At 61.8% G+C, this 57,124-nt stretch carries 56 protein-coding genes and 2 pseudogenes (1 of these 58 cut by a window edge); 39 read left to right on the forward strand and 19 right to left on the reverse strand.

Annotated elements, in window-relative coordinates:
- The first annotated feature begins 20 nt into the window (after positions 1-20).
- Both V6582_RS21460 and V6582_RS21465 read left to right on the forward strand, forming a co-directional pair.
- A complete protein-coding gene (locus tag V6582_RS21460; RefSeq protein ID WP_156634909.1) occupies positions 21-1,214 on the forward strand; it encodes a DUF932 domain-containing protein in 1,194 nt (397 codons plus the stop codon).
- A gap of 175 nt (positions 1,215-1,389) precedes the next feature.
- Positions 1,390-3,549: a ParB/RepB/Spo0J family partition protein gene (locus V6582_RS21465; protein WP_349508996.1), complete on the forward strand. Its 2,160-nt coding sequence runs from the start codon at positions 1,390-1,392 to the stop codon at positions 3,547-3,549.
- 117 nt (positions 3,550-3,666) lie between these two features.
- On the opposite strand, the gene V6582_RS21470 is transcribed toward V6582_RS21465, so the two are convergent.
- Both V6582_RS21470 and V6582_RS21475 read right to left on the reverse strand, forming a co-directional pair.
- Positions 3,667-4,323: an SEC-C metal-binding domain-containing protein gene (locus V6582_RS21470; protein WP_156634531.1), complete on the reverse strand. Its 657-nt coding sequence runs from the start codon at positions 4,321-4,323 to the stop codon at positions 3,667-3,669.
- A 30-nt stretch (positions 4,324-4,353) separates the two neighbouring features.
- The gene (locus V6582_RS21475; RefSeq protein ID WP_060719734.1) at positions 4,354-4,590 is read right to left on the reverse strand and encodes a hypothetical protein; all 237 of its coding nucleotides are present in this window, start codon (positions 4,588-4,590) and stop codon (positions 4,354-4,356) included.
- A gap of 209 nt (positions 4,591-4,799) precedes the next feature.
- Between V6582_RS21475 and V6582_RS21480 the strand changes: the two genes are divergently transcribed.
- Entirely contained in the window at positions 4,800-5,951 is a 1,152-nt protein-coding gene (locus tag V6582_RS21480) for a C2H2-type zinc finger protein (protein ID WP_156634530.1), read from the forward strand.
- On the opposite strand, the gene V6582_RS21485 is transcribed toward V6582_RS21480, so the two are convergent.
- Positions 5,944-6,639 carry an alpha/beta fold hydrolase gene (locus tag V6582_RS21485; RefSeq protein WP_337739386.1) on the reverse strand — a complete coding sequence of 232 codons (696 nt, stop codon included), beginning with the start codon at positions 6,637-6,639 and terminating at the stop codon, positions 5,944-5,946. The two genes, V6582_RS21480 and V6582_RS21485, sit on opposite strands and share 8 nt — an antisense overlap.
- Between V6582_RS21485 and V6582_RS21490 the strand changes: the two genes are divergently transcribed.
- The 33 genes and pseudogenes from V6582_RS21490 (at position 6,586) to V6582_RS21650 (ending at position 36,673) form a co-directional block, all read left to right on the forward strand.
- Complete coding sequence (locus V6582_RS21490; RefSeq protein ID WP_234823925.1) at positions 6,586-6,738, forward strand: hypothetical protein; 153 nt, start codon at positions 6,586-6,588, stop codon at positions 6,736-6,738. The genes V6582_RS21485 and V6582_RS21490 overlap by 54 nt on opposite strands.
- 242 nt (positions 6,739-6,980) lie before the next feature.
- Positions 6,981-11,317: pseudogene (locus V6582_RS21495) on the forward strand (strawberry notch-like NTP hydrolase domain-containing protein).
- Positions 11,317-12,360 carry a DUF7146 domain-containing protein gene (locus tag V6582_RS21500; protein WP_156634529.1) on the forward strand — a complete coding sequence of 348 codons (1,044 nt, stop codon included), beginning with the start codon at positions 11,317-11,319 and terminating at the stop codon, positions 12,358-12,360. The pseudogene V6582_RS21495 and the gene V6582_RS21500 overlap by 1 nt, the downstream one beginning before the upstream one ends.
- 329 nt (positions 12,361-12,689) lie before the next feature.
- Positions 12,690-13,625, forward strand: coding sequence for a DUF2493 domain-containing protein (locus V6582_RS21505; RefSeq protein ID WP_156634528.1), 936 nt, complete (start codon positions 12,690-12,692; stop codon positions 13,623-13,625).
- A 163-nt stretch (positions 13,626-13,788) separates the two neighbouring features.
- Complete coding sequence (locus tag V6582_RS21510; RefSeq protein WP_156634527.1) at positions 13,789-14,205, forward strand: hypothetical protein; 417 nt, start codon at positions 13,789-13,791, stop codon at positions 14,203-14,205.
- Positions 14,206-14,896: 691 nt separating this feature from the next.
- A complete protein-coding gene (locus V6582_RS21515) occupies positions 14,897-15,298 on the forward strand; it encodes a single-stranded DNA-binding protein (RefSeq protein ID WP_156634526.1) in 402 nt (133 codons plus the stop codon).
- A 461-nt stretch (positions 15,299-15,759) separates the two neighbouring features.
- Positions 15,760-15,924, forward strand: coding sequence for a hypothetical protein (locus V6582_RS21520; RefSeq protein WP_171430984.1), 165 nt, complete (start codon positions 15,760-15,762; stop codon positions 15,922-15,924).
- A 186-nt stretch (positions 15,925-16,110) separates the two neighbouring features.
- Positions 16,111-16,347 (forward strand): transcriptional regulator, encoded by a 237-nt coding sequence (locus V6582_RS21525; protein ID WP_060719728.1) that lies wholly within the window; start codon positions 16,111-16,113, stop codon positions 16,345-16,347.
- 113 nt (positions 16,348-16,460) lie between these two features.
- Complete coding sequence (locus tag V6582_RS21530; protein WP_156634525.1) at positions 16,461-16,724, forward strand: DNA -binding domain-containing protein; 264 nt, start codon at positions 16,461-16,463, stop codon at positions 16,722-16,724.
- Between the two features lie 127 nt (positions 16,725-16,851).
- The gene (locus tag V6582_RS21535; protein WP_234889856.1) at positions 16,852-17,163 is read left to right on the forward strand and encodes a transcriptional regulator domain-containing protein; all 312 of its coding nucleotides are present in this window, start codon (positions 16,852-16,854) and stop codon (positions 17,161-17,163) included.
- 127 nt (positions 17,164-17,290) lie between these two features.
- On the forward strand, positions 17,291-17,614 hold the full coding sequence (locus V6582_RS21540; protein ID WP_349509009.1) for a DUF2285 domain-containing protein: 324 nt from the start codon (positions 17,291-17,293) through the stop codon (positions 17,612-17,614).
- A 140-nt stretch (positions 17,615-17,754) separates the two neighbouring features.
- Positions 17,755-18,036 (forward strand): helix-turn-helix transcriptional regulator, encoded by a 282-nt coding sequence (locus V6582_RS21545; RefSeq protein WP_060719725.1) that lies wholly within the window; start codon positions 17,755-17,757, stop codon positions 18,034-18,036.
- An 18-nt stretch (positions 18,037-18,054) separates the two neighbouring features.
- Positions 18,055-19,203 carry a replication initiator protein A gene (locus tag V6582_RS21550; protein ID WP_156634524.1) on the forward strand — a complete coding sequence of 383 codons (1,149 nt, stop codon included), beginning with the start codon at positions 18,055-18,057 and terminating at the stop codon, positions 19,201-19,203.
- A pseudogene (gene parA, locus V6582_RS21555) lies at positions 19,200-19,854 on the forward strand (ParA family partition ATPase). Before V6582_RS21550 ends, parA begins: the two are co-directional and overlap by 4 nt.
- The gene (locus tag V6582_RS21560) at positions 19,851-20,102 is read left to right on the forward strand and encodes a hypothetical protein (protein WP_060719722.1); all 252 of its coding nucleotides are present in this window, start codon (positions 19,851-19,853) and stop codon (positions 20,100-20,102) included. The pseudogene parA and the gene V6582_RS21560 overlap by 4 nt, the downstream one beginning before the upstream one ends.
- On the forward strand, positions 20,099-20,620 hold the full coding sequence (locus V6582_RS21565) for a DUF2840 domain-containing protein (RefSeq protein WP_156634523.1): 522 nt from the start codon (positions 20,099-20,101) through the stop codon (positions 20,618-20,620). The genes V6582_RS21560 and V6582_RS21565 overlap by 4 nt, the downstream gene beginning before the upstream one ends.
- Positions 20,617-21,162 carry a S26 family signal peptidase gene (locus tag V6582_RS21570; RefSeq protein ID WP_337739385.1) on the forward strand — a complete coding sequence of 182 codons (546 nt, stop codon included), beginning with the start codon at positions 20,617-20,619 and terminating at the stop codon, positions 21,160-21,162. Before V6582_RS21565 ends, V6582_RS21570 begins: the two co-directional genes overlap by 4 nt.
- A 45-nt stretch (positions 21,163-21,207) precedes the next feature.
- The gene (locus tag V6582_RS21575; protein WP_156634521.1) at positions 21,208-21,543 is read left to right on the forward strand and encodes a DUF736 domain-containing protein; all 336 of its coding nucleotides are present in this window, start codon (positions 21,208-21,210) and stop codon (positions 21,541-21,543) included.
- Between the two features lie 3 nt (positions 21,544-21,546).
- A complete protein-coding gene (locus tag V6582_RS21580) occupies positions 21,547-22,314 on the forward strand; it encodes a lytic transglycosylase domain-containing protein (RefSeq protein ID WP_349508944.1) in 768 nt (255 codons plus the stop codon).
- A 243-nt stretch (positions 22,315-22,557) separates the two neighbouring features.
- Entirely contained in the window at positions 22,558-24,297 is a 1,740-nt protein-coding gene (locus V6582_RS21585) for a relaxase/mobilization nuclease domain-containing protein (RefSeq protein WP_156634520.1), read from the forward strand.
- A gap of 27 nt (positions 24,298-24,324) precedes the next feature.
- Positions 24,325-26,310, forward strand: coding sequence for a conjugal transfer protein TraG (locus tag V6582_RS21590; RefSeq protein WP_156634519.1), 1,986 nt, complete (start codon positions 24,325-24,327; stop codon positions 26,308-26,310).
- Between the two features lie 5 nt (positions 26,311-26,315).
- Positions 26,316-26,780 (forward strand): CopG family transcriptional regulator, encoded by a 465-nt coding sequence (locus V6582_RS21595; RefSeq protein ID WP_156634518.1) that lies wholly within the window; start codon positions 26,316-26,318, stop codon positions 26,778-26,780.
- A gap of 166 nt (positions 26,781-26,946) precedes the next feature.
- Positions 26,947-27,942 (forward strand): P-type conjugative transfer ATPase TrbB, encoded by a 996-nt coding sequence (gene trbB, locus V6582_RS21600; protein WP_156634517.1) that lies wholly within the window; start codon positions 26,947-26,949, stop codon positions 27,940-27,942.
- Between the two features lie 122 nt (positions 27,943-28,064).
- Positions 28,065-28,361, forward strand: a complete 297-nt coding sequence (locus tag V6582_RS21605; protein WP_156634533.1) for a TrbC/VirB2 family protein — start codon at positions 28,065-28,067, stop codon at positions 28,359-28,361.
- Positions 28,361-28,642: a VirB3 family type IV secretion system protein gene (locus V6582_RS21610; protein WP_156634516.1), complete on the forward strand. Its 282-nt coding sequence runs from the start codon at positions 28,361-28,363 to the stop codon at positions 28,640-28,642. Before V6582_RS21605 ends, V6582_RS21610 begins: the two co-directional genes overlap by 1 nt.
- 10 nt (positions 28,643-28,652) lie before the next feature.
- The gene (trbE, locus tag V6582_RS21615; protein WP_156634515.1) at positions 28,653-31,109 is read left to right on the forward strand and encodes a conjugal transfer protein TrbE; all 2,457 of its coding nucleotides are present in this window, start codon (positions 28,653-28,655) and stop codon (positions 31,107-31,109) included.
- Positions 31,106-31,858: a P-type conjugative transfer protein TrbJ gene (gene trbJ, locus V6582_RS21620; protein WP_156634514.1), complete on the forward strand. Its 753-nt coding sequence runs from the start codon at positions 31,106-31,108 to the stop codon at positions 31,856-31,858. The genes trbE and trbJ overlap by 4 nt, the downstream gene beginning before the upstream one ends.
- Positions 31,859-31,869: 11 nt before the next feature.
- Positions 31,870-32,163, forward strand: coding sequence for a putative entry exclusion protein TrbK-alt (trbK-alt, locus tag V6582_RS21625; protein WP_156634513.1), 294 nt, complete (start codon positions 31,870-31,872; stop codon positions 32,161-32,163).
- A 3-nt stretch (positions 32,164-32,166) separates the two neighbouring features.
- Positions 32,167-33,540, forward strand: a complete 1,374-nt coding sequence (gene trbL / locus V6582_RS21630) for a P-type conjugative transfer protein TrbL (protein WP_156634512.1) — start codon at positions 32,167-32,169, stop codon at positions 33,538-33,540.
- Positions 33,537-34,226 (forward strand): conjugal transfer protein TrbF, encoded by a 690-nt coding sequence (trbF, locus tag V6582_RS21635; RefSeq protein ID WP_156634511.1) that lies wholly within the window; start codon positions 33,537-33,539, stop codon positions 34,224-34,226. Before trbL ends, trbF begins: the two co-directional genes overlap by 4 nt.
- Positions 34,223-35,242, forward strand: coding sequence for a P-type conjugative transfer protein TrbG (gene trbG, locus V6582_RS21640; RefSeq protein ID WP_156634510.1), 1,020 nt, complete (start codon positions 34,223-34,225; stop codon positions 35,240-35,242). Before trbF ends, trbG begins: the two co-directional genes overlap by 4 nt.
- Positions 35,239-36,408: a TrbI/VirB10 family protein gene (locus tag V6582_RS21645; RefSeq protein ID WP_349508943.1), complete on the forward strand. Its 1,170-nt coding sequence runs from the start codon at positions 35,239-35,241 to the stop codon at positions 36,406-36,408. The genes trbG and V6582_RS21645 overlap by 4 nt, the downstream gene beginning before the upstream one ends.
- A 4-nt stretch (positions 36,409-36,412) precedes the next feature.
- Positions 36,413-36,673, forward strand: a complete 261-nt coding sequence (locus tag V6582_RS21650) for a DUF2274 domain-containing protein (protein WP_156633572.1) — start codon at positions 36,413-36,415, stop codon at positions 36,671-36,673.
- Positions 36,674-36,682: 9 nt separating this feature from the next.
- Here the strand turns inward: V6582_RS21650 and V6582_RS21655 are convergent, their stop codons facing one another.
- The 13 genes from V6582_RS21655 to V6582_RS21715 all read right to left on the reverse strand — a co-directional run bounded on the left by V6582_RS21655 (position 36,683) and on the right by V6582_RS21715 (position 48,173).
- Positions 36,683-37,633: a LysR substrate-binding domain-containing protein gene (locus tag V6582_RS21655; protein WP_156633571.1), complete on the reverse strand. Its 951-nt coding sequence runs from the start codon at positions 37,631-37,633 to the stop codon at positions 36,683-36,685.
- Between the two features lie 26 nt (positions 37,634-37,659).
- Positions 37,660-37,848 carry a hypothetical protein gene (locus tag V6582_RS21660; protein WP_156633570.1) on the reverse strand — a complete coding sequence of 63 codons (189 nt, stop codon included), beginning with the start codon at positions 37,846-37,848 and terminating at the stop codon, positions 37,660-37,662.
- A gap of 125 nt (positions 37,849-37,973) precedes the next feature.
- A complete protein-coding gene (locus V6582_RS21665; protein WP_156633569.1) occupies positions 37,974-38,345 on the reverse strand; it encodes a nitrile hydratase accessory protein in 372 nt (123 codons plus the stop codon).
- Positions 38,332-39,000 carry a nitrile hydratase subunit beta gene (nthB, locus tag V6582_RS21670; RefSeq protein WP_156633568.1) on the reverse strand — a complete coding sequence of 223 codons (669 nt, stop codon included), beginning with the start codon at positions 38,998-39,000 and terminating at the stop codon, positions 38,332-38,334. Before nthB ends, V6582_RS21665 begins: the two co-directional genes overlap by 14 nt.
- 25 nt (positions 39,001-39,025) lie before the next feature.
- Complete coding sequence (nthA, locus tag V6582_RS21675; protein WP_156633567.1) at positions 39,026-39,661, reverse strand: nitrile hydratase subunit alpha; 636 nt, start codon at positions 39,659-39,661, stop codon at positions 39,026-39,028.
- Positions 39,642-41,057 carry an amidase gene (locus V6582_RS21680; protein ID WP_156633566.1) on the reverse strand — a complete coding sequence of 472 codons (1,416 nt, stop codon included), beginning with the start codon at positions 41,055-41,057 and terminating at the stop codon, positions 39,642-39,644. The genes nthA and V6582_RS21680 overlap by 20 nt, the downstream gene beginning before the upstream one ends.
- Positions 41,058-41,207: 150 nt before the next feature.
- The gene (locus tag V6582_RS21685; protein ID WP_156633565.1) at positions 41,208-42,299 is read right to left on the reverse strand and encodes a phenylacetaldoxime dehydratase family protein; all 1,092 of its coding nucleotides are present in this window, start codon (positions 42,297-42,299) and stop codon (positions 41,208-41,210) included.
- Complete coding sequence (locus V6582_RS21690; protein ID WP_156633564.1) at positions 42,296-43,333, reverse strand: branched-chain amino acid ABC transporter permease; 1,038 nt, start codon at positions 43,331-43,333, stop codon at positions 42,296-42,298. Before V6582_RS21690 ends, V6582_RS21685 begins: the two co-directional genes overlap by 4 nt.
- Positions 43,330-44,208 carry a branched-chain amino acid ABC transporter permease gene (locus V6582_RS21695; protein ID WP_156633563.1) on the reverse strand — a complete coding sequence of 293 codons (879 nt, stop codon included), beginning with the start codon at positions 44,206-44,208 and terminating at the stop codon, positions 43,330-43,332. The genes V6582_RS21690 and V6582_RS21695 overlap by 4 nt, the downstream gene beginning before the upstream one ends.
- Position 44,209: 1 nt before the next feature.
- A complete protein-coding gene (locus V6582_RS21700) occupies positions 44,210-44,923 on the reverse strand; it encodes an ABC transporter ATP-binding protein (protein WP_156633562.1) in 714 nt (237 codons plus the stop codon).
- Positions 44,920-45,687: an ABC transporter ATP-binding protein gene (locus tag V6582_RS21705; RefSeq protein ID WP_156633561.1), complete on the reverse strand. Its 768-nt coding sequence runs from the start codon at positions 45,685-45,687 to the stop codon at positions 44,920-44,922. Before V6582_RS21705 ends, V6582_RS21700 begins: the two co-directional genes overlap by 4 nt.
- 9 nt (positions 45,688-45,696) lie before the next feature.
- Positions 45,697-47,022, reverse strand: a complete 1,326-nt coding sequence (locus V6582_RS21710; protein WP_156633560.1) for an ABC transporter substrate-binding protein — start codon at positions 47,020-47,022, stop codon at positions 45,697-45,699.
- Positions 47,023-47,255: 233 nt separating this feature from the next.
- A complete protein-coding gene (locus V6582_RS21715) occupies positions 47,256-48,173 on the reverse strand; it encodes a LysR family transcriptional regulator (RefSeq protein ID WP_156633559.1) in 918 nt (305 codons plus the stop codon).
- 137 nt (positions 48,174-48,310) lie between these two features.
- Here V6582_RS21715 and V6582_RS21720 point away from each other — a divergent pair, with 137 nt between their 5' ends.
- The 3 genes from V6582_RS21720 (at position 48,311) to V6582_RS21730 (ending at position 52,403) form a co-directional block, all read left to right on the forward strand.
- Entirely contained in the window at positions 48,311-49,546 is a 1,236-nt protein-coding gene (locus V6582_RS21720; RefSeq protein ID WP_156633558.1) for a Zn-dependent hydrolase, read from the forward strand.
- Positions 49,547-49,637: 91 nt separating this feature from the next.
- Positions 49,638-50,921, forward strand: a complete 1,284-nt coding sequence (locus V6582_RS21725; protein ID WP_156633557.1) for a 4-aminobutyrate--2-oxoglutarate transaminase — start codon at positions 49,638-49,640, stop codon at positions 50,919-50,921.
- A 3-nt stretch (positions 50,922-50,924) separates the two neighbouring features.
- A complete protein-coding gene (locus V6582_RS21730; RefSeq protein ID WP_156633556.1) occupies positions 50,925-52,403 on the forward strand; it encodes an NAD-dependent succinate-semialdehyde dehydrogenase in 1,479 nt (492 codons plus the stop codon).
- A 790-nt stretch (positions 52,404-53,193) separates the two neighbouring features.
- Here the strand turns inward: V6582_RS21730 and V6582_RS21740 are convergent.
- The 3 genes from V6582_RS21740 to V6582_RS21750 all read right to left on the reverse strand — a co-directional run.
- Positions 53,194-54,753 (reverse strand): ABC transporter substrate-binding protein, encoded by a 1,560-nt coding sequence (locus V6582_RS21740; RefSeq protein ID WP_156633555.1) that lies wholly within the window; start codon positions 54,751-54,753, stop codon positions 53,194-53,196.
- A 234-nt stretch (positions 54,754-54,987) separates the two neighbouring features.
- Positions 54,988-56,754, reverse strand: coding sequence for an ABC transporter ATP-binding protein (locus tag V6582_RS21745; protein ID WP_156633554.1), 1,767 nt, complete (start codon positions 56,752-56,754; stop codon positions 54,988-54,990).
- A protein-coding gene (locus V6582_RS21750) for an ABC transporter permease (protein ID WP_156633553.1) crosses the window boundary here: on the reverse strand, positions 56,751-57,124 show its final stretch. 499 nt of this gene lie beyond the right edge of the window; only the last 374 of its 873 coding nucleotides appear in the window; its start codon lies beyond the right edge, outside the window; it ends in the stop codon at positions 56,751-56,753. Before V6582_RS21750 ends, V6582_RS21745 begins: the two co-directional genes overlap by 4 nt.

Below are 57,124 nucleotides of genomic sequence, written 5' to 3' on the forward strand. Positions count from 1 at the left end.
CCGTCATGGAGATTGGTCTCATGAATATGCAGGTTCTGGATGGCCGCCGTGACGCGACCGGCGGCTACAAGGTGGATGTCAGCCGCGGCGAACGGATCGGCCGCGTGTCGTCCGAATGGTTCTCGCGCCCAGCGGACGAACGCTATCTGTCACTCAACGAGCTGATGGATTCCGTGCGTAACCGGGCCGAGCGTAGCCGGACGCGCGTGGTGGAAAGCGCGCTCATCCATGTGGAGGCAAGCCGCACAGATGCCGAGCGGCTGTCCCTGATCTTGCCCGGTTCGGACATGCCGGTCGCGCCGACGCATTGGAGCTTCGGCCAGCTCGCAGCCCAAGTCGGTGCTCCGGCCGCCTATCTACGCCAGCTCCCGGCGGCGCTTGCCGGTATAAATCTGCAATATGGCCTGACCTCCAATCGGGCTGAGCAGATCAAGACGCTGGAAACCGATGATGGCCGCGTTGAATTGCGTGCCGTGACCGGCCCGGACTATGGGCGCATCTACGATTATGAGCTGGTCGAGGCCGTGCAGCGCATCGCCGGCAATGGCACCGGGGATACCCGGTGGAAGACGCCAGGGGTGCTCGACTGGTCTACCGGGATCTATAATCCGCGCGTCGACATCACCAAGGACACGACGACGCTCTATGCGAGCGACCGCGACGTATTCCTCTTTCTCGTCGATGATCTGAACCCCATCGAGGCCGGCCGGCTGTCGGATGGCTCGCCCGATCTCTACTTCCGCGGCTTCTATTGCTGGAACTCGGAAGTCGGGGCGAAGACGCTCGGCATGGCCAGCTTCTACCTCCGTGCGGTCTGCCAGAATCGCAATTTGTGGGGCGTCGAGGATTTCGAGGAAATCACCATTCGCTACAGCAAATATGCGGCCTTCCGCTTCGCCCACGAGGCGGCTCCGGCGCTGCAGAACTTCGCCAACTCCTCGCCAATGCCCTTCATCAACGGCATCAAGGCTGCCCGCGAACGGATCGTCGCGAAGAGCGACGAGGACCGCACCGACTTCCTGCGCCGACGTGGCTTCTCCAAGGCGGAAACCGGCAAGATCATCGACACGGTGCTGGCGGAAGAAGGCCGCCCGCCCGAGTCAATTTTCGATTTTGTGCAGGGGATCACCGCAGTCGCACGTGACAAGCCCCATCAGGATGCCCGCCTCGACCTGGAGGCCAAGGCCAAGAAGCTGCTCGATCGCACAGCCTGAAATCCGTGAAGCCGGAGATGCGGGTCTCCGTTTTTCCGGCTATGCGCGTTCCTGCCTTCCCGTATGTCCGGTTGCGTGGCGCTGCCCTCATAGAGTGAGAGGGCGGCGCTTCGCTTCGTGACGGGTTGGAGGTCGAGAGAGAGGCTCCCGACCGCTCGTCGCGGAGATTATCCCGATGGCTACTGCCACTCAAAAAATCACCCTGTCGTCCTCGCGCGACATCCCCTTCAACAAGCTCATTTTGAGCCAATCGAACGTCCGCCGCATAAAGGCCGGAGTCTCGATCGAAGACCTTGCGGTGTCGATCGCGCGTCGCGGCCTGATCCAGAGCCTTCACGTCCGGCCAGTCCTCGACGCCGACGGACAGGAAACCGGGATGTTCGAGGTTCCCGCTGGCGGCCGCCGCTATCAGGCTCTCGCGATCCTGGTGAAGCAAAAGCGCCTCGCCAAGACCGCGCCAGTTCCCTGCGTCGTCGGCGACGCTGCCAGCGGCATCCTCATGGAGGAAATCTCGTTCGCTGAGAACGACGAGCGTGTTCCGCCACATCCGCTCGACCAATACCGTGCCTTCCAGACCATGCGCGACAAGGGCATGACCGAGGAAGACATCGCCGCCGCCTTCCTCATCGACGTCAATGTCGTCAAGCAGCGTCTGCGCCTGGCCTCCATCTCGCCGGTGCTGCTTGACATCTATGCCGAAGACGGCATCGAACTGAAGCAGCTTATGGCCTTCACCGTCTCGCAGGATCATGCGCGCCAGGAGCAGGTCTGGGCAGCGATCAAGGACGGCTGGCAGAAGGAGCCGTGGCAAATCCGCCGCATGCTCACCGAGACTGCGGTACGCGCATCTGACAAGCGCGCCGCGTTCGTCGGCATCGACGCCTACGAGGCGGCGGGCGGCTACCTCCTGCGCGATCTGTTTGAGGACGACCATGGCGGCTGGCTGCAGGACCCGGTCCTGCTCGATCGGCTGGTTGGCGAAAAGCTGAAAACCATCGCCGAGGAAATTGCCGGCGAAGGCTGGAAATGGGTCGAGATCGCCGTCAACTTTCCCTATGGCCATGACGAGGGTCTGCGCGAGCTTGTCGGCACGACAGCCAATCTGACGGACGAAGAGCGTGCTGCCCGCGAGGCGCTTCGTGACGAACATGATCGTCTGGAAGCCGAATATGCCGAGGCCGACGATCTGCCTGACGAGATCGATCATCGCCTTGGAGAGATCGAGCAGTCGCTTGACGCTTTCGAGCAGCGCCCGATGATCTACGATCCGGCTGAGATCGCCCGCGCCGGCGTTTTCGTCAGCATCGATCGTGATGGCGATCTGGTCGTCGATCGCGGCTATGTCCGCCCCGAGGATGAAGCTCCGCTCGCTATCGATGGCGAAGCGAGCAATGATGATCCCGATGTCGTTGCTTCAGAAGTCGGCGCCAACGCCACCATCCAGCGGGCCGTCACCACCATCGGCGGTCAACCGGTCGCGCCGGAAGAGGATGACGAGGAGGATGTCATCAAGCCGCTGCCGGAACGGCTCGTAATCGAGCTGACCGCACATCGGTCGCTGGCGCTTCGCGACGCGGTCGGCGCCAATCCTCATGTGGCGCTCACGGCCCTTTTGCATAAGTTGGTTCGCGACACCTTCCAGCGCATCAGTACGTCGGGTGCAAGCCTGCAAGCTTCGGTCAATCAGGTCTCCTTCCGTGAGCAGGACAAGGATCTCGCCGAGGCACCCTATGCGAAATCCGCTACGCAACGGCATGAGGAGTGGAAGACGGATATTCCGGCCGACGATGACGCGCTCTGGGACTGGCTTGCCGTGCTAGACGAGACCAGCCGCCTGGCGCTGCTCGCCCATTGCGTCGCCTACGGGGTCAACGCCCTATACGAGCGTCCGAATCCCCACAGCGCCACCGGGATATCGCAGGCAGCCCTTGATCGCCGTATGGCCGAGGCTGATCGGCTGGCGCGCTCCACCGGCCTCGACATGGTGGACGCGGGCTTCCGGCCCACGGTTGAGAACTATCTCGGCCGGGTGACTAAGCCGCGCATCCTCGCCGCCGTCCGTGAAGGCGCTGGCGAGCGTGCGGCCCAGCTCATCGTCCATCTGAAAAAAGGCGACATGGCGGTGGAGGCCGAGCGCCTTCTGGCGGATACCGGCTGGCTGCCTGAACCGCTGCGCCTTGCCGATCTCGATGGCGAGGCTGCCGCAGAGGTCACGGCGGCCGAAGCGGATGGCGCGGGGGAGGCGCTGCCCGATTTTCTCGCCGGTGACGACGAGGACGATATGGACGATGCCGACAACGACGACGATCATGGTGCGACGATCGCGGCCGCATAGACGCGACGCAGGGCCGATGTGGTCGGCCCCGCATTTCTGGTCCCCTTCAGACAAGGCGTTCCGCTGTCCGGCGGAGCGCCTTTTCTCATGCCAGGCTCGGCCATCCCTTCCTGCTTGTCAGGGATGGAGCTGTATCAGTGGTGAGCAGCACTTCTTGAATTTCTTGCCGCTCCGGCAAAAGCATCGATCATTCGGTCCGGTATGGCGACCGAGGTCGACGAAGACGGCACCAAGCCTTTGCTGGACGTCTCGTCCGAGTGCTGCGAGATGGTTACGGTCCATCGTGAACTGGTTTCCCACGGAATGCCGCTCGATCGTTCGCTGTAATGTGTCGGCAGCCCGTATCCAGTCCGAAACGCTCGCAAACCGACCGAGGCTCTTCTTGATATTGATCAGCCGCTTTTGTCCCACGAAATCGTATGTGCGGACAGGGTCCGGGAGAAACAGGATTCTCGTCTCACCGTTTATCGGCGGGGTGATATCGATCAATACCCCGTCCTTCTCCCACACTGCATGATGTTCCGCCTCGATGAACACGCGCGGCCATTCCCAGATCAGCCAGCCATAGACGAACGATCCGCCGTCACGGTCCACCTTGGCCGAGACATTGTTGAAGCATTCTGATGGTTGCGCATCGCCATCGGGCCGGACTGCAACATAGGACGGCCTGGCGTCGGCATTAATGCCGGCGCAGAACTCCACCACGGCGGGGCTGATCTCATTCGGCGACGTCGTATAGCTCTTCTTGAACAGGTCGGTGCTGATTGCGGGCACGCCGATCCTCCGGGTTCGGTGTTACGGCTATCAGTCGCGTTGCACGACGACGACCTGCGACAGGCCCCGGTCGATGGCCTGTTCCTTCGCCCGCTCTATCACCTCGTTCAGAAGGATGTCGAAGGGGCCGGAGCCTCTCCGGTCCTCTTTGTCGCTGATGTGGAAATAACCTTTTTCACTGGTGCCGGGAACGCCGTCCCTGTGAACGCGCACAACGATGTGGCGTTCGTCCGGCATTTCGGGCGGTGCCCAGATAACTGTTACCATTTTTCGGCCTCCATAACCCATGCACTTGCCGTCACCATAGCGTCATCGACAAGACGGGCCATGTCCGCACCAGGAATCATCCTGTGTAGCGAGAATATCTCAACTCATGGTGGACGGTTCCGATTTATGATCTTCTCCTGCTTATTTCCTTCTGGACAATAGTTTGAATATCCGACGAAACAATATCGCCGCTACATTTGGGGGATCGCATGGAAGTCGAAGGACAAACGATCCGGGCGATATGGGATGCGTTGCAAAGACCGGAGCCGTCCGATCGCCCTGTCCCGGTTTCGTTGGCCACAAGGATCGCGGAAACCGGATGGGCATTGACGGCTGATATCGAAGATTTGCTGCTGATGCTCGACCGCAGATCGGACCCGCCTGCGGTCATCGATATCGAAAAGTTCACCGCCGCGCTCAACCTGCCGTTTCGCGCTGTGTTCTCGCGCCCGAAACATCGGCTCGATGACGGTTTCGGTCATTCCATGCTTTCCGCGATCGATGCCGCCGCCTTTTGCATCTTCATCGAACGGCTGGGCTTCCGGATCGATCTGACGACCTTGTGCGCTCGGCTCAAGGGGGCAATTCCGCCGGTTTCCCATCTGAGCGAGGACGAGATCTCGGTTCTCTTCTATGATCAGAACCGTCATCGCATGCCGCCTGTGACCCTCTCGGCGCCTCATCGGCCATGGCGGGGAATGCGCACGATGCGACACAAGACGGGATCGGGCTACCGACTGGAATATGTGATTGATGACAATGGCGAGCCCTTGTGGCTGAAGATCGTCGCTCCGAAATATCGCAAGCGCCCAGAGACGCAATCCGTGACCTGCCCCGATTGCGGAATGCTCTACGTCAAGGGCCTGCGGACCGACGAACAGGTGCACCGGTCGTTCCACCGCAAGCGTTTTGCCATCATCGACCCGAAGCCGAACCGGCAATTCGCAGATGCATTGTCCCGCGATCTCGACGCTCCCTGGGTGGATGCGTCGTCACCGAAATGGAAACGCAAGGCGGTTTATGATCGGGCGCTCGAGTTGAAGCGCGAGCTGAGCTACGATTTCGTGCAATGGCAGACCGACCCCGATCACGACAGTGAAGCGGTCGGGTTTCTGTTTTCCGATGACGAGGACCGGATCGTCGGTGCCTGTGCGTTTCGCCCCCAGCCGGCTGGACGCGGTGACAACCCTTGGCGGCTCGACTGGATATGGATGTGCCCCGATGCGCGGCGCCGGGGTCTGTTGGGGCGCCAGTGGGATCGCTTTCGTCGGCGGTTCGGTGTCTTCGACATCGAGCCGCCGATCTCGGAAGCGATGCAGGCGTTTTTACGCAAGCGAGGATGCGCCGGCCTGATCAGGTGATCGTTTCGAGGAATTCGGCCAGCAGCCTGTTAAATGCCTGCGCCTCCTCGCGATGGACGGCATGACCTGTCCCGGCGAGCCGGATCGGCTTGCCCGTCCAGACGTTCCGGTAAGAGAGGCTGTCGACATAGTCCAGATTGACGACGGGATCGTCAGCGCCGTTGATGATCAGCAGGGGGATCGCCGTCGTTTCGGCCACCTTGCGCTGGTCGCTGGTTTTGCCGGCCTGTGCGTCTTCCATCATATATTGCCGCGCCCGGCCGTCGGTGCGCCGGATCGCGGCGAGGAACGTTTCATTGCCTTCGTCCTTTTCCCCGAGCGCCATCCTGGCGATCATCCCAACCTGTTCTTCGGTAATGACGAGGCTGCCGGTATAGCCCATGTCCGGGCTGGGCACGAAACCGGCGATCAGTCCCTCGATGCTGTTTTCGATCGGCGGCGTGCCGAAAATGGCGGCGCCGGCAATCGACGCTTCGTGGCGCGCGAGCAGTTCCAGCGCGACATGACCGCCGAGTGAATGGCCGAGCACCGCGTATCGTGTCATGCCGATCCCGGTCAGCAATTCGGAAACGGCATTCGCATAGCCGCTCATGCTGTAGCTTCGACGTGGGTCTGTCGCGTCGGAGGAGCCTCCGTGACCGGGCAGGTCGATGGCAATGGTTCGGTATGTGTTCCCGAATGCCGCAATCTGGGGCGCAAAGCTCTCCTTGCAAATAGAGTTGGCGTGCAACATTACAATCGCAAGGCCATCGGCGCGATTATCGTAAAAAGCTATTCTGCCGTGTGATGTGTCGAAAAACTGTTCTTCCATATGTTCTCTCATGTCGCTTGTCGTTCATGTCGCCGTCCCCGATTTGATGGGACGGTTGCCACGCATGTTCATGACGCGGAGGGAAGCCGCAATATGCAAATCTGCATGTAACGGCGGTTGTCGGAAAGGAAGAGGACCGTGGGACGGGTTTGAGCCCGGGCGGTCGAGAGAGAGCGCTGCGCGGGCTTCCCGTTCCCGCTCTCCTGAGGCTTCCTCTCATGAACATCGCCTTGCCCGTGGCCGCTCCGGTCGCCCCTGTTGCCCATGCGCCCGCCATTCTCGCGGCCGCTAATCATCTTCTCGACTATCTCGAACGCGGTGAGCGCGTCGACACGACTGTCCTGCGCTCGGCCATGGAAACCGCCTTCGGTGTGTCCGATTCCAGCGGAGTCTGGAATTGGAAAGCGGCCTACGACGCTTGCGAAGTCGCCACGGTCCTGTTTCTGCGCAAATACGGACGTGCGCTTTTCCGTAAAGCCGTCTCTCCGGTTTCGCGGCTTTCCGCCCTGTCGAAAATCGCCGGCCTCCTACCGACCCAAACCCGCCGCTCGGAAGAGAGCCAGGCATTCCAGCAGTTCTCGACGCCGGTTCCGTTGGCCTTGGCGGCGGTGACGGCGGCGGCCGTCACTGCGAACGACATCGTGCTCGAACCTTCCGCGGGGACCGGACTTCTCGCCATCCTGGCCGAGATCAGCGGCGGCACGCTCGTCCTGAACGAGTTGGCTGAGGTCCGCGCCGATCTGCTCGCCTCTCTCTTTCCGGCCATCGCCGTCACCCGCGTCGACGCCGCGCAAATCGACGATCATCTTGCACCAGGCGCGGTGCCATCCGTCGTACTGATGAACCCACCGTTCTCCGCCCTGGCGAACGTCTCCGGCCGCGTGGCCGATGCCGGCTTCCGCCATATCGCCTCGGCGTTGAACCGCCTCGCGCCCGGCGGACGGCTGGTGGCGATCACCGGCGCCAATGTTGGCCCGGATATTCCCGACTGGCGCGACGCCTTCGTCCGCTTGCAGGACCGGAGCACGATCGTCTTTTCCGCCGGTATCGCCGGCTCGGTCTATGCCAAGCACGGCACGACCTTCCCGACAAGGCTCACGGTCATCGACAAGGTGCCTGCCGAGGATCCCGCCATCGTCCCGGCCTCGCCGGGCGTGGCGCCGGACGTCACCACGCTGCTCGGCTGGATCGAGGCTCAGGTTCCGCCACGTCGGCCTGTCGCGTTGCCGGAAATCCCGGCGCAGCGCCCGGCCACGGCGCCCCGCAGCGAGCGCGGCTATCTCGCCCGCTCGGCCGTTTCGCGTCCGGCTGCGTCCGTCGCCGATCCCGAAGGCGTGGAACTGGCTTATGAGAGGGTGGATTGGACGCCGCCTGAGGCGCGCATCTAACCGACGCCATCTATGAAGAATACGGATTGCAGTCGATCCGCATTCCCGGCTCTCAGGCCCATCCGACCAAGCTGGTCCTGTCCGCCGCGATGGCGAGCGTCGCGCCGCCGAAGCCGAGCTATCGGCCGATGCTGCCAGCCAACATCCTCGGCCTCCTGTCCGACGCCCAGTTGGAAACCGTGGTCTATGCCGGTGAGGCCCACTCCGACTATCTCGCCGGATCGTGGACGGTCGATGACACCTTCGACGTCATTCAGGCCGCACCGGCCGACGCCGCGAAGGCGGTGCGTTTTCGCCGCGGCTTCATGCTCGGCGATGGGACCGGCGCGGGCAAGGGACGCCAGTCGGCCGGCATTATTCTGGACAATTGGTTGCGCGGTCGCCGCAAGGCCGTCTGGGTCTCGAAATCCGACAAGCTGATCGAGGACGCGCAACGTGACTGGTCGGCGCTCGGCATGGAGCGCCTTTTGGTTACGCCGCTCTCGCGCTTTCCTCAAGGCGCAAGGATCACCCTGTCGGAAGGCATCCTATTTACAACCTATGCTACGCTACGCTCCGACGACCGTGGAGAGAGGGTTTCCAGGGTCAGGCAGATCGTCGAATGGTTGGGCTCCGACTTCGATGGAGTGATCATTTTCGACGAGAGCCACGCAATGCAGAACGCCGGCGGAGGCAAGGGAGAACGCGGCGATGTCGCCGCCTCACAGCAAGGACGCGCAGGGCTGCGGCTGCAGCACGCGCTTCCCGACGCGCGTGTCGTCTATGTCTCCGCCACCGGCGCCACCACCGTCCGCAATCTCGCCTATGCGCAACGGCTTGGCCTCTGGGGGGCTGAGGATTTCCCCTTCGCCACGCGCGCCGAGTTCGTGGAGGCGATCGAGGACGGCGGCGTCGCGGCCATGGAGGTGCTGGCCCGCGATCTGCGGTCGCTGGGTCTCTATACCGCCCGCTCGCTCTCCTATGATGGGGTCGAATACGAGCTGGTCGAGCACAAGCTGACGGACGAGCAGCGCCGCATCTACGATGCCTACGCCGGCGCGTTCGCGATCATCCATAACCATCTCGATGCGGCGATGGAGGCGGCCAACATCACCGGCAGCGACGGCACGCTGAACAGGCAGGCTAAGTCAGCCGCCCGCAGCGCCTTCGAATCGGCCAAGCAGCGGTTCTTCGGGCACCTCTTGACCAGCATGAAAACCCCGACATTGCTCCGCTCGATCGAGCGCGATCTCGCGGCGGGCCACGCTGCCGTCATCCAGATCGTCTCGACTGGCGAATCGCTGATGGAGCGCCGGCTGGCCGAGATCCCGACCGAGGAATGGAATGACGTCCGCGTGGACATCACGCCGAGGGAATATGTTCTCGACTACCTTTCTCATTCCTTCCCGGTCCAGCTCTACGAGCCGTTCAGCGACGCGGAGGGCAACCTGTCGTCGCGGCCGGTCTTCCGTGACGGTCAGCCCGTCGAAAGCCGCGAAGCCGTCGCCCGGCGCGACGAGCTGATCGAGCGGCTCGCCAGTCTGCCGCCAGTTCCCGGTGCGCTCGACCAGATCGTCCAGAGATTCGGCACGGACACGGTGGCGGAGGTGACGGGCCGTTCCCGGCGCATCGTCCGCAAGGTGGACGCCACTATGTCGGGCGCCGAATCTCTGGGCGATCGCCTCGTCGTCGAGAACCGCGCACCATCCGCCAATCTGGCGGAGACGGCCGCCTTCATGGACGACCTGAAGCGCGTGCTGGTCTTCTCGGACGCGGGCGGGACGGGGCGTAGTTACCATGCCGAACTGTCGGCCCGGAATCTCCGCCTGCGCGTCCATTATCTGCTGGAGCCCGGCTGGAAAGCCGACGCGGCCATTCAAGGCCTTGGCCGGACCAACCGGACGAACCAGGCGCAGCCGCCCTTGTTCCGTCCGATCGCGACCGACGTGAAGGCGGAGAAGCGCTTCCTCAGTACCATCGCCCGGCGTCTCGACACGCTCGGCGCGATCACGCGGGGTCAGCGTCAGACCGGCGGCCAGGGCCTGTTCAGGGCCGAAGACAATCTGGAATCGCCATACGCGCGCGCTGCGCTGCGCCAGCTTTATCTCCTGCTCGTGCGGGGCAAGATCGAGGGATGCTCGCTTGATCGTTTCGAGGCGGCCACCGGCCTGAAGCTGATGGACAGTAACGGCATCAAGGATGAGTTGCCGGGTATCACGACCTTCCTGAACCGGCTTCTGGCGCTCACCATCGAGCTTCAGGGAATCCTGTTCACCGCCTTCGAGCAATTGCTCGACGCCAAGGTGCAGGGAGCCATCGCCAGCGATGTCTACGACATCGGATTGGAGACGCTGACGGCCGAGAGCTTCGTCGTCACCGACCGCAAGACGATCTACACCCATCCGGCCACCGGAGCCGAAACGCGGCTGCTCACCATCACCGAGCGGCGGCGCAACCGGCCAATGACGCTCGACGATGCCTTCGGCTGGATCGCCGACGGCAACGGCAAGCTGCTGGCCAATGCCAAGTCAAGTCGTGCCGCCGTGCAGGTTCCGGCGCCTTCGCTGATGCTGGACGATGGCGAGATCGAGCGGCGGGTGCGGTTGATCCGGCCGATGGAGCACCACCATGCTTCGCTGAAGATGATGGCGGAAAGTCATTGGGAGGAAATCGACCGCGAGACGTTCGCCGCCATCTGGAGCCGCGAAGCCTCGGAAGTGCCGGCCTTCTCGGACAGCACCATCCATGTGGTCGCCGGGCTTCTGCTGCCGGTGTGGAAACGCCTGCCGAATGAATCGACGCGTGTCTATCGGCTACAGACCGATGACGGCGAGCGAATCATCGGTCGCCGCGTCTCTCCGGCCTGGGCCGCCAATGCGACTGCGCCCGGCAGGACCGTGCTTGCAGGTGATGATGCCTTCGCCGCGCTGATGGACGGCCGCACGATCCTCGATCTTGCCGAGGGCCTGCAGCTTCGCCGCGTCCGCGTCATGGGCGCGAACCGCATCGAGCTTTCCGGCTTCAGCGAGGCCATGCGCGAGCGGCTGCGCGCGTATGGCCTCTTCACCGAGATCATCTCGTGGAAGCTCCGCTTCTTTGTTCCAACTGATGCCACGGGCGTCACGGCGCTCGGCAAGCTGCTCGAAACCTATCCGGTCGAACGCGTCGCCGAACGGGAGGTAGCGTGATGTCCCGTCACGATGCCTCAGACCTGGCAATCCGTCTCGGCCGACATGCCGAGGCGGTCTGCCGCCATTATCTCTCGTCCGGCCACCGTGCCGGGCGGTACTGGCTGGTCGGAGATCCCCAGAACAGCCCCGGCCGGTCGATGTTCGTGCGCCTTGCCGGGCCGGAAACCGGCAAGGGAGCCGCAGGGAAATGGACGGACGGCGCAACGGGCGAACACGGCGACCTGCTTGATGTCATTCGCGAGGCACTTGGTCTTGTCGACTTCAAGGACGTGGCCGAGGAAGCACGCCGTTTCCTCTCGCTCCCACACCCCGAGCCGGAAAGGACGAGGACACCGACCGGCAGGACATCGAGCATGGCGGTTAGCTCGCCCGAAGCGTCGCGGCGGCTCTTCGCCATGTCGCAGCCGATCGGCGGCACGCTTGCGGAAATCTACCTCAACGGGCGGGCGATCACGTCGCTCTTCGGCACCGCCGCGCTGCGCTACCATCCGCGCTGCTTTTACAGGCCCGACGAGCATTCTCCCACTGAGACATGGCCGGCGATGCTCGCTTCCGTCACCGACCTTGCCGGACGGCAGACCGGCGCGCACCGCACTTGGCTCGCCCCGGACGGTTCAGGCAAGGCGCCTGTTGAAACGCCGAGGCGGGCGATGGGCGACCTTCTCGGGCACGGCGTCCGCTTCGGCGTGGCCGGCGAGGTGCTCGCCGCCGGAGAGGGGATCGAGACCGTGCTGTCGCCCCGCCAGGTCTTGCCCTACATGCCGATGCTGGCGGCGCTGTCGGCCGCGCACCTCGCTGCCATCCTGTTCCCGGCAACGCTGCGCCGGCTCTATGTCCTTCGCGATCGCGATCCGGCCGGGGATGGGGCAAGGGACAGCCTGACCGCCCGAGCGGAGAGCGTCGGCATCGAGGCGATTGCGCTATCGCCGGTTGGCGAGGACTTCAACGACGATCTGCGCTGGCGCGGCACCGATGCCCTCCGGGCGGCTTTGAAGGATCAGCTTCATCCCGAAGACATCAGCCGGTTCATGGAGGGGTAAGGAGATCGCCGGTGGATGAGGCGCGCCCCAGGCATCCCCACCTGCCGTCTCCGTCATGCCCGGAAACATCCTTCCTCGTCGGAGAGAGCGGCGCCCACGGCCTTCTGAGAGGGCGATCGGCTCACAAACAGGCCGGCCGGGCAATGGCGCGGCGGCCGACTATTTTCCGCCGGCGGGGACGAGCCCGCCTTTGCAGCGCGAGACAAAATAGTCGGCCTTGGCCATCAAGGCCCTCGCGAGAGTGCGATGGCTGCCAGTCCGTCTCGCCTGTGAGCTTCGACGCCTGCGAAGGCCGCGATGGACGCGGTCTCAGACGAAGGATGCTCCCGATGATGAACGAAGACGACAACGTAGGCTTCGAGCCGGTCCACGCCTCATCTCCCGCCGATCATCTCCTCACCGAACTCCAGCTCTATGGCTGGCGTCCGTTTCAGGACGAACCCGATCCGAGGCCGCTTCCGGAAGGCAATATGGTCGCCGCCGCGGTCACAGATATCTTCGACGCCCTCGTCGCCACACTCGGCGATACCCGCCTCGAACCCGATCTCGACGATCTGCTCTGGGGGACGGTCAATCTCTTCCACCGGGCCACCGGCCGGGTGGAGCGCGACCTCGACGACAACGAGCAGGCGCAGCGCCGCCTTCAGAGGGAACAGGACGGCAGCGAGGTGAAGTCGGTCGAACTGGAGCGCCTGACGGCAGAGGGGCAGACCCTGATCGAGCGGCGCAACAGCATGGAACTCTTCCGAGACCTCTCGGCGGAAGCTTTCGAGCACCACACCGGCACGCCCTGGCGGCCGCGCACCGGCTCGATGGTCAACCATCGCCATCTGACTTCGGCGATGATCGACAGCCGCGACTTCCTTGCCGCGAAGCGCCGGGCCGACACCGAGGTGATGGTGCCCGCCGGTCCCAAGGTTGCCGTGACCGGCGGTGCCGACTTCAGCGACCATCGCCTGATCTGGGCGAAACTCGATCAGGTCCATGCAAAGCACCCCGACATGGTGCTGCTGCACGGCGGTACGCCGAAGGGCGCCGAATTGATCGCTTCCCGCTGGGCAGATCACCGCAACGTCCAGCAGGTCAGCTTCAAGCCCGACTGGACAAAGCACGGCAAGGCCGCGCCCTTCAGGCGAAACGATGCCATGCTCGATGTCCTGCCGGTCGGCGTCCTCGTCTTCCCAGGCACAGGGATTCAGGAGAACCTTGCGGACAAGGCCCGCAAGCTCGGCATTCCCGTCATGAAGTTCGACGGTGGCGCGTAAAGCGCCGCCGCCCGGCGCCTGTCTCGGCCGCCTTTACCTGACGGAAGTCCCAATTCCGGGTCAAATAAAGCATCCTTGCAGCAACGGTGAAACAGCATAGTCGCAGGTGGAACGTATCAGCCGGCAGCCTGTCGTGATCCTCAACCGTTCATCTGGAGTTTCCATGACGCTGATTCTGCTTGCCATTTCCTTGATGATCACGCTTTGCGTCATCGCCTATAATTTCGTAATCTATGCCTTGCCGTTCATGGCCGGGCTGACCGCCTTTCAATACGTCTGTGGAATGGAAGCCGGGTTTCTGATGTCAGGACTTGCCGCCATCGTGGCGGCTCTGCTTTCGGTGGCGCTGGTGGTCGCCGTTATCGGCTTTGCCAAAAATCCGGGTTTGCGCCTGATAGCGCTCGCCGTCTTCGCTGTGCCTGCCATGATCGCCGGCTATGCCCTCGTTCACGGCGTGACGAAGAATTTCGTCGACTCCGCGATCGTGTTGAACCTGCTCGGCGGCGCAGGCGGCCTGTTCATCGGCATCTCTGCGATGCTCAATCTCAACGCGCTCGGTACCTCCGTCGTCTCGCGTTGATACGGCCGTCGCGATCTGCCGCTCCCTCGGAAAATCCCGGCGGCTTGCGGCTCGGTGCCTCCGGCTCCCCGATCAAAACGGGCCGTTGTGTCAGCGTCGTGTCCGCCACGATTTTCTATTTTGCCTCGCTCGGTTCGGAAAGCGGATCATCGAATCCCAACACCGCGGGCGCATGCAGTCGGCGCCCTGCCGGTCGGCTCGCTTGGCGCAGTGGGCAACCGCGAGCACCTTCATTTCCCCATGTCCCCCAATGTTCCTGGATCGAGCTTTCTGCCATTGGGACGCGGAGCGATGCCATCGGCCTGAAGCTCGGTAGCCGTTATTGTCCCAGCCCGCCTGTCCGGCTGGAGACAAGGTTGCCGGTAAAGGGGGGGCTTGCTGCTGCCCCGATAATGGGATTGCAGCGGCATCCTGTCAGAACGGTGCTGCCGGCGGGGACGAAGATCCTGCTGTGCGGCCCCGTTTGGGCTCTCAAAGGGACCATCCCTCCGACTGACTGATCCCCTAAGTCCGTTCAGTTTCCGACCGCAACCCCCGCGGTTTCGGACCGAGTTGGCGCAAAGCGCCTGCCCACACCACTCCGACCTTGGGGGTCAAGCTGCCGCCGAGGCGTCAGTGCAGGCGTCTCCTGACGGCCTTGGCCGGGTCTCATCGAAGGGATGGTCCCTCCGAGGAGCAACGGAGACTCACAATGCAGAACATCGTCATTCTCGCCGGCAACATCGGCCAGGACCCCGAAACCCGCAATACCCAGAGCGGCACTAGCATCACCCACTTTACCCTGGCGACCTCGCGCCCACGCTACTCGGAAGGCAAGGTGGTCCGGGACAATAACGGCTACCGGGTCCAGGACACCGAATGGCACCGCATCACCGCCTTCAACGGCCTCGGCAAGACGATCCAGGAACATTGCGAGAAAGGCATGAAGGTTCTGGTTCGCGGCCGCATCCACTACACCAAGTGGACCGACCAGCAAGGAAACGACCGCTACGGCTGCGAGATCATCGCCGAGACGGTCGATTTCCTGAACCGGGCGAAGCAGACCGATAACGAAGATGATCAGTTCACTGACGACAGCGACATCCCGTTCTGAGCGGGATGCCAGGAGCCCGGCGGCGCAAGCCGCCGGGATTTTCGTGTTCGCGTTGATCACGACCATCGGGTTCAGGCCAATCTCGTCCGGCGACGACTGAAGCCCTGTCCGGCTCAGGCGAACAAATCTCGCCCAGTCCCATCCGGTCATATCTGGAGGCGGGCATCACGTTCCATCTCTGGGGCACGCCAAGGATCGAGACCAACAGGGTGGCGCATCGAACAGTTGCAACGATGGGTGCTGCAAGGTTTTCCGGTTCTTGCCTACGCTCACCATTCCCCGCTCTTTGAGACGCAACCTTGATTTCAATCCCGGCCTTTCAGGGTCAACCCTTGCAGGGTCCGCTACGCGAGCGTGCGGTCGCGTCGGCCTTGCCTCCGCGATGCCCCCGGTCGGGACCAAAACACTTCGGGCGCCTGTCGAGCGGGGGATGGTCCCCGCCTCCAAACAGGAGCCGGAAAATGTCCCTTGCAGACGCTCATGCCTACGCCCTCAGCCTCGCCGCCACCCTGATGGTCTCGATCGTCATCTTCCGTGCCGGCGACGGAACCGTCAGCGTGATGCCCGCCACCGAGTATGACGGTGATGACGAGACCGTCATCAGGGAGATCGATCCATTCGCCTGACGGTAGAGCTTCGGCTCCGCCGTCGGGCCTCGGCGTTGCAGCCGCCGGGCTGCAACCGAACCAGATGAGGGCGAATGCCATGGTTCACGCCTTTTCAGCACGTTCCCGCTGGCATTCGCAGCCAAGAGCGACTAAAATAGCCGTAGTTTTGGAATGCGCGCAGGTCTATGTGGGAGGTGATCATGCATGATCACCGCCCGACAATTTCGGGCCGCGCGTGCGTTACTGGCTTGGACACAGGAGACGCTCGCTGACAAGGCCCGGGTATCATTGACCGCGCTCAAGCGCCTCGAATCCGAAAGCGGTCTCGAGGTGTATGAGAGCACGCGCGATCAGGTACGACGGGCTTTTGAAGACAACGGGATCGTCTTCCTCAACTCCGGCCCTGATGTGGGAGTGATGCTTGTCAGCGAAAAGCGCTAATTCGGAATCGATCATTAGCAGTGCGCATATTCCCGAGCCCAAATTTTACTATACCATTACAATTCCGCTATCGATCGCCAGCAATTTGGGCAAAAGCGGAAGGGGAGGACTGCATGACCAAGGTTAAACTCGCGGACTGTCCGCCGACCGACGCCGAACTCACGGCCTACGACCGCGAACACCTCAAGCTTTACCTGCGTCTTCTCGATGCGGACGCGGAAGGCGCCGATTGGAAGGAGGTTGCCGAAGTCGTACTTCGCCTCGATCCCAAGCGCGACACCGAGCGGGCTCACCGGATCTATGCAGCTCACCTTGCGCGAGCGAAATGGATGGCCGAACACGGCTTTGCCGACCTTATGCGCTCAAGTCTTCATTGATCACTGTCGCACATGATGCAAAACCTGCATCACGTTACGCGACCTTCGTTGTTCCCAAAAGCCGAGCGAGTTGAGATTGTCCCCCCTCCGTAACCCACAGTCGTAACGTGCGTGGAGGTTTGGAGGAATGCCGCAAGACCAAGACTGGCGATCGAATGCCAATTATGACTTTGTTGATCAATTGACGACGTCCGAACTTGCCTGGGAATTCCTTCGCCGGAACCAGGATTACCGCCAAGCCTACCGCGATCTTTCCGCTCGTGGACAGCTTCACAGCGACCAGGCGCGCGAGGTCGCTGAAAAATGGGGATTGTGCTTTTGTTGCAGATCCTCAACGCACAGCACTCGACCAGCCCGTCTTCTGGACCCCGATTGCCGACCCCGGAGCCATTCTGCTCCACAGGGGCTTATTCGCTTCAAGCGATACTGGGACTGCTGAAGAATTCATCCGAGCACACGCGGTCGATAGCTCTGGCGACGGATGCCTGCGGCTCAGCGTCAACGAAGAACGTCTCGAGGTCACCCGGATCGATTCCGATTCCGGCGGCAATCTGGTCGCCATCATCATCCTCGACGACGACGCACCGGATCGGCTTCACGCGCTAATCCGCTTTTCGGCCATGCTGACAGGCCAGCGCGTCCCGACCGACAATCGCCTGACGCCGCAGCGTCGGCGGCGCACTCGCCAGATGCTGCGGGTCTTCGATGCCCGCTTGGCCGGCGCGACCTACCGTGACATCGCCATCGCGATTTACGGGCGCTCGCGCGTCGCTTCCGAGCCTTGGAAAACATCCTCCTTGCGAGACGCGGTCATTGGCCTCGTTGAGGGCGGCTTTACGATGGTCGATGGCGGCTATCTCCAGTTGCTACGTCGCCGCCGCCGATCCTAGCAGTTTCCGTTCCAGCCATGGGGTGGGGATTTTAGCCCCTTTAAATTCCCCATCCCCCCTGACGACTCTTCTCCGCCACCGTGGTCGTCATCCACCGCTGAACCGCAGCGGCCACCAGCAACCCCACGGAGGCCCGATCCATGCGACCCGATCTTGCCGTTTTGCCGCCGCGCTACCTGCGCACCAAGGAAGCCGCGGAATTCCTGAGCCTCTCCGCCCGAACCCTTGAGAAGCACCGGACCTATGGGACCGGCCCGTCCTATCGCAAGCTCGGCGGCCGCGTCGTCTATGCCGTCGATGACCTCGAAGCCTGGGCCGAACGCGGCGCCGTCACTTCCACCTCCGATCCGCGTGGCCAGGTGCTGCCGGCGAAGCGCCAGACGCTCCCCGCCGTGCCGCAGCCCGGCCGCTACGCACGCTGATCGCGGCCTGTTTCCCGAATGGCGGCGCGGCATCGGTCCTCCTCGGAGCGTGGGCAGCTCGATCTGTTCCGGGCGCTTCCAGGCGACTTCGCGCCAAGAGACGCGCAGGATCTCATGGCTTTCCCATTTTTCTCCCTCTCGAAAACCCATCGTGTCACGCCGATCGACTTCATCGCCGGCAATGTGACGATCCGGGTCGAAGCCGTTCCCGATCACGGCATGGCCACGATCTGGGACGCCGACATCCTGATCTGGGCGGCAAGCCAGATCGTCGAGGCGCGCGACGCGGGGCTGCGCACCTCGCGGCTCATGGCCGCCACCCCCTACGAAATCCTGAAGTTCGTCGGTCGCGGCACCTCGCTTCGGGATTATCAGCGCCTGAAGGCGGCACTCGACCGGCTCCAGTCCACCACCGTCGCCACCACCATCCGCCAGCCCGCCGAGGGGCGCCGTCACCGCTTCTCGTGGATCAATGAGTGGAAGGAACGGACGGACCGGCACGGCAGGCCGGACGGCATCGAGATGATCCTTCCAGACTGGTTCTACCAGGCCGTCCTCGATGACGCGCTCGTGCTCACCATCGATCGCGCCTATTTCGATCTGACGGGCGGGCTTGATCGCTGGCTTTACCGGATCGTCCGCAAGCACGGTGGCCGCCAACGCGATGGGTGGCGCTTTGACTTCCGGCACCTTCATCAGAAATCCGGCAGCCTGTCTCCCTTCCGGCGCTTTGTCTTCGAAATGCGCGACATCATCCGCCGCCAGCCGTTGCCCGGCTACACGCTGTTCATGGAAGTGGGGGTCGGTGGCCGGATGCTGCTTGCCTTCGCGCCCTGTGGACAACCTGTGGACGGCCTCGTGCTATCGGGAACGCCCAATATCGTGCCATCAGGAACGCCGGTATCGTGCTATCGGGAACGCAAACAGGGCTTAACCCACGGCAATAAAACCGGAAATCGCGCTCTTAACTTAGAATCTAACCCAGAATCTAACTTTGAAGAGCGCGCGCGCGATGTGCAAAAGCTCATCCGGGAGACCGCAAGCGGCCTTAGCGTAACCGCAAAAAAGAGCGGCTGCGGATTGGTTTCCCGTAAAGACGAAACGACGCAAGCCACGGCAGAGACGCCGGAACTTCCTCTCGACAACCGTTCGGGAGGCACGCGATGATCGTGGCCTTCCTCAATCAGAAGGGCGGTGGCCGGCAAGACGACGCTGGCGCTCAATCTCGCCGGTGAATGGGCACGGCGGGGGCTCCGAGTCACCCTGGTCGATGCCGACCCGCAGGGCTCGGCGCTCGACTGGTCGCAGCAGCGCGAGCATGAAGGGCTTCCGCGCCTGTTCGGCGTCGTCGGCCTGGCGCGCGACACGCTCCATCGCGAGGCGCCTGAGCTCGCACGGAACGGCGATCATGTCGTCATCGACGGCCCGCCTCGGGTCGCCGGGTTGATGCGCTCGGCGCTGCTCGCCGCCGATCTCGTGCTGATCCCGGTGCAGCCTTCGCCGCTCGACGGCTGGGCGTCGGCCGAGATGCTCGCGCTTCTGCGCGAAGCGCGCGTCTATCGACCGGATCTCGCCGCGCGCTTCGTCCTGAACCGCTGCGGCGCGCGCACCGTACTGGCGCGTGAGACAGCCGAGACCCTGGCCGATCACGATCCGCCAGCGCTTTCCAGCACGATCGGCCAGCGCATCGCCTTCGCCGCGGCTGCGCAGTCTGGCCGCCTTGTCTGCGAACTTGATGATGACATGCCGGCTGCACGCGAGATCGCGGCGCTGGCCGTCGAGATCGATCGTCTCGGAATCGGTAGGGGGGCATCGTGACCGAGCGTCCGTCCCGCAAAGGTTTCGCCGCTCGGCCTGCCGACCCGGATCACTGGATCAAGGCCGCCGAGGCGCCGCCACGCAATGCTGACGCCGGCGGGTTCACCGCACGGCTCACCATCGACGTAACACCCGAGCTGCGCGGACGGATCAAGATCGCCGCCTTCCGGCGCAGCGTCACCGTCGCCGACATGCTGCGCGAGATGCTCGCGCGCGAATTCCCCCCGACCGAAGGAGATCCCTCATGACCGGCAACGCGGCTCCCCGCTTGCGCGGCGGCCTGTTGCCGTCCGCACGCTCCACCGACGACATGACTCATGTCGAGCTGACATGGATCGAGAATAAGGTCGAATACTGGATCAGGTTCGGCGAGCAAGCGCACGAGCTGATCCTCGATCGCCGCCGGCGCGTCGTGTCGTTCCGGCCGAACAGCATGTTCGCGTTCGTCCGATGGGCAGCCAACGATTTCGGCACGATCATATCGCGCATCGATATCGTGCGCGCCATCGAACCGGGCGAAGCTTATCAGACGCTGCCCTTCGTGCGCCCCGGCGGCGAAATCCTCCTGAAGATCGAGGGCTGGCCCAAAGTCGAGGACGTGCTGCGCCACATCGACGCCGTGGAGCGCGCCGGCATCGACGCCTGCGACGTCGCGCCCGATCACTGGCGCCATGTCGCCCACCGGATGCAGGCCGGTCACCTGCCGCGTCCCTACACTGTCGAACGCCATCAGGTATGGCTCAAGCGGCAGGGGATCGGACGGTGACCCGCCTCGGCTATGTCATGGTGACGTATTTCGCGGCAATGGGCGCTGCCGTTGCTGCGTTCATTCCGACGCCGACCAGGCTCGTCTGGAACGCCACCGCCAGCGCGCCGCTCGGGCTCTACACCATCGCGCCGGCCGACCGGCTGGAGGTGCCCGAACTGGTCGCCATCATGCCGCCCGAGCCGCTCGCCAACTTCATGGTCGGGCGTGGCTATGTCGGTCACGGTGTGCCGCTCCTGAAGCGTGTGCTCGGCCTGCCGGGACAGCAGGTTTGCCGGATCAGGCGCGACATCATGATAGATGGCATTGCCATCGGTTCCGCCCTCAGCCGAGACAAGATGGGCCGCGACCTGCCGGTCTGGCAGGGCTGCCGCACCGTCGCCGACGACGAGCTTTTCCTGATGAACTGGGAAGTCGCGGATAGTCTCGACGGCCGCTACTTCGGGCCGCTTCCAGCTTCCGCCGTGATTGGCCGGGCAATCCCCCTCTACACCGATGAAGACGGCCACGGCCACTTCGTTTGGCGCGCGCCGACGCGGTGACGGCGTGCCCATGCCCATTCCCACCGCAGATCCAAGGAGGCAAGCATGACCCAGATTGGTCAATTCACCCGGACGGAAACTGGCTTTGAAGGAGAGTTCAGAGCACTCGGCATCAAGGAAGACATCACACTTGTTCCCGCCGAGCACTCGGGCTCCGAGAACGCTCCGGACTATCGCGTCCTGCTCGCAGGTGACGAGGGTTCCGATATCGGCGCGGGCTGGAAGCATGTCGGTGAACGCGCCGGCGAATATGTCTCCATCAAGATCGACAGCCCTCTCTTTGCCAAACCGCTACGCGCCAACCTGTTCCAGTCCGGCGGCGACAGCACGGTCTGGGGGCTGCACATGAACCGGCCCGCCAAATCACGCAAGGAGGATTGAGCGGTGCCGGCTCCTTGCAGTAGCTCCTATGCCGGTCGGTCAGCCGTCCGGCATAGGGCTGTCCTTTTTCTCCTTTCCGGCCTGGCCTTCGCCGCGCCTGCCACGGTCTCGGTATGCGCGCAAACGCTGCCAGCGACACGCACGGCGACTGCCGATCCTTATGCTGCGCACATCGCCGAGGCATCGCAGCGCTTCGGCATCCCGCAGACATGGATCGTCGCGGTGAAGCGTACCGAAAGCCATGACGACGTGCGCGCTGTATCGCCTGCCGGTGCCCTCGGGCTCATGCAGATTATGCCCGGCACATGGGCCGAACTGCGCACCCGTTACCGGCTTGGGCGCGATCCTTTCGATCCGCGCGACAACATCATCGCCGGCACGGCCTATCTGCGCGAGATGCTCGATCGCTACCGCACGGTTCCGGCCATGCTCGCGGCTTACAATGCGGGACCGGCGCTCTACGACGAATACCTCGCAACCGGCCGTTCCCTGCCGGCCGAAACGCGCGCCTATGTCGCTTTGCTCGCACCCGCTCTGGGCAGTGCAGCTCCTGCGGACAGGCCGCGAACCGCATTCCAGCCACCGGCCGATTGGCGCGAGGCACCGCTCTTCGTGGCGCGCGGCGATAACCGCCGGCCTGCCGATGATCGAGCCGCCGATCATCCGTCGAGCGGCCGGCAACCTTCCGTTCCGGCACAGGACGATCGCGCCGCCGCATCGCAGCCAGACGCCATTTTCCTCACCCGGCGCGAGGGGGACGGTCCGCAATGACCCTCAACCGGCTCTTTCGCATCCTGTCGGGCTCTGGCGCATCATGGAGGGTGCCGGGGGTGGAGGCAGGAGAAGCAACCGGAGGATGGCAGGATAAAAGGACGCACATTGCGTGGCGGTCGGGTGGTTGTTTTTGCTGGGGTTTCTGCCCCGTTGCGCACATTTCCCGGCTCTGCCGCAATGTTCGCCAACGACCCAACACCCTGTCTCTACGAGATTTTCTGAACATTGCAGGGCTACGCCATGGCCGATGAGCGCGAGTTCCGCGTCCGTCCGGGGCGCATCCGGTCCAGCCGGGGGCAATCGGCGCGGCCCTTTATCGCACAGGCGCTCGCCGCGGCGAAGAGGGCCGGCGGCGGCGTATCGCGCTCCGGCCGCGTTGTTCCCGGTAATCGCTCACGTTTCGGACATGGTCAGCGCGCCAGCATCCAGGCCAATCGCCTGATCTCGTCGCGCTCGCGCGGCGCTGTCGTCAAGGCGCGCGTCGTGCGGCATTCGGGACGGACAGCGCCACTCGGCACCCACCTCAACTATCTGCGCCGCGAGGGCGTGACCCGTGACGGGGAAAAGGCCCGCCTGTTCGGGCCGGACACCGAGAATGCTGACGCCGGCGCCTTCGCCGAGCGGAGCCAGGATGACCGGCATCATTTCCGGTTCATCGTCTCGCCAGACGACGCGCTGGAAATGTCCGATCTCAAGTCCTTCACCCGTGATCTCGTCGGACAGATGGAGAAGGACCTCGGCACCCGGCTCGACTGGGTGGCCGTCGATCACTGGAACACCGAGCATCCCCATGTCCATCTGATCGTGCGCGGCGTCCGTGACGACGGCCAGGATCTCGTCATCTCGCGCGACTACATCAAGGAGGGGATGCGTGACCGGGCGCGCGATCTCATCACCCAGGAGCTGGGGCCGCGCACCGACCTCGACATCCGCCGCACGCTGGAGCGCCAGATTGAATCGGAACGATGGACCCAGCTCGACCGTCAGCTTGTCCGGGATGCACGAGAAACCGGTATCATCGATCTTGCGCCGCAATCGGATCGCGAGCCAGACGAGTTTCATGCCCTGAAGGTCGGACGCCTGCGCAAGCTGGAAGTCCTTGGCCTGGCCGGACAGGTCGGCCACTCGCAATGGTTCGTCAAGCCGGAAGCCGAGGCGGTACTGCGCGAACTCGGCGAGCGTGGCGACATCATCAAACGCATGCACAAGGCGCTGACGGACCGTGGCATCGAACGCGGCTCGGCCAACTATGTGCTCGCAGGTGAAAGCCTCGATGAGCCGATCATCGGCCGCCTGGTCGATCGCGGTCTCGACGACGAACTGAAGGGCTCGGCCTATGCCGTCGTCGATGGCGTCGATGGCCGTACCCATCACATCAAGCTGCCCGATCTCGATGCGGCCGGCGACAGCGCTCCCGGCTCGATTGTCGAGCTGCGCAAGTTCGATGACGCGCGTGGTGAGCGCCGTGTCGCGCTCGCCGTTCGCTCCGATCTCGACATCGAGCGACAGGTCACGGCATCGGGCGCGACTTGGCTCGACCGGCAGGCGGTGGCAAGAGAACCATTGTCGCTCTCCGATGGCGGCTTCGGCGCCGAGGTGCAGCAGGCTATGGACCGGCGCGCTGACCATCTGATCTCCGAAGGTCTTGCCGAGCGCCAGGGCCGCAGCGTGGTGTTCGCCCGCCGGCTGGTCGACACCTTGCGCCGCCGCGAACTCGATACGCTTGGCGAGAAACTCGCCACCGAGACGGGTCAGCCATTCAACGGGGCCGCAGGCGGCGAACATGTCGCCGGCACCTATCGGCAACGCTTCGCGCTCGCGTCGGGCCGCTACGCGATGATCGACGACGGTCTCGGCTTCCAGCTCGTACCGTGGTCGCCATCCCTGGAAAAACAGCTCGGTCGCCACGTCTCCGGCGTCGCCCGCAACGACGGCGGCATCGACTGGAGTTTTGGCCGCAAGCGGGGGCTCGGCCTTTAAACCTCAATACATGAAAGGACCAACGCCATGTCCGCGACGAAAATTCTCTGGGGCCAGATCCTCACCGTCTTCCTGATCGTGCTGATGACGACCTGGGGAGCGACACAGTGGACGGCCTGGCGCCTCGGCTTCCAGCCCCAGCTCGGCCAGCCCTGGTTCGAGCTGGCCGGCTGGCCGATCTATTATCCTCCGGCCTTCTTCTGGTGGTGGTATTTCTACGATGCCTATGCGCCACCGATCTTCGTCGAAGGCGGTATGATCGCGGCGTCTGGCGGTTTCATCGCCATCGCGGTTGCGATCGGCATGTCGGTCTGGCGGGCGCGCGAGGCCAAGAATGTTGCGACCTACGGATCGGCGCGCTGGGCCGAGCCGGAGGAAGTGAAGGCTGCCGGTCTGCTCGACCAGGACGGTGTTGTTCTCGGCAGGCTTGATCGGGCCTATCTGCGGCATGATGGCCCGGAGCACGTCTTATGTTTTGCGCCCACGAGATCGGGCAAGGGCGTCGGCCTGGTCGTGCCCTCGCTGCTCACCTGGCCAGGTTCGGCCATCGTCCACGACATCAAGGGGGAGAACTGGACACTCACCGCCGGCTTCCGATCCCGGCACGGCCGCGTGCTGCTGTTTGACCCGACCAATGCACGATCGGCAGCCTACAATCCGCTACTCGAGGTGCGGCGGGGTGAATGGGAAGTCCGCGACGTCCAGAACATTGCCGACATCCTGGTCGATCCGGAAGGGTCGCTGGACAAAAGGAACCATTGGGAGAAGACCAGCCACGCGCTGCTGGTCGGAGCGATCCTGCACGTCCTTTATGCCGAGAAGGACAAGACGCTGGCCGGCGTCGCGGCATTTCTGTCCGATCCGAAGCGGCCGATCGAATCGACGCTCGCTGCGATGATGAAGACCGCGCATCTGGGTGACGCAGGCCCGCACCCGGTTATCGCGTCGGCCGCGCGTGAGCTGCTGAACAAATCCGACAACGAGCGATCGGGCGTGCTGTCGACCGCCATGTCGTTTCTGGGCCTGTACCGCGATCCTGTCGTTGCCGAAGTGACGCGGCGCTGCGACTGGCGCATTACCGACATCGTTGGCAGCAAGCGCCCGACGACGCTTTACCTCGTCGTGCCGCCGTCCGACATCAATCGCACCAAGCCGCTCATTCGCCTCATCCTCAACCAGATTGGCCGCCGTTTGACCGAGGATTTGCAGGCGAGGGGCGGGCGTCACCGGCTACTGCTGATGCTGGACGAGTTTCCGGCATTGGGCAGGCTGGATTTTTTCGAGAGCGCCTTGGCCTTCATGGCGGGCTATGGCCTCAAATCATTCCTGATCGCCCAGTCGCTGAACCAGATCGAGAAAGCCTATGGGCCGAACAACTCGATCCTCGACAACTGCCATGTGAGGGTGTCGTTCGCGACGAATGACGAAAGGACGGCGAAGAGGGTGAGCGACGCGCTTGGCACCGCCACCGAAATGAAGGCGATGAAGAACTATGCCGGGCATCGGCTGTCGCCCTGGCTCGGGCATTTGATGGTCTCGCGCTCGGAAACCGCGCGACCGCTGCTCACCCCTGGCGAGATCATGCAGCTTCCCCCGGCTGACGAAATCGTCATGGTCGCAGGAACGCCGCCGATCCGGGCGAAGAAGGCGCGATACTTCGAGGACGCAAGGTTTCAGGAGCGGATACTGCCGCCGCCGAAGCTGGTCCGTACCGGCGAACCGCATCCGGACGACTGGAGCCGCCTGCCGATCCCGGCTCATCTCCCGTTCAACGAAGCTGTGGCGGGCACCGCCGAGGAGGATGAGGATCCGACCGAATCCGAGCGCCGGCGTCAACCCGAACTGAGCCGCGTGAAACCTGTCGAGAAGAAGGAGCCCATCGAAAACGAATTCGAGATCGATCCTCCCGATGAGATGGAGGAGGAAGCCACCCGGAACCGCCGAATGGCCCGCCTCATGCAAGGTGTGGCGCGACAGGTCTCGCTTGATCCGAATGACGGGATGGAGCTGTGAGCACCATGACTGGCAGAAAAAAGAAAGCGCAGATCTCCGTCTATCTCGAACCTGACGTCATGACGATGCTCTCGGATTATGCAGCGCGCCGGGAGCAGCCGATGTCTTTGATTGCGGAGGCGGCCGTCGCTTCCTTCCTGTCGCCGGACGACGCCGAACGGCGGGAGGCATTGATCGCCAAGCGCCTCGATCAGATCGACCGCCGCATGACGCGGCTGGAGCGCGATGTCGGTATCTCGGTCGAAACGCTGGCCGTCTTCGTCCGCTTCTGGCTCGCCACCACGCCAGCCTTGCCTGAACCGGCCGCACAGGCGGCGCGGGCCAAGGCCGGCGAACGCTACGAGGCGTTCGTCACGGCACTCGGCCGACGTCTGGCACAGGGGCCGAAACTCAGGCAGGAAATCTCTGAGGACATCGCCGACTCATCTGACGGACAGGTCTCGCCACACGCGGGTACATACCGCAAATAGTCGTCGCCTCGGTTGGTTCAAGAAGACAGCTCCATCGCCGTTTTCCTGTATTTGCACGCTATACTACTACGACGCCATTTCCTTGTTGAATCGCATGAACTTCCGGCTCTTTTAATCATCCCCGTCCGGGGACAGTCTGATTTCCCCGGCGAGAAACGGGGATCGGATGGCAGTCTCGCATCGAAATTCGGAAGGCTTTGCGCGTGGCGCTCGGATGTTGCGCACCGCGCTGGGTGCTGCCATCGCCCGCTTTCTGGAAGATCCCGGCGTTGTCGAAGTGATGCTCAATCCCGATGGGCGCTTGTGGATCGACCGTCTCTCGGAGGGCATGTCCGACACCGGCGAGCGCATCTTGCCCGCGGATGGCGAACGCATCATCCGACTGGTTGCTCACCATGTCGGCGCGGAGGTTCATGCCGGCGCCCCGCGTGTTTCGGCCGAATTGCCCGACAGCGGCGAACGCTTCGAAGGTCTCCTGCCTCCGATCGTCACAGGTCCGGCCTTCGCCATCCGCAAGCCGGCGATCTCGGTGTTCACCCTCGACGACTATGTTTCGGCAGGAACGATGACCGCCGATCAGGCGGCGTTGCTGCGCGAGGCCGTCGCCTCGCACGCCAACGTGCTGGTCGCAGGCGGCACCGGCACCGGCAAGACGACGCTTACCAATGCACTGCTGGCCGAAGTCGCGAAGGCGCAGGACCGGCTTCTCATCATCGAGGACACGCGCGAGCTTCAAAGCCAGTCCGAGAACAAGGTGCCGATGCGCACCAAGGACTTCATCGCCAATCTGACAGATCTGGCGCGCTCGGCGATGCGCTTCCGGCCCGATCGCATCATCGTCGGCGAAGTGCGAGGTCCGGAAGCCCTTGATCTCCTGAAACTTTGGGGAACGGGGCATCCCGGCGGCATCGGCACCATCCACGCCGGCACCAGCATCGGCGCGCTCCGCCGGCTCGAACAGCTCATTCAGGAAGCTGTCGTCACCGTCCCCAAGGCACTGATCGCCGAGACCATCGACATCGTGGCGGTTCTCTCCGGTCGCGGGCCCGCGCGCCGGCTCTGCGAACTCGCTCGTGTCGATGGGCTCGGTCCTGACGGCGACTACCGCGTCGCCCCCGCACGCTTTTCCCCCGACCGCCAACCGCTCCCGAAAGGAGAATAGTCATGTCCCTCCGTGTCCCGCCTGTTCTGTCGAAGCTCTTCAGCCCGCCCATCATCTTGTCCATGGTGCCGGTTCAGGCGAGCGGGCACACGCCGTCTTTCGGCGGCTTGCGTCGCCACTTCATGAGCCCGGCGGCCGTCGCCACGATCATGATGACGGCGGCTGTGCCGGCTCATGCTTCCGGTTCCTCCATGCCGTGGGAGGCGCCGCTTCAGTCGATCCTCGAATCCATCGAAGGGCCGGTCGCCAAGATCGTCGCCGTCATCATCATTATTGCCACCGGGCTAGCGCTAGCTTTCGGCGACACGAGCGGCGGCTTCAGGAGGCTGATCCAGATCGTCTTCGGGCTGTCGATCGCCTTTGCGGCCAGTTCCTTCTTTCTCAGCTTCTTCAGCTTCGGCGGCGGGGCGCTCGTCTGATGGCGGGTATTCTGGAACACACCAACGACCTGCCGGGCTTTACCGTCACCGTCCATCGGGCGCTAACCGAGCACATCCTGCTCGGCGGCGCTCCGCGAAGCATCGCCATCATGAACGGGACGCTCGCCGGAGCCGTCGGCCTTGGCCTCCGTCTCTGGCTGGTCGGCCTCGCCATATGGGCCGTCGGGCATTTCGCGGCGGTCTGGGCGGCGAAACGCGATCCGCTGTTCGTGGAAGTCGGTCGTCGTCACCTTCGTATCCCCGGACATCTGTCGGTGTGAGGGCGCGTCCATGATGAACCTTGCCGAATACCGCCGCACCGCCAGCCGCCTCGCGGATTTCCTGCCCTGGGCCGCGCTTGTCGGCGAAGGTGTCGTTCTCAACAAGGACGGATCGCTGCAAAGGACCGCCCAATTTCGCGGTCCGGATCTCGAATCCTCTGTTGCTGCCGAACTGGTCGCTGTCGCCGCCAGGCTGAACAATGCCTTCCGGCGTCTCGGCTCCGGCTGGGCGATCTTCGTGGAAGCGCAGCGCCAGGAGGCCGCGACCTATCCCGACGACCGCTTTCCTGATCCGGCCTCGGGGCTGCTTGACGCCGAACGCAAGGCCGATTTCGAAGAGCAGGGCAGTCATTTCATTTCCGGCTACTTCCTCACCTTCACCTATCTCTCGCCTGCCGAAGATGCGGCGCGTGCCGAGACCTGGCTCTATGAGGGGCGGGAACGATCTGGCGTTGATCCGAACGAGATCCTGCGCGGCTTCGTCGATCGCACCGATCGTGTGCTGGCGTTGCTCGACGGCTTTATGCCCGAATGCCACTGGCTCGATGATGCCGAGACGCTGACCTACCTGCACTCGACAGTCTCGACCAAACGGCACCGTGTCCGCGTTCCCGAAACACCGATGTACCTGGACGCGCTGCTGGCCGATCAGTCTCTGACCGGCGGGCTGGAGCCGCGCCTTGGCGACGCTCATTTGCGCATCCTCACCATCGTCGGTTTCCCGACCGCGACCACGCCCGGAATTCTCGACGAACTGAACAGGCTCGCCTTTCCCTATCGCTGGTCGACTCGCGCGATCCTCCTGGACAAGACCGATGCCATCAGGCTGCTCACCCGCATCCGCCGCCAGTGGTTTGCGAAGCGCAAGTCGATCGCCGCCATTTTGAAAGAAGTCATGACCAACGAGGCTTCGGTTCTGGTCGATACCGATGCCGCGAACAAGGCGACCGACGCGGACATCGCGCTCCAGGAACTCGGCGCAGACTATGCCGGTATGGCCCATGTGACGGCGACCATCGCCGTCTGGGACACCGATCCCCGCCTTGCCGACGAAAAGCTACGGCTTGTCGAAAAGGTGATCCAGGGTCGCGACTTCACGGCGATGCCGGAATCCATCAATGCCGTCGACGCCTGGCTTGGCTCGCTGCCGGGGCATGTTTACGCCAACGTGCGCCAGCCGCCGATCTCGACGCTCAATCTCGCCCACATGATTCCCCTCAGTGCCGTGTGGGCGGGGCCGGAACGGGATGACCACCTGGGTAGCGGCCCCTTGCTCTTTGGCAAGACCGAGGGAAGCACCCCGTTCCGGCTTTCCATTCACGTCGGCGATGTCGGACACACGCTCGTCGTCGGGCCGACCGGCTCGGGAAAGAGCGTGTTGCTCGCCTGCATGGCGCTCCAGTTCCGTCGCTACGCCCAGGCCCAGGTCTTCGCCTTCGATTTCGGGGGCTCGATCCGGGCCGCAGCTCTCGCCATGGGCGGCGACTGGCATGATCTTGGTGGTGATCTCACCGAGGGAGACGCGTTTTCCGTTTCGCTCCAGCCGCTTGCGCGCATCCATGACGTGCCCGAACGCGCCTGGGCGGCCGACTGGATCGTCGCCATCCTGACGCGTGAGAGCATCGCGATCACGCCTGATGTCAAGGAGCATATCTGGACGGCGCTGACCTCTCTGGCTTCGGCGCCGGTCGAGGAACGCACCATCACCGGCCTGACGGTGCTGCTGCAATCGAACGACCTCAAGCAGGCGCTCAGGCCGTATTGCGTCGGCGGTCCCTATGGCCGGCTGCTCGATGCCGAAACCGAGCACCTCGGCAGCGCGTCGGTGCAGGCCTTCGAGATCGAGGGGCTGGTTGGCACCGGCGCAGCACCCGCCGTCCTGTCCTATCTGTTCCATCGCATCGGCGATCGGCTCGATGGCTCGCCCACCTTGCTCATCATCGATGAGGGCTGGCTGGCGCTCGATGATGAAGCCTTTTCCGGGCAGTTGCGGGAATGGCTGAAAACCCTGCGCAAGAAGAACGCCAGCGTGATCTTCGCCACGCAATCATTGTCGGATATCGACAATTCGGCGATCGCCCCGGCGATCATCGAAAGTTGCCCGACGCGTCTGCTTCTTCCAAATGAGCGCGCTGTCGAACCGCAGATCACCGCGATCTATCAGCGATTTGGCTTGAACGCGCGCCAGATCGAGATCCTCGCGCGGGCCACGCCGAAAAAGGACTACTACTGCCAAAGCCGCAGGGGGAAACGCCTGTTCGATTTGGGCCTGTCCGAAGTCGGTCTCGCCCTCACGGCTGCCTCCTCGAAATCCGACCAGTCCGCCATCGCCCGCGTCTTCGCCGAGCACGGCCGGGACGGCTTCCTTGCCGCCTGGCTGCGCCTGCGCGGCGTCGACTGGGCCGCGGACCTCATTCCTGACCTCGCCAATCTCGTCCCCCAGCCCGACAAGGAGGCTCAATCATGAAGACCCACCGTTTCCGCGCGGCACTGCTTGCCGCATCCATTCTCACCTTCTCAGGCCCGGCCTCGATCGTTCTGGCGCCGCCGGCGTCCGCCGCCTGGATCGTCTACGACCCGACCAACTATTCGCAGAACCTCCTGTCCGCCGCGCGCGCGCTGGAGCAGATCAACAACCAGATCACCAGCTTGCAAAACGAAGCGCAGATGCTGATCAACCAGGCCCGCAATCTGGCGAGCCTGCCGTATTCGTCGTTGCAGCAGATCCAACAGTCCGTTCAGCGCACGCAGCAGCTTCTGTCCCAGGCGCAGAACATCGCGTTCGACGTCGGCCAGATCGATCAGGCATTCCAGTCGAAATACGCCAGCGTCTCGCTTTCGGCCACCGACGCGCAACTCGTCGCCGATGCAAAGGAGCGCTGGAAGAACAGCGTCGGCGGCCTGCAGGACGCCATGCGCGTGCAGGCCACCGTCGTCGGCAATATCGACACCAACCGCACCGAGATGTCGCAACTGGTCGGTCAGAGCCAGAGCGCGACCGGCGCGCTTCAGGCGGCGCAGGCAGGCAACCAGCTTCTCGCCCTTCAGTCGCAGCAGCTTTCCGACCTCACGGCCCTGCTTGCCGCCAATGGCCGGTCCACTGCACTCACCGAGGCCGAACGCGCCGCCGCGGCCGAACAGGGACGCGTGCAGCGCCAGCGCTTCCTGATGCCAGGCTCCGGCTATCAGGCCGGCAGCGCCAAGATGTTCAACTGAGGGCGCTGGCCATGGACGGCAAGATGCTGGCCCGTCTGGGCGCCGTCGTCTTTGTCGCCGTCGCGATCACCGCGACGGCGACCGAGATGATCAGAAAGAGAGAGGCCCCGGCGCCATGGACACGATCCACACCCGCCGTCGGATCACCGGCGGATCCCCTCCGGCTCGGCCAGCGCCGGTGCCAGCAGCTTGGGCAGGCTGCCACCAGCGATCCCGAATGCCTGCGTGTCTGGTCGGAAACACGAGACCGCTTCCTTGGCAGGACTTCCGTGCCGGTCGCCCCACAAACCATCGAAGGGCAGTGAATCATGGGTGGCAGCGGCGTCATCGACAATTTCCTCGGGGTCTTCACCTCCTATATCGACAGCGGGTTCGGTCTTCTCGGCGGCGAGGTCGCCTTCATCGCCACCACGCTGATCGTCATCGACGTGACGCTCGCCGCCCTGTTCTGGAGCTGGGGCGCCGACGACGACATCATCGCCCGTCTGGTGAAAAAGACCCTGTTCGTGGGCGTCTTCGCCTACCTGATCTCGAACTGGAACAATCTCGCCCGCATCATCTTCGAGAGCTTTGCCGGCCTCGGTCTCAAAGGGTCGGGCACCGGCTTTTCGACGGCGGACCTCCTTCGCCCCGGACGGGTGGCGCAAGTCGGTCTCGATGCGGCCCGCCCGCTGCTGGAATCCATTTCCGACCTCATGGGCTGGGTCGCATTCTTCGAGAATTTCATTCAGATCGCGTGCCTGCTGTTTGCCTGGGCACTCGTCCTGCTGGCGTTCTTCATTCTGGCCATCCAGCTGTTCGTCACGCTGATCGAATTCAAGCTGACGACCTTGGCGGGGTTCGTCCTCATCCCGTTCGGACTGTTCGGAAAGACGGCCTTCATGGCCGAAAGGGTTCTTGGCAATGTCGTCTCTTCCGGCATCAAGGTCCTGGTGCTCGCCGTCATCATCGGCATCGGCTCCACCCTGTTCAGCCAGTTCACTGCCGGTTTCGGCGGCGCCACACCGACGATCGACGATGCCATGGCCGTTGTGCTGGCCGCGCTTTCATTGCTGGGCCTCGGGATATTCGGTCCCGGCATCGCCAACGGTCTCGTTTCCGGCGGCCCGCAGCTCGGCGCGGGTGCTGCCGTCGGCACCGGCCTTGCCGTCGGTGGCGCAGCGCTTGCCGCAGGCGGCGCGGCCGGTCTGGCCTTGCGGAGTGGCGCCGCGGCATTGTCCGGTGGCGCGGCCGCCGTTCGGGGTGGAGCGGCGGCGGCGGGTGCCGCATCTACCGCCTATAATCTCGGATCGATGGGACAGAGCGGCGCTTTGGGCGTGGCGTCTGGTCTCGGCCGTGTTGCTCGCGGTGCAGGCTCCGCTGCCGTCTCGCCGCTCAAGCGCGCAGCCGGGCAGGCGGCCGAAAGAGTCAGATCGAATTTTTCCGAAGGCGTGAAAGACGGCTTCAGCGCGACCGGCGGCTCTTCCACGCTTGGCACCGTCGGCGGTGCCGATCCCGCCAATAACGATTCCTTTGCCGTCACCCCATCGGGTTCGCGCGATGGCGCCCCCGATTGGGCCAGGCGCATGAAACGCAGCCAGCACGTCAGCCACGGCGTTTCCGCGGCCGCCCATGCCGTCCGTTCCGGCGACAGCCATGGTGGTGGCTCTTCCGTCAATCTCTCCGAAAGTGACCGCTCATGAGCTTGTTCAAACGACCGGCAGCCCATTACGGCAAGACGCCGCAACCCGAAACACCCTATCAGAAGGCCGCACAGATCTGGGACGAACGTATCGGTTCGGCCCGTGTGCAGGCGCGGAACTGGAGGTTCATGGCCTTCGGAAGCCTGATCCTTTCGGCGGGCTTTGCCGCAGCACTCGTCTGGCAGTCCACGCGTGGGACCGTCGTGCCGTGGGTCGTACAGGTCGACAAGCTCGGCCAGACCCAGACCGTCGCCGCTGCCACGGCCGACTATCGTCCCACCGATCCGCAGGTGGCATGGCATCTGGCGAGATTCATCGAACAGGTCAGGAGCATTCCCGCCGATCCCATCATCGTCCGCCAGAACTGGCTCCGCGCCTATGACTGGACGACGGATCGGGGTGCGACAGCGCTGAACGACTACGCGCGGTCCAACGACCCCTTCACCAAGGTCGGCAAGCAACAGATCGCCGTCGAGGTGTCGAGCGTCATTCGCGCGTCGCCCGACAGCTTCCGTGTCGCCTGGACCGAGCGCCGCTACGAGAATGGTCAGCTTTCCACCACCGAGCGCTGGACCGCGATCCTGACCATCGTAATCCAGACGCCCCGCGATGCTGAACGGCTCAAGGCCAATCCTCTCGGCATCTACGTCAACGCGATTTCATGGTCGAGGGAGATGGGCGAATGAACAAGCCGCCAATCCGCAAAGCCGTAAACCCGTCTTTCCGTAAACCCGCATTTGCTGCCGTGCTCTTGTCTGCCGCCGCACTGGCCGGCTGCGCCACGCCGCAGAAGCCGCCACAGATCCGCTACGACGCCGATGTGCCGGCACTGCCGGCCGTTCCTGCCGTGCTGACCGATGATCGTCCGAAGTCGCTGCACATTCCGCCTGGCTGGACGCCGGCGCGCGGAGGAGCCACGGCAACCACCCCGACCGGGCGGATTCAGAATGCCAATGACGCGGCCCGTGTCGAGCCACGCCGGGAGGGCTACTACAACGCCATCCAGATCTATCCCTGGAGCGAGGGTGCGCTCTATCAAGTCTATGCCGCACCCGGCCAGATCACCGACATCGCGCTCGAACCCGGCGAAAGCCTCACCGGAGCCGGGCCGATCGCCGCCGGCGATACTACGCGCTGGATTATCGGCGATACCGAGAGCGGCAGCGGCACCACCCGGCGCGTGCATGTCCTAGTGAAACCCGCACGTCCCGACATCACTACCAACCTGGTGATTTCCACCGATCGCCGTACCTACCTGATCGAATTACGCTCCGGTGAAAAACCCTACATGCCATCGGTCGCCTGGTCCTATCCACAGGTGCCGGGCTCTCGACAATCCATCCCCGACACGCCGGCTATTCCGGCCGTGGCGGCGCGAAACTACCGCTATGGCCTCACCGGCGACACGCCGCCCTGGCGGCCGGTCTCCGTCTATGACGATGGCCGCAAGGTCTATGTCGAATTTCCGCGCGGCATCGTACAGGGGGAATTTCCGCCGCTCTTCGTCATCGGCCCGGAAGGCGAGGCGCAGATCGCCAATACCCGTATCTATAGGAACATCCTGATCGTTGATCGCCTCTTCGGTGCGGCGGAATTGCGCCTGGGCAGCGGCAAGCATCAGCAGACTGTGAGGATCGTCCGCACAAGCGGAGTTGTGCAGGCGCCGACAGCCCAAACCAAGGAAGGAGGGCGGTCGTCATGAGCGAGGCCGACAACCGCCAAGATGCAACCCAGGCCCCCGGTCCTGTTCCACCCATGCGCTTGCGAGCGGAACCGCCGCGCGTCACCCGGCTATCGCGCAAGGTGCTCGCCGGACTTGGCCTCGTAGCGTCACTCGGTATCGGTGGCGCATTGATTTATGCGCTTCAGACCCGAGATCGCGGCAATGGTGGCGAAGAGCTTTACTCGACCGAGAACCGGACCACTGCCGACGGTTTGGCCGGCTTGCCGCGGGACTATACCGGTCCCATCCTGGGGCCGGCTTTGCCGGGGGATCTCGGCCGTCCGATCCTCAGTGCGCGGGATCGTGGTCAGCCTGTCGTTGTGCCGACAATGACGGCTCCGAACGTCGATCCGGCCGAGCAACGCCGCCTCGCCGAAGCGGAAGCCGCCCGAACCAGCCGCGTGTTCTTCCAGACAGAAACACGGACAACGGCAAGCGCGATAACGCCCAACGCGAATACGACGCCGAATCTTGCCGGTCTCGATCAGGCCGGCGCTCCCACGGCACAGGACCGGCAGGCCGCCTTCCTCAACGCTGCCGTCGATCGCCGCACCGTTGCAGCCGATCGCGTGATGTCGCCGGCGTCGCCCTATGTGCTGCAGGCCGGTTCGGTGATATCCGGAGCGCTTATCACCGGCATTCGCTCCGATCTCCCCGGCCAGATTACCGCCCAGGTCACCGAGAACATCTACGACAGCCCGACTGGCCGCATTCTGCTTGTGCCGCAGGGCACCCGCATCATTGGCCAATATGACAACAACGTCGGCTTCGGCCAGAGGCGTGTCCTCCTGGTCTGGAACCGGCTGATATTCCCGAATGGACGATCCATCGTTCTCGAACGACAGCCTGGTGCCGATACGCAGGGCTATGCCGGTCTCGAGGATGGCGTCGACTACCACTGGTGGGATTTGGCGAAGGCAGCCGGTCTTTCGACGTTGCTCTCGGTTGGTGCAGAACTCGCCACGGACGACGACGATCGGCTGATCCAGGCCATCCGCAACGGTGGCCAGGATACGATCAATGATGCCGGACAACAGATCATCCAACGTCAGTTGCAGATCGCGCCGACGCTGACCATCAGGCCCGGATTTCCGGTCCGAATTATCGTCACCCGGGATCTCGTGATGGAGCCCTATAGAGGTTGACCCAATGGCCAAATTAAAGCTCGGACCCATTGCCGACGATAAGCCCGTGAAGGTCACGGTGGAATTGCCGGCCACACTTCACCGCGATCTGGTGGCCTACGCTGAGGTACTTGGCGGTGAGACGGGCCAGCCAGCACTCGAACCGGCAAAGCTCATCGCTCCCATGATCGAACGGTTCATGGCGACAGACCGAGGCTTTGCAAAGGCTCGTCGGATTCCACGGCGAAACGCTGGTCATGGCCCGGATACAGGCCGCTCGGCATAAGACGCCTTGCTATGCTCCCGAGGTCGGCTTCAGATCCGAACGAGCGGCCGGCTTCTCGATCGGATAGAGAGATCGTGCGGCCGCAAATTTCATGAACGGGGAGATCGTGGGATTTTGCTGTTCTGCGAGCAGTACCGCGCTGAACGCAACTATGTCGGTGTCATCGCCGACAGGAACGAATGCGACGTTCGTGTAATCCTCACTGACTGTCGATTCCAGCGTCATGAACACGCCGAAACCGCGAGCCACGAGGGTAAGCAGGTCATCCCGTCCGACATCGTGGACCGAAATGTCTGGGCTTGAGCCGCTCCCGTAGAGCTTCCTCAAAAGCAGTGATTCCATTTCGGCGCCCTTATCGTTTGCCGGGCTCAAAAAGGTCTCGTCACGCAGGTCGTCCCAAGGAAGGCTTGGCAGTTCCGCTAGACGATGACTTTTCGGCAGCGCGACGACGAGACGTTCGTTCCACATCTTTGTCGTCGTGCAGTCATGCACATCGGGCGCACCTGCCAGAAACGCCACATCAAGACGCCGGCTAAGCAAACGAGTGCCGGCGATCCGCTGCGAAACCTCTTCCACACGTACGTCGACCGACGGATAAGCCGCACGATAGCTTTCCAGCAGGTCTCCGAGAAAGCCGTTAGCTAGAGATGTGGCCACACCAATTCGCAACTCCCCGATCTCCCCACGATGAGCTTTGCGTGTGTCAAGGATCGCCCGCTCCATATGGGATGCACCAACCGCAGCCGACTGGAGGAACCGCGCTCCGGCTGGCGTCAATTCTGCACCTTTGCGGCTGCGATCAAACAACGCAATCCCAATGCGGCGCTCCAAAAGCTGAACTCGCCGGCTGACTGTCGATTGTGAGAGATCAAGAGCATGTGCCGCTGCTCGAAAACTTCCGTGTTCCGCAACAAGAATGGCATAGGTCAGGTAACGTAGGTCGAGCGAGAGGTCTGGCATAAGTACTGTTCCAAGCCATCTTCGCTTTATGCGGGTTCTAAAGAGATGGTGGACAAGGCGACATACGCATCAAGAGTATGTATTAATCTGCCTCGCATGGGGTCGGGCTGATAGAAGCGGATCTCCTCGGTGATCCATGCAAGAACGTCTTTCAGATTGGGCTCATCGTCTTGAACTGCGGTATGGGCGATCAGCCTGTCGAACAAAAGCTGCATTTGTCGTCCTCCGTGAAGCGTTGCTGCCGCGTTCGTCACCCGGATGCAGTGAGATCGGGTAGCATTGTCGCCAATGCTGCATGCATCGTTCTCTATTAACGCGTGACCGGTTAAATGCCGTCGGGCTATCTTCTGGTTTGCTCCGCCCGTATCGCCGCGACCGTCTCGCGGATACGCTCGACCTGTCCAGGAATTTCATCGAGCTTTATGAAACCGCGCTCCACCAGGGTGTCCTCGGCAGCCTCTAGCCAATACTCGAAGTAATGCGCTGTGATTTCGTCTCCATGACGGCTGTCGTCCTCGTACGCCTTTAGATGCTCGACGAGACGCTGTTGAAAATCCCTCCAGTCGATCTTGCCGGTTTCGACCAACGCGACGATCAAGGCAAATATCCGGGCATGCCAGGCCTGCGGAAAGAGCGGCCCGTCGCTGCAGAGTTCGCGGATGTCAGCTGCCGCTATCTGGCGGAGCGAAGGTTCATAGTCAGACGTGGTCAAGATATGCCTCCGCGAGATCGAGATAGATTTTGTCGTGTCCGTTCTTCACCCCGGTGCCCCAGAGATCCCTGGCGGAAAAAAGCACTGTGTAGCAATGCTGCGGCTGCGGTCCGGCTCCGGCTGCGACCGCGTCGGCGAATTGGAAGACACCGTTGTCAGCGACGATCGTCCCGGACTTCGAACGGACATAGCGCGGTACTCGGGTATGTCCTGCGGGGGAGTTGGTAGAGACGCGAACGGCCTGCCCGGCGGAGAAGCCGGGCTTTATGGTAGAAGAAGGGTAACGCATGTCGACGCCTTTTTTCATCGCGTCGAGAAGTCCTTCCGGTGTGGATGGCACATGTTTCGCCAGGTCAACATCGAACTGCTTTTTGCCGCTTGTCATTTCCTCAGCGGTTGCCAGTCCTGCATCCTTCACGAGCTCTGAGGTGGCGATCGCCCATTTTTCGAAATAGTCCATTTGGAGGTAGTCGATCGGCGCCAATTGCTCGATCTTGTAGCGGTGCATGTCGGCGCAGAAAGGGATGGGGCCGGCGAGAGCCTGAGCCAGGCCGAAAGAGCGGCGCTGCCAGTCGTGCCGGAACACATACTCGCCTTCCTCAATCGGGACCGGCCCGAAACCGTGCATGCCACCTAAGTCGTGAATGCCGTCCATGGTGATCTTCGCCTCCGTTCGGCGGTTACAGAATAGAGGTGCCGATCATGCTGTCCCGGGTGACGAGCAAGGCGAGCTCATCGAGAGACAAACCTTCGGTTCCATCCGGACGCTCCGGCAGCACCATGTATCGGATTTCGGCGGTGCTATCCCAGACGCGGACTTCCTTTTCGTCGGAAAGGTTCAGGCCAAATTCCTGAAGGACCGCCCTCGGCTCGCGCACGACGCGGGAGCGGTAAGCGGAACCCTTGTACCAGGCGGGAGGTAGGCCGAGGACCGGCCAAGGGTAGCAGGAGCAAAGGGTGCAAACGATCACGTTGTGAATGTCGGCGGTGTTTTCAACCACCCGCATGTGTTCGCCCTGATAGCCTTTGAACCCCATGGAATGGATAGCGCCGGTCCCGTCGCGCAGCAGCCATGCCTTGAATTCCGGATCGGTCCAGGCGCGAGCGACGACCGCGGCCCCATTTCTCGGCCCTGTCTCCCGCTCATAATAATCAATTACGCGGTCCAGTGTCTCGGATGTCACGAGACCCTTGGCGACCATCAGTTCTTCCAGCGCGCGAACGCGCAGCATCGCGCCCTCCTCGATGGGATCGTGCTCATGATCTCCGTGATGATGAGCGTGGGTCAGGCGTTGGTCATGTTTGTCCCTGGACATGCAGTAACTCCCGGAAAGCAGGCGTGCCCGTAGACTGGGTCATAGGGTATCGGCCGGCGATAATGGCGGCGTAGTTGACGTTGATCGAGAGTATAGTCTCGATTTTCTGAGCGATGGTCAGAAGTTTTTCGTCTTCTCCATGGCTTCCGACGAGCTGGATACTGAGAGCCCTTCCGTCGGGGAGGAGTACGGCCGGCATGGAGACGACTGGATGGCCGGTCTGGTTGAATAGCGCGGTGTAGCGGATCGTCGCCTCAAGCTTCGACAGGGTTCTGCCGCCGAGATCAAACAAGCGGGCGTTTTTCAGCGGAGCGTCGATCGGCATGGTCGGCACAACGATCACGTCGACCCGATCTACTGCCGCGTCGACAGCAAGCCGGCAGCGGCGTCGGCTCTCCTGCGCGCGCTCATACGCTTCTAAGGAAATTGTGTTGCCGAGTTCTACGGTCGCCCGGGCGATATCCGGGTAGGACGGCCATTCATTCGGAAAGAAAGACTGATGGTAGATCGCAGCTTCCCTTGGGAGGTTAACCATATGGAAGGGGAGGATTTCGTCGGGAAGTGGAAGCGATGTCGTCTCAAACGCTGCGCCGCTGGCGCCGAGCCGCGAAATGACACTGCGCATCGCATCCTTGATCGCCGGATCCGCATCCTCGAAATATGCCTCGCATAGTCCAAGCCGCAGTCGAGGCGACGCCGTATCGTCCAGAGGTTCGCTGCCCGGCCCTTCGATAATTCTCTGCAGGATGCGAAGGTCCGCGATGTTCCGGGCGAGCGGACCAACATGATCGAGTGAGTGGGCAAGGGGACGCACACCGGTGACGTCAACGCGGCCCCAGGTCGGCTTGAAGCCGTAGATCGAGCAGCAGGCCGCGGGAATCCGGATGCTGCCTCCAGTGTCTGTTCCAATCGCACCGGGCACGAGGCCGGCGGCAACCGCCGCAGCCGATCCCCCGCTTGATCCGCCGGCAGTACGATCAGGGGCGAGCGGATTGACGACCTGGGGTGTCTCCGTGGAGAAAGCGCCTGGATCGGTTTCGGTCACGCCGATAATGACAGCGCCGGCCTTACGCAGACGCTGGACGACGACGGCGTCGGTGGCGGGCCTGGAGTCCGAAAGATGGGCAAGACCGGCCTTGCAGATGGCCGGATGCGTATCGATCAGGTCCTTTATCGCAACAGGGATCCCATCGAGGGGACCGCGCGAACGTCCTCCCCTGCGGCGGGCATCGGAGGCTGCGGCTTCCTGAATTGCGCTTTCGGAGAGAAGGTCGCTGAATGCACCGACCCGCGTGCTGCGGACCGCTGCGAGGAAGCTGTTGCAAACCTCTACCGCAGTTCGTTCTCCGGTGTTCAGCCGGGCAGAGAGTTCGCCGATCGTCTGGAACAGCTCCATGTTGGTTGATTGCCTCCTGTTGCGCTCTCCGGGGGCGGCTAGCCGCGCGAAATGTGGTCAGCTTATGGATGGCACCTACCCAGAGAAATTCTGAACTGATAATATTCAGTTTGACGTTTCTAAATGTATCTCAGATGCATGGCGGTTCGATCACTCGCCATTCCGTACTCCCAGACTGCGCAGCATCCCGGTTTGCTCGTGGCAATTGAAGTATCTGAAAGACTGGTCCTCGGCCTTGAGAACCATCATCTCGTGATAAAGCCGCAACTTCGCGGTTTCACCGGCGAGACGGTAATGGCGAAGGCCGGCGGCAAATATCTTGAGATGGGTATCGGCCTTTACCCAAGCTTCCAGATCGGCGAGTGATCGCCACGCGCTCAGGCTATAGGTTTTTTCGAGTGCGCCGGAGTTCCCTTCGATTTGCATGTAGCGGTTGAAGAAGCAGCCGACCGAATATCCGTCAAAATCGATCTCGCGCATGCCAGCCTCCAGCATGGTCTTCACCGTTTCGAGGTAGAATGCGCGTTCAGGACCGGATGTGTCGCTCCAGTCCTGGCCTGATCTCAGCAGACAAAGATTATCGTGAGGTTCGACGGTGACGCACCGGCCTTTGGTCGGCACGTCCGGAACCAATGCATTGCGTTCATCCGCCGGCGGGGGGACGAGAGCGTCGAACTGGGCACGAGGAATGCGATCGCGGGCCGAGCCCCAGTATTCATGGGTATCGGTTTTGCCACTCATCTTGTCCGCGAGAAGGCTGTAGCCGTCCGGATGGGGATGGGAAAATGTTGTTTCGGTATCCATGACGGAGGGCAGGAATGCTTCCTCGAAAGCACCGATCGTCCCTTCGGTCGGTAGATCCCTATACCACCAGTCCGCCGGCATCACGGCCCGCCACTGTCGGAAGCGTTCGCCGTCCCGCCAATAGAGAGCGAAGATCAGGTTCTCGCAGCCGAGGACGTCAATGAACCGGGCACGGTCGACGTATTCCGGACCCGAGGACCCGGCGATCGCATTCTCGATGCTCGCGATCGCCAGGTCCGCATTCGTCCCGGGAGGGAATTGGAGGCCGAGGTAAATGATCGGCAGCGTTGTGACGTCTTGGCCGAAACGAGCGGAATAGGAAGCGTGTATGGGCGAAAAATTCGACGGGGCGCCGAGTGGGTGAGTGCGTGTTCGCCTGAGATGGTCGGGAATCGCTGGCTCCAGTTCCTCGGCATTGCCAATATGGTCCTCTGTCACGATCGTGTAGCCACAAGTGATGACGTTTTATCGTCCTGCTTCCGCGTCTTGCGGATCAGGGCAATAGCTTTGTCGAGTGCCCCGATCAGACCTTTTGGCATGAGAACGACAAACAGGACTAGCACGACACCGACCACCGTATTCTTGATATCCCCAACGCTCTGGGCGCCGTCAACCAGCGCGATCATAGCTGCGGCGCCGAGGACGGGTCCCCACGTTGTTCTGAGGCCCCCGACGATCATCATTCCGAGCAGCATCACGATGGTCGGCAGCTCGAAAAGGCTTGGTCCTGCAAACCGGAAATGCGTTGCGTAGACCGCGCCCGTCAGACCCGTGAAAAAGGCAGTAATCACAAAGGCAGTGACCTGGAAATGGGTTCTGTCGAGGCCGCGGCTAGCAGCATAGATCGCACTGTCGCGCAGGGCACGGAACGCCAGGCCGAGCCGACCGTGGATGACGACGATGGACGCAAGCACCGAGATGCCGAGCGTTGCCAGGACCACAAAGTAGTTTCCGACGATCCAGTTGCCCTTCAGTAGTTGCCGGAAGCCGAAATCGGCTATGCCGGAAAACCCGTTTCCACCCCCGAATAGCGGCTGGCACAAGCCCCCAGTCATGGTGAAGCAGCCGGAGTCCGTGACGATCAAGGTCTGGACCATGTAGACGATCGCGAAGGTCAGCAGGGCGACATAGGCGTTGGCAAGACGCAGACATGCGATGCCGATGACGAGCGCGAAGGCAGCTGAGATCGCCGCACCGGCGGGCATGGCAAGCCACGGCGATAGGCCGAGATAGGCGCCATTCATCCCTACGGTATAGGCACCGACGGCGAAGAACAGCATTTGGCCAAGGGAAAATACACCAGCGTGCCCCAACAGCACGTTCCATTGCGTCGCAACGGAGGCCCAGATCATGAACAGGATGATTTCGCCAAGCAAATAGCGCTGGGTAACAAACAGGGGCAACACAGCGAGCAGAGCGAGAAGGACAACTAGGCCGATCAGATGCTGGGAGAGACTTCCGGACTTTCTCATGAGCGCACGGTCTCCTTCTGACCAAAAAGGCCTGCGGGTTTTAAAATCAGGACGAAGATCACGACGGCTAACATCAGCGGAAGACCGAAGCGGACGCCGAGATAGTATCCGATCGCTGCCTCGATGAGGCCGAAAGCGATGGCGCAGAAACCCGCACCGGTGACACTGCCCAGGCCGGCAACGACGCAGATGATAAAGGCGCGGATCAGGGGATTGTCGCCGAGAGCGGGAGATAGGCCAGCGAGCGAGGAAATCAGAATGCCGGCCGCTGCAGCCAGAAGCCCGGAAATTGCCATGACCTGAAGGTAGATCCATTCTGTCTTGACGCCCATCAACTGGGCTGCGTCACGGTTCATCGCCGTGGCACGAATTGCACGGCCGAACCGCGTGAAAGTGAGCAACCAGGCCATTGCGCTGATAAGGATGCCGGCGATCACTACGATGAGTACCGACTGATAGGTGATAGCAATGCCCCCCAGTTTAAAGGAGCCCCCGATCTGGACAGGCTGCTTGAACGGGTAAGCCCCGAACTGCTTTAGTACCAGGTCCTGCAGGAGGATGGCCACACCCGCCGTCGCCACCATGATAATGGTCTCGAAATCATCTGCCTTCAGAATGAGGCGGACGACAAGCATGTGCAGTAGGACGCCCGCGAGCGCACCGGCGCTGATCCCGGATACCAATCCAACGGCAAGCGGCATGCCCCAGATTTGGCAGACGGTATAGGCCGCATAAGCGCCCACCGTCATGAACAGCCCGTGGGCCATGTTGAACATGCCCATTGTGCCATAAACGAGGGCCAGACCAACCGAGGCGAGGGCATACAGCGCCCCGAGATAAAGTCCGGTCACTGCAATCTGAAGAAAGGCGTCCATATCATTCGCCTCCAAGATAGGTTTTGATAATACTGCCGGATCTCGAAAGCTCTTCGGCCGACCCGCTCCATTCAAATCGCCCACCGTCCATGAGGTGGAAGGCGGACGCCAGGTGTTCCACCCTGCTTGGATTTTCCTCCACCACGAGGATAGACTGCCCGCTTGCGGCAATGCCTGCGAGTGCATCGTAGATCTGCTCGATAATGAGCGGCGCCAGTCCGAGAGACGGCTCGTCGATCATCATCAACTTGCCCTTAGCCATCATACCGCGGCCGACCCCGACCATTCTCCGCTCGCCGCCTGACAGCGAGTTGGCCATCTGATTGCGTCGATCCCGAAGTTTTGGGAAAAGTGCATAGACGTCGTCGAGAGTCGCATGAACGCCTGACTGATCTGTCCGCGTGTAGGCCCCCATCAAAAGGTTTTCTTCGACGGTCATTCGCATGAACAATTGGTCCCCCTGCGGAACAAGAACCAATCCTGCGCGGGCTCGTGCAGGTGCGCCCGCCTCCAAAGGCCGCCCGTCGAATTCAATGCTGCCCGTCCAGGCGGGCAAAAGGCCGGATATCGTACGCAGCAGCGTCGATTTCCCATGGCCGTTGGGGCCAATTATCGCCGTCAACTGACCGCGCTCGACATCTATATCGAGATCGTGGATGACGCGGATCTGGCGATAGCCCGATGTGAGGCCCCTGATTTTGAGGAGAGTGGTCATGATGCGTGTCCCCCGATCTTGTCGGCAGCCGATCCGAGGTAGACGGAACGGACCAACGCGTCGGCCGCTATACCTTTCGGCTGGCCGTCATAGATCAGTTTCCCCTGGTGGATGATCAGCGCACGGTCTGCCACGGTCGTGAGGAAGTGCATCACGTGTTCGATGAAAACGATGCAGATGCCTCTGGAGCGGAGCTTGAACATCAACTGTATGAATTCGTCGATCTCGGCAGGCATCAGTCCTCCCACCGGTTCGTCGAGCAGTAGGATTTTGGGGGCGTGAACAACCGCAGAGGCAACCATCAGCTTCTTGCGCGCCAACACTGGAATATCTGCCACCGTTTCGTGCGCGAGCTCGTGCAGACCGCAATCTTCAAGACAGGCCATTGCCTGCTCGCGATAGGCCTTTCCGACAATGAGCCCTTTCCTTTGACTATTTCCGCCGAAAACGACGGCCGCGAGCATATTCTCAAGAACAGTCAGGCTAGAGAACCCGCTGGTGACCTGAAACGTCCGCGCCATACCCCTATGGAAAAGACGATGCGGTGGGATGCCGGTAATCGATTGCCCCTCAAAGAGCACCTGACCGCTGGTGACAGCGGTCAGGCCCGACATGAGATCGAAGAAGGTGGTCTTGCCGGCACCATTAGGTCCGCCGATGCCGACCGTCTCACCTTCCGCGATCTTCAGATCGATCCCGTCCACGGCAGCGAGAGCGCCGTAATGTTTTTTCACATCACGGCATTCAAGAATGGGCTCTGCCATGGCTTCCCCTCAAGACTTGATCCAATTCGGCAGCTCAAACTTGGCCACGTCGTAGGGGAAAGGGGAAATGATCGCGCCGTTTTCGGCCTTGTTCTTGATCTGGCTGAAGATGTGCGACATCCCGAGCGAGGGATCCTTCGTCTGGACGGGATAGGAGAAAGCCTGCTGGGTTTCCTGATCGAAGCGGATGGCGCCTGTAGGCCCCCGGAATATGCTCGCCTTCAGTCGTGCGGCGATCTTCTTGTTCTGCTCTTCCTCATAGGCTTTGCCCACGCCTCCGGCCAGGGCGGCGGCTTGAGCGAATAGATGAAGCGCTTCATAGGTCTGTGCGCCACCGTTGGGTGAAGCTTTGTCGCCGAACTTCTTGATGTACTTGTCCGCAAACCCCTTGCTGAAATCGTCGGACAGCACGCCGATATTGGTCGCGTAGAGGACACCGACCGAGGCGTCTCCAGCAATATCGCGGAACGCGGCGAGCGAGGCTCCATATTGGAGATAGACCAAGCTCTTGGTCGGGTTCGTAAGGAACTGGATCATGAACTGCGCCTGATCCGCCGGGAAGAAATGCGTGACCGCGACGTAGGCCGGCTGATCGGCGCGGATCTTCGCAAGCGTCGGTCCCCACTCCGAGGTCGGAGCCTGGACCGTCTCATAAAGTGATATTTCATAGCCGTATTCCGCGGCCCGTTCCTTGATCGAGTTGGCGATGTTAATGGAATAGGTGAGCGGGCCGGTCACGAGAGCGATCTTTTTGTTCTTGGGCACGTAGTTGCCGTTCGCCTCCAGCGTCTTGATGAATTCGAGGAAGGCGAAGCCGTAATAAAGTTCCGACGGGCAATACATGAACGAGCCCCAGTATTTGGTGGGGTCGCCCTTGACGAGTTCCGTATGGGCGCGGGCCGTATCGGCGTGCAGATAGATCACGGACGCGTCAGCGGCGACGTTCTGCAGTGCCGTCTGCGAGCCGAAATTGTAGCCGGAAATAAGAGCACTCGCGCCGTCGTTGTCGATCAGCCGCTGGCCGGCGCTGGTGATCTTGTCGTCACCGCCGGATTCCGTGTCCGCTACGGCAACCTTGATTTCTCGGCCGAGGATCCCGCCAAGTGCGTTGATTTCTTCGGCGGCCAACTCCAGGCCGCGCTTGAACTCGATACCGTCCGCTGCGCCAGCGCCCGTCATCTGAAGCGGCGCGCCAATGATCACAGGTTCTGCGGATTGTGCTGATGCGGTGGAGTTCAGCCCGGCAAGGATCGCTGCGGAACCGACGCTCCCGACGCCTACGTTTTTCAGGAAGTTGCGGCGAGAGTCACTCTTGGTATCCTTTTCGTCTTTCATCTCATTCCCCTTTTTATTGGATTGCTCATCGTGAGAGAATATGCGTCGCGGCTCTTGCCAGCCGCTTTTCGCCTTCCCGGACGACTGTGATTGTGCAGACAAGCGAAACTTAGAAAATAGCAATGAAACAATATTCGCTTGAATGATTATCTATGTATCCGGGGCTTGGTCTTTCGCTGTTGAAACCGGGCAAGGATGGGCTTGCTAACGCTGGCAGTAGGCTTCTTGGCCGCTCATTGAGCCAAAGCGCTATCGGTTCGAGCCCGTAGAAATTCGAAGAATTTTTTCTCGGCCGGCGTGCGGGCGACCGCTTTTCGACGAATGGTTTCATAGACGGATGAGTAGGAATATTCCGACGAAAGGAGCGGCCGCATCTGACCTGTCGAAACCCAGTTATTGGCGTAGTGCACCGGCAGGAATGCCAGATAGCGCCCGGAAAGGATCAATTGCGCCAGTCCCTCTATCGCCTCTGCGCGGGCCGTGAAATTGAAAGGCTTCTCGTTGTCCGGCAATTGATCATAGGAGACATAACCTCTCTGCGCATGATCGAAGCGGGCGATTACACCAGGGTCGAGTTCGGCGTCGGGAACAGCAAATAGAGGATGCTCCCGGCCGCAGTATAATTCCATTTGCGATATAAATGCTGGCTCATATTCGAGTTGTGAAAGGCGCCTTGGGAAGAACCCGACCGCTAGATGAGCCTGGCCGCCAAGCACCATGAATTCTAGCTGGTTTGGCGGGGCGACATGTACGGTAATATCGACACTGTGATCGAGTGCGCCAAAATCCTTGATGACCTGAGCAAGCTCGAACCTAGGATGGAATACCGCGTTGTCGATCACAGCGATCTGCAGTTCTCCCACCAGTCGCTCCTGTCCAAGTGCGACGCTCAGGAAGTCTTCGATATGGTTAAACAGCGCGTTGGAGGCGTCGTAGACGCGCTGCCCATCTTCGGTCAGAGCAAATCCGCTGCGCCCCCGCTGGCAGAGGGTGAGACCGAGGCGAGTCTCCAGGTTCTTGATCTGAATGCTGATCGTTGCCTGGCTGACGTTTAGTGCGGTTTGTGCCAGTGAAAACCCGCCGCTTCGAGCGACGGTGCGAAAGACGCTTAGTAGTTTCAGGTCGGCGCTACTGAGTGATTTCAATGACAATCTATTACTCCAACATAGATATCTTTCTAAGTGAACATTGTCGCATTGAGATTTTGCGAGTCAAGTCCGGCTGATAGCTGTACATGTTGCAAGGCTCTGTCCTTGATCTGATAAAACACGACGTTGGGAAGAGTTTCATGATCAATGCGCTGGAAGTTGACGGGGCGCGTCTGTGGGAAAGCCTGATGGCGTCTGCGGCGATTGGAACGACAGCAAAGGGCGGGTTATGTCGCATGGCGCTCACTGATGACGATCGCGCCATGCGCGACCTATTCGTTCGCTGGTGTGAGGACACAGGGCTGGCGGTCTCTGTCGATCGTGTAGGCAACATATTCGCCCGGCGTCCGGGCACCTGCGACGGTGAGAAGCCGGTTATGATGGGCAGCCATCTGGACACGCAGATCCGTGGTGGAAGATTCGACGGAATCCTTGGTGTTCTGGCCGGGCTCGAAGTCATCCGGACACTCAACGACCGTTCCATCGAAACCCGCAAACCCATCGAGATCGTCTGCTGGACGAACGAGGAAGGCGTGCGATTCCAGCCACCGATGATGGGGGCTGGAGCCTTCGCTGGTGTTCACGACGTCGCTTGGATCCTGTCGCAAGTCGGCGAGGACGATTCCGTATTCGGCGATGAGCTCGAGCGTATCGGTTATGCCGGTCGGCACGATCGGGACTTCCGCGATATCGACTCCTATTTCGAGCTTCACATCGAACAGGGCCCAGTTCTTTTTGAGGAAGGTGTAAGCGTCGGCATCGTGACAGGAGGCTTCACCTCTTACGGTGCGCAAGTTCACTTCTATGGTGAAAACGCGCATTCCGGCCCAACCCAGATGCGTGCCCGCAAGGACGCTTTGGTTGGTCTCGCCGGCCTGGTCAACAGCGTGAATGCGATCGGTTGGGAGTACGAGCCGAAGGGGCGCACGACAAGTACGCGTGTCGAAATTTCCCCCAACCGATACGGCATCATTGCTGATGAAGCTGAAGTGACAGTTGATGTGCGGCATCCGAACGCCGCTAAGTCCCTCGAGATGTACGACAAGGTGAAGGCCGCGGTCTCCGCGAGCGCGCAACACGCCAATGTGAAGGCCGAGGTAGTGAAGGAGTGGTCTTTTGGCGATGTGTCGTTCGACTCGGGCCTCGTCAATCTCGTACGAAGCGTTTCGGCTGAATTACAGATTTCCCACAAACACATGCTCAGTGCCGCTGGGCATGACGCCTACCACGTCGCCAAGGTCGCGCCAGCCGTCATGATTTTCACCCCCTGCAAAGACGGGATCAGCCACAACGAAGCCGAGGAAATCAAACTCGACTACACCGTTCCCGGCGTCAATGTCCTGCTTAATTCCGTCCTGCGGCGGGCCAACCAGTAATACGGCCCACCAATTTTATTTTGCCTGCGTTCTGCGGCTCGGCCCTGACCTTGGTCAGCGAGCAAAGCCGCGGCCTAGAGAGGAAACGTCCATGATCGAAAACGCCAAAATTGCAGCCCGTCGTGCCGACGCGATCTCGCGCGGCGTCGGCGTTGCGACGCAAATCTATGCCGACAAGGCGCAAAATGCAGAGATCTGGGATGTCGAAGGCCGCCGCTATATCGATTTCGCCGCCGGCATCGCCGTGGTCAACACCGGCCACCGCCACCCAAAGGTGATCGCTGCCGTCAAGGACCAGCTCGATCATTTCACCCACACCTGCCACCAGGTCGTTCCTTACGAAAACTACGTCCGTCTCGCCGAGCGCCTGAACTATGCGGTGCCCGGCAATTTCAAGAAGAAGACCATCTTCGTCACCACCGGTGCTGAAGCCGTCGAAAATGCCATCAAGATCGCCCGTGCCGCCACCAATCGTTCGGCGATCATCGCGTTCTCCGGCGCCTTCCATGGCCGCACGTTCATGGGCATGACGCTGACCGGCAAGGTCGTCCCCTATAAGGTCGGCTTCGGTGCGATGATGCCCGACGTCTTCCATGTGCCGTTCCCGGTCGAACTCCACGGCACCATGATCGAGGATTCGTTTGGCGTGCTCGACAAGCTGTTCAAGGCCGATGTCGATCCCGCCCGTGTCGCCGCCTTCATCGTCGAACCCGTACAGGGCGAGGGCGGCTTCTATGAAGTGCCGCGCGCCTTCATGACCAAGCTGCGTGAACTGGCCGACAAGCACGGCATCCTGCTGATCGCCGATGAAGTGCAGACCGGTTTTGCCCGCACCGGCAAACTGTTTGCGATGGAGCATTACGGCGTCGTCGCGGATATCACCACCATGGCCAAGGGCCTGGGCGGCGGCTTCCCGATCGCCGCCGTCACCGGCCGTGCGGAGATCATGGACGCACCGGGCCCCGGCGGCCTCGGCGGCACCTATGGCGGCAACCCGATCGGCGTCGCGGCAGGCAATGCCGTGCTCGACGTCATCGAGGAGGAGGGTCTCAACGAACGCGCCGTGTCGCTCGGCAATCGCCTCAAGCAGCGCCTGCAGTCCTTGATCGGAACCGTGCCGCAGATTGCCGATATTCGCGGCCCCGGCTTCATGAATGCCGTCGAGTTCAACGTTCCCGGCGGCAAGACCCCCAATGCCGAGTTCACCAACAAGGTGCGCGAGAAGGCGCTCGAGAAGGGCCTGATCCTGCTGACCTGCGGTGTCTATGGCAACGTCATCCGTTTCCTTGCGCCGATCACCATCGAGGACAATGTCTTTTCAGAAGCGATGGATATTCTCGAAGACACATTGCGCGAATGCGCGGCGGAGGCCTGATCGATGTCGATTTCTGAAAAGCTCCTTTCGAAGCTCAAGGACCCGTCTGTTGTCACTGCCAAGGCGTTGATCGCAGACGAATGGATTGCCAAAAGCGACAGCGGCAAGACTTTCCAGGTCACCAATCCCTCGAATGGCGAGGTGATCGCCACGCTGCCGGACATGAATAGGGCAGAGACCGCGCGCGCCATCGACGCCGCCTACAAGGCCCAGAAAATTTGGGCCAAAAAGACCGGCAAGGAGCGCGCCGCCGTGCTCCGCAAGCTCTACGACCTGATGGTCGCCAATGCCGACGATCTCGCTACCATCCTGACCATGGAAATGGGCAAGCCGGTGGCCGAGGCCAAGGGTGAAATCCTCTATGGTGCGTCCTATGTCGAATGGTTCGGCGAGGAAGCCAAGCGCGTCTATGGCGACACCATTCCCGGCCATCAACCGGACAAGCGCATCATCGTCATCAAGCAGCCGGTTGGTGTGGTCGCGGCGATCACGCCGTGGAATTTCCCCAACGCGATGCTGGCCCGCAAGTTCGCGCCCGCCGTGGCCGCCGGCTGCGCTATGATCTCCAAGCCCGCCGCAGAGACGCCGCTGTCGGCGATCTCACTGGCAATCCTGGCAGAACGTGCAGGACTGCCCGCCGGTATTTTCAACATCATTCTCTCCACGGATTCCTCGTCGGTCGGCAAGGAATTCACTGAGAATGACAAGGTCCGCAAGCTGACCTTTACCGGCTCGACCAATGTCGGTAAGATCCTGATGCGCCAGGGCGCCGACCAGATCATGAAGCTCGGCCTCGAACTGGGCGGCAATGCCCCGTTCATCGTCTTCGACGACGCCGATCTCGATGCCGCCGTCGAAGGCGCGATGGTTTCGAAATACCGCAACAACGGCCAGACCTGCGTCTGCGCCAACCGCCTCTACATCCAAGCCGGCGTCTATGATGCCTTTGCTGCCAAGCTGGCCGAGAAGGTCTCGGCAATGAAGGTCGGCGATGGTTTCGAGGCCGGCGTCAATGCCGGTCCGCTGATCACCGACAAAGCCGTCGCCAAGGTCGAGGAACACATCGCCGACGCGCTTTCCAAGGGTGCCAAGGTGGCCGTTGGCGGGAAGCCGGATGCCAAGGGCGGCCTGTTCTTCCAGCCGACCATCCTTACCGGCGTCACCACCGAGATGAAGATCGCCCGCGAAGAGACCTTCGGCCCCGTCGCACCCCTGTTCAAGTTCGACACCGAGGAGCAGGTGATCGCCATGGCCAACGACACCGAGTTCGGCCTCGCCTCTTACTTCTACTCCAAGGACATTTCCAAGATCTTCCGCGTCGCCGAGGAACTGGAATATGGCATGGTCGGCATCAACACTGGCCTGATTTCCACGGAAGTCGCGCCCTTCGGCGGCATCAAGCAATCCGGGCAGGGCCGCGAAGGCTCCAAATACGGCCTCGATGACTATGTCGAGATAAAGTACCTCTGCCTAAGCGTGTGAGCGTAGAGTGATGATCGAGGTCAACACGCTACTCGATATTTACGGCTACCTCCCGAAGGTTCCCCAACTAGACCCGTTCCTCAGATAAGTTTTGCGCGGATTGCCCGCGCGACCAGATGGGACAGGTGCGGATTTCGAAGCGTTTCCTGGTCTCGTACAGCTTGCTCTTGACGAAGTTGTATTTGACTCCTTCCAGATCTGCCGCTTCTTCCATGGCCTGGCCTACGGCGATCCATCTGCGATAGGCGCCTTCTTTTGCGTCGAGCGACGCTGGGTACTGGGCGTCAGTGGCGGAGCTCCGGTTCTCGGCTCGCTGCCCGGTACATGTCTACGTGACCCTTGTTCCACCGTTGCCGATAGGCGAGCCGCGCTCCCGACGTGGCACGGATCGCACAAGAAGACAACGAGCTCTTCCTCAAGCTCTCGAATAAGCTTGCTAATAATCGGCTGGCGGACTGTTCGGGTCATAGCCTGCCGCACTGAAGGCGCGCCGCTGCGGGCCGCAGCGACAACATATCGGAGATGACGTGGGTCCATTTCCCGCCCCGTTTATCTTTCGATCGACACTTGTGCCGTTCGTCCTTCTGCCAGACTCAACGCTGAGCCATTTGAAACGGCTGCCGCCGATCGTTATCAACGGCAGCCAGGTTGCTCGGCCCATAGTTCGGATAACTGCGAAATCACGGCAAGGAACTGATTATGACGCCGCCGCCATCGAGGACGAAATTGTCGCAGCCGTTTCTAAAACACATTGAGCCAAAAAGACCTTGAGGGAGGCCATCCCGGAAGTTCACTCGGTGAAGTGCGTGGTTTCGGTCACCATAGGGCCTAGCGACATTGACCCTTTTAGATCGTAGCCCCAGTCAAGCGTATCTTTGCGAACCCAGAGCAGACGGGTCTCGATTAGCGGAATCGAGCAGACGTTCTCCATGATCTTTCTCTGGGCGGTTTGCCACATGGCGATCCGCTTGGACTCGTCAGTTTCGGACTTCGCCGCCTTGATCTCCGTGTCGGCAGATTCACAATGCGAAAAGTTTGTAACCTGGGCCGATCCGCCGATCTGGCTAGGGCCGTAGAAGAACTGCGTCAGATAGACGTCCGCAATCGGAAAACGCGCCGCCGAGTATATTACCATCGGGCTCGCGTCCTGGCGGATCATCTGGTGATAGGTGGCATGTTCAACCGGCTTGATTTCGACCTCCACGCCGATTTCGCCCAGTTGCGCTTGCACCACCTGGGCAAGATTTGCGAGCCCGCTAACCTGACTGTTTACCATTGGGATGGTGAAGCCGGTCGGATAACCCGCCTCGGTAAGCAGAGCTTTGGCTTTCTCCTGGTCATTGCCCAGCATGCCGTTGTCGGCGGTGAAACCAAGATTGTTCGATGGCACCGCAGATTTTGCCGGCTGAGTGAAATCCTCGCCTTGGAAAGTCGCTATCTGCGACTGGTCGATGGCATAGCTAAGCGCCTGCCGAACCCTGATATCGTTCAGTGGTGGCTTTGTAACGTTAAGGTGCAATTGTGCCTCTTCAGCCGGGGCGAAGACATCAACCACAGCGTGGCCCTCCGCCTTCACCCGCTGAAGCCAATTCTTATCCTGCACTCCGGCGGCGGCGTCGATCTCACCTGCCGTGAAAGCGAGGTCACGGGCTGAACTTTCCGGCAGAAAGCGCAGAGTAACCGAAGACAGCTTTGGCTTGCCACGGAAATAGTCTTCGTTGGCGACTAGCTTAACGCCCTGCCCGGCAGTAATCTTTTCGATCTCGAAAGGACCCGAGCCTACCGGATCACGGGTGAAATTGGCACCCTTTTCCTCAAACGCCTTCTTCGGCAAAATGAATCCGCCCGAGTAGTTTGCAAGTACGCCCAAGACCGATGGAATCTGGTGGTCAAGCGTAATCTTGACTGTTAGGTCATCAACCATCTCTACGGACTTGAACGCAACGTAATCTCCAGCGTATGCTGAGGTATCCTTCTTCATCGCTTTCTGAATTGAGAACACTACGTCGGCAGCGGTGACCTCACCATACCCCTTCTGCCACTTTACGCCGGAGCGCAGGTGAAAGGTCCACACCAGCTTGTCGTCCGAGGATTCCCAGCTTTCGGCAAGATCAGGTTCGATCTGAGCGGGATCAGTTGAGCCAGGTTTGAACCGCACAAGTGCATTAAAGATCCACGCTACGACGATGCGGTCGCTGCTAGTCGATGCGAAGTCGGGGTCAAGTTGTCCCACGTCAGCCCCTTCGCCACCGAGCACCAAGTCGGTTTTCGGCGCTGCGAAGGCTAGTGCCGGAATCGCTGCAAGTGATATCGCGATCAGGCCGCGAGATAATGCGTTTCTAATGGTCATGCCAGTCTCCCAGTTCTTGTTTCAGGTTCCCACCCCACACCGCGTGCGGCGAAGGGTCATTTATTCCAGGCCGACGGCGACGCCGCGTCCATTGCCCGGGCATGCGCCACGCACCGTGTGTTTGGAGGGTTTTCTCCACCTCCTTGGGTGCTTGGGTTAGTGAAATTTCATTGTGTAACGTAGAATGACATCTACGCCGGGTCGTAGGCATGGAAGCGTAGAGTTTCCAAACGTTCACCTCGCAGCCTCACGCACCAGATGGCCGGCCCCTACCTCGCGCCATCGCGCCTCAAGCGGTTCGTATCCCTTGGGGCGTAATGGCGATGGGGGCTTGCCCTCGTGGAGGATGCGCTTGCGAGTACCACGGAGGCCCGGATGCGCTATGGGTACCGCCGACAGCAGACGTCGCGTGTATTCGTGCGAGGGGCTGCCAATCACGGCCTCGCGAGTGCCGAGTTCGACGATCTCTCCGAAGTGCATTACTGCAACGCGGTGGCAAATGCGCTCTACCGCCGCTATGTCGTGGCTGATGAATAGGTACGAGAGCCCGAACTCCTCCTGAAGCCTGATCATCAGTTCTATAATTTGTGACTTGACCGTGACATCCAGGGCGGACACTGCCTCGTCAGCTATGATTAGCTTTGGCTCCATCGCCAACGCCCGGGCAATACAGACACGCTGGCGCTGCCCACCCGAAAACTCATGCGGATAGCGTCCGGCCACGTTCGTCGGCAGGCCGACGCGGTCCAACAGCAACTTCATCCGGTCGCGCGCCTCTGGCTTTGCAGCGAGGCCATGAAAGATGATCGGCTCCATGATTGCGTCGCCCACCGTCTGCCGACCATCGAGCGATCCATAAGGATCTTGGAAAATCATCTGCACGTCGCGTCGGAGCGCAGCGCAGGAGGCCTGGGAGGCGTAGTCGACAGTCTTCCCTGCGAGGCTCACTGCGCCGGAATGAACCCTTTGTAGGTTCATAATCGCCCGGCCGATGGTCGATTTTCCCGAACCTGACTCACCCACGAGCCCCAGCGTCTCTCCCCTGCGGACCGACAGTGAAACGTCCTCGACTGCGTGGACACTGCCCACGTGACGCGCCAGCAGGCCCGAGCGGATCGGAAAGCGGACCGTCAGGCGATCTACTGATAGTAATTCTCCCTCGCGAGGGGCGGGAAGTGGCTTCAGCTTGTCCGACAAGCCCGAGGCGAGTTGCGGCACGGCAGCAATTAGGGAACGCGTGTATTCCGCTTCGGCCCTGTCGAAGATCGGCGTCACTGGACCACGCTCGATCAGGTCGCCGGCCTTCATCACCAGCACGTCATCGGCGATCTCGGCCACCACGCCCATATCATGGGTGATGAACAGGATAGCCACGCCGGTGTCACGCTGGATCTCCTGCATCAGTTCAAGGATCTGGGCCTGGATCGTCACGTCGAGCGCCGTCGTCGGCTCGTCCGCGATGAGGATCGCCGGGTTAGATGCAAGCGCCATTGCAATCATCACGCGCTGGCGCATTCCGCCAGAGAAGGTGTGCGGATATGCGCCGATGCGGTTATTGACATCTGGGATACCGACACGTTCCATAAGACGCCGTACTTCGTCCATGGCCGCTGCGCCGGTCAAACTGCGGTGATAGCGCACCGCTTCTGCGATCTGGTCGCCAACACGCTGAACGGGGTTGAGGGAGGTCATCGGCTCTTGGAAGATCATTGAGATCCTCCCTCCCCGGACCTTGCGCATCTGGCGGTCAGACAGGCGTAGCAAGTCTTTACCCTCAAACATGATGCGTCCTCCAACCTTCGCAGTGGATGGTAGCAGGCCCATCATTGCCAGTGCTGACACCGACTTACCGGACCCCGACTCACCTACCACCGCCAGCGTTTGACCGAGCCGGATGGCGTAGGACATAGTGTTGACGGCTGAAACGCTGCCAAACGCAACGCTCAAATCCTCGACCGACAACAGCGTCTCGCCGACTGCAGGTTTCAGCGTTTCGGTCATTCGGCTTCTCCATCACGTGTTGCGCGCAGACGAGGGTCGATGGCGTCACGCAATCCATCGCCGAGTAGATTGAAGGCGAGGACAAGGACCAGGATCGCGACCGAAGGCCAAAGCGCTAGCTGGAATGTGTTGAGGATATTATCGAACCCTTGGCGCACCATTCCACCCCATGTCGGCGCAGGCGGCGCTATACCGAGCCCGATGAAGGCCAAAGAGGCCTCGGTCCGGACCGCCGTAGCCATCCACAGCGACGCCATGACCAAGATCTCGGGAAGGATGTTCGGCAGGATATGGCGAAACAGCACCCAGCGATTCGACAGACCAAGCGCGCGGGCTGCCTGAATGAACTCGCGGTCGCGAAGTGAAATTA

Origin of the sequence: Agrobacterium vitis, from assembly GCF_037039395.1 — a bacterium.
Lineage (GTDB): Bacteria > Pseudomonadota > Alphaproteobacteria > Rhizobiales > Rhizobiaceae > Allorhizobium > Allorhizobium vitis_E.

Excerpts from the sequence above, each read along its gene's own strand:
- V6582_RS21595 (WP_156634518.1), top strand. The coding sequence starts at position 26,316 with ATGACTGGCAGAAAAAAGAAAGCGCAGATCTCCGTCTATCTCGAACCT.
- V6582_RS21520 (WP_171430984.1), top strand. The coding sequence starts at position 15,760 with ATGTCCCTTGCAGACGCTCATGCCTACGCCCTCAGCCTCGCCGCCACC.
- V6582_RS21695 (WP_156633563.1), bottom strand. The coding sequence starts at position 44,208 with ATGGACGCCTTTCTTCAGATTGCAGTGACCGGACTTTATCTCGGGGCG.
- V6582_RS21530 (WP_156634525.1), top strand. The coding sequence starts at position 16,461 with ATGACCAAGGTTAAACTCGCGGACTGTCCGCCGACCGACGCCGAACTC.
- V6582_RS21710 (WP_156633560.1), bottom strand. The coding sequence starts at position 47,022 with ATGAAAGACGAAAAGGATACCAAGAGTGACTCTCGCCGCAACTTCCTG.
- V6582_RS21700 (WP_156633562.1), bottom strand. The coding sequence starts at position 44,923 with ATGACCACTCTCCTCAAAATCAGGGGCCTCACATCGGGCTATCGCCAG.
- V6582_RS21505 (WP_156634528.1), top strand. The coding sequence starts at position 12,690 with ATGATGAACGAAGACGACAACGTAGGCTTCGAGCCGGTCCACGCCTCA.
- V6582_RS21515 (WP_156634526.1), top strand. The coding sequence starts at position 14,897 with ATGCAGAACATCGTCATTCTCGCCGGCAACATCGGCCAGGACCCCGAA.
- V6582_RS21525 (WP_060719728.1), top strand. The coding sequence starts at position 16,111 with ATGATCACCGCCCGACAATTTCGGGCCGCGCGTGCGTTACTGGCTTGG.
- trbF (WP_156634511.1), top strand. The coding sequence starts at position 33,537 with ATGAGCTTGTTCAAACGACCGGCAGCCCATTACGGCAAGACGCCGCAA.
- V6582_RS21605 (WP_156634533.1), top strand. The coding sequence starts at position 28,065 with ATGAGCCCGGCGGCCGTCGCCACGATCATGATGACGGCGGCTGTGCCG.
- V6582_RS21480 (WP_156634530.1), top strand. The coding sequence starts at position 4,800 with ATGGAAGTCGAAGGACAAACGATCCGGGCGATATGGGATGCGTTGCAA.
- trbE (WP_156634515.1), top strand. The coding sequence starts at position 28,653 with ATGATGAACCTTGCCGAATACCGCCGCACCGCCAGCCGCCTCGCGGAT.
- V6582_RS21550 (WP_156634524.1), top strand. The coding sequence starts at position 18,055 with ATGGCGGCGCGGCATCGGTCCTCCTCGGAGCGTGGGCAGCTCGATCTG.
- V6582_RS21585 (WP_156634520.1), top strand. The coding sequence starts at position 22,558 with ATGGCCGATGAGCGCGAGTTCCGCGTCCGTCCGGGGCGCATCCGGTCC.
- V6582_RS21740 (WP_156633555.1), bottom strand. The coding sequence starts at position 54,753 with ATGACCATTAGAAACGCATTATCTCGCGGCCTGATCGCGATATCACTT.
- V6582_RS21725 (WP_156633557.1), top strand. The coding sequence starts at position 49,638 with ATGATCGAAAACGCCAAAATTGCAGCCCGTCGTGCCGACGCGATCTCG.
- trbL (WP_156634512.1), top strand. The coding sequence starts at position 32,167 with ATGGGTGGCAGCGGCGTCATCGACAATTTCCTCGGGGTCTTCACCTCC.
- V6582_RS21610 (WP_156634516.1), top strand. The coding sequence starts at position 28,361 with ATGGCGGGTATTCTGGAACACACCAACGACCTGCCGGGCTTTACCGTC.
- V6582_RS21465 (WP_349508996.1), top strand. The coding sequence starts at position 1,390 with ATGGCTACTGCCACTCAAAAAATCACCCTGTCGTCCTCGCGCGACATC.
- nthB (WP_156633568.1), bottom strand. The coding sequence starts at position 39,000 with ATGGACGGCATTCACGACTTAGGTGGCATGCACGGTTTCGGGCCGGTC.
- V6582_RS21730 (WP_156633556.1), top strand. The coding sequence starts at position 50,925 with ATGTCGATTTCTGAAAAGCTCCTTTCGAAGCTCAAGGACCCGTCTGTT.
- V6582_RS21575 (WP_156634521.1), top strand. The coding sequence starts at position 21,208 with ATGACCCAGATTGGTCAATTCACCCGGACGGAAACTGGCTTTGAAGGA.
- V6582_RS21655 (WP_156633571.1), bottom strand. The coding sequence starts at position 37,633 with ATGCCAGACCTCTCGCTCGACCTACGTTACCTGACCTATGCCATTCTT.
- V6582_RS21650 (WP_156633572.1), top strand. The coding sequence starts at position 36,413 with ATGGCCAAATTAAAGCTCGGACCCATTGCCGACGATAAGCCCGTGAAG.
- V6582_RS21705 (WP_156633561.1), bottom strand. The coding sequence starts at position 45,687 with ATGGCAGAGCCCATTCTTGAATGCCGTGATGTGAAAAAACATTACGGC.
- V6582_RS21475 (WP_060719734.1), bottom strand. The coding sequence starts at position 4,590 with ATGGTAACAGTTATCTGGGCACCGCCCGAAATGCCGGACGAACGCCAC.
- V6582_RS21510 (WP_156634527.1), top strand. The coding sequence starts at position 13,789 with ATGACGCTGATTCTGCTTGCCATTTCCTTGATGATCACGCTTTGCGTC.
- V6582_RS21565 (WP_156634523.1), top strand. The coding sequence starts at position 20,099 with ATGACCGGCAACGCGGCTCCCCGCTTGCGCGGCGGCCTGTTGCCGTCC.
- V6582_RS21680 (WP_156633566.1), bottom strand. The coding sequence starts at position 41,057 with ATGGAGCTGTTCCAGACGATCGGCGAACTCTCTGCCCGGCTGAACACC.
- V6582_RS21590 (WP_156634519.1), top strand. The coding sequence starts at position 24,325 with ATGTCCGCGACGAAAATTCTCTGGGGCCAGATCCTCACCGTCTTCCTG.
- V6582_RS21545 (WP_060719725.1), top strand. The coding sequence starts at position 17,755 with ATGCGACCCGATCTTGCCGTTTTGCCGCCGCGCTACCTGCGCACCAAG.
- trbB (WP_156634517.1), top strand. The coding sequence starts at position 26,947 with ATGGCAGTCTCGCATCGAAATTCGGAAGGCTTTGCGCGTGGCGCTCGG.
- V6582_RS21645 (WP_349508943.1), top strand. The coding sequence starts at position 35,239 with ATGAGCGAGGCCGACAACCGCCAAGATGCAACCCAGGCCCCCGGTCCT.
- V6582_RS21500 (WP_156634529.1), top strand. The coding sequence starts at position 11,317 with ATGTCCCGTCACGATGCCTCAGACCTGGCAATCCGTCTCGGCCGACAT.
- trbJ (WP_156634514.1), top strand. The coding sequence starts at position 31,106 with ATGAAGACCCACCGTTTCCGCGCGGCACTGCTTGCCGCATCCATTCTC.
- trbK-alt (WP_156634513.1), top strand. The coding sequence starts at position 31,870 with ATGGACGGCAAGATGCTGGCCCGTCTGGGCGCCGTCGTCTTTGTCGCC.
- V6582_RS21720 (WP_156633558.1), top strand. The coding sequence starts at position 48,311 with ATGATCAATGCGCTGGAAGTTGACGGGGCGCGTCTGTGGGAAAGCCTG.
- trbG (WP_156634510.1), top strand. The coding sequence starts at position 34,223 with ATGAACAAGCCGCCAATCCGCAAAGCCGTAAACCCGTCTTTCCGTAAA.
- V6582_RS21535 (WP_234889856.1), top strand. The coding sequence starts at position 16,852 with ATGCCGCAAGACCAAGACTGGCGATCGAATGCCAATTATGACTTTGTT.
- V6582_RS21690 (WP_156633564.1), bottom strand. The coding sequence starts at position 43,333 with ATGAGAAAGTCCGGAAGTCTCTCCCAGCATCTGATCGGCCTAGTTGTC.
- nthA (WP_156633567.1), bottom strand. The coding sequence starts at position 39,661 with ATGTCCAGGGACAAACATGACCAACGCCTGACCCACGCTCATCATCAC.
- V6582_RS21745 (WP_156633554.1), bottom strand. The coding sequence starts at position 56,754 with ATGACCGAAACGCTGAAACCTGCAGTCGGCGAGACGCTGTTGTCGGTC.
- V6582_RS21460 (WP_156634909.1), top strand. The coding sequence starts at position 21 with ATGAATATGCAGGTTCTGGATGGCCGCCGTGACGCGACCGGCGGCTAC.
- V6582_RS21660 (WP_156633570.1), bottom strand. The coding sequence starts at position 37,848 with ATGCAGCTTTTGTTCGACAGGCTGATCGCCCATACCGCAGTTCAAGAC.